Source organism: Seohaeicola saemankumensis, from assembly GCF_042678485.1.
Lineage (GTDB): Bacteria > Pseudomonadota > Alphaproteobacteria > Rhodobacterales > Rhodobacteraceae > Seohaeicola > Seohaeicola saemankumensis.
Window position 1 is genome coordinate 168,927 of the sequence record NZ_JBHTKR010000006.1, and the last position, 55,836, is coordinate 224,762.

At 63.9% G+C, this 55,836-nt stretch carries 52 protein-coding genes and 1 tRNA gene (2 of these 53 running past the window's edge); 37 read left to right on the top strand and 16 right to left on the bottom strand.

Annotated elements, in window-relative coordinates:
- The 15 genes from sufB to ACFQ3C_RS15640 all read left to right on the top strand — a co-directional run.
- Positions 1 to 1,372: the 3' portion of a Fe-S cluster assembly protein SufB gene (gene sufB / locus ACFQ3C_RS15570; protein ID WP_380793681.1), read on the top strand. The gene continues 149 nt to the left of window position 1, outside the view; only the last 1,372 of its 1,521 coding nucleotides appear in the window; the start codon falls outside the window, past its left edge; it ends in the stop codon at positions 1,370 to 1,372.
- Between the two features lie 38 nt (positions 1,373 to 1,410).
- The gene (locus tag ACFQ3C_RS15575) at positions 1,411 to 2,277 is read left to right on the top strand and encodes an FkbM family methyltransferase (protein WP_380793683.1); all 867 of its coding nucleotides are present in this window, start codon (positions 1,411 to 1,413) and stop codon (positions 2,275 to 2,277) included.
- Positions 2,274 to 2,615 (top strand): DMT family protein, encoded by a 342-nt coding sequence (locus ACFQ3C_RS15580; protein ID WP_068295168.1) that lies wholly within the window; start codon positions 2,274 to 2,276, stop codon positions 2,613 to 2,615. The genes ACFQ3C_RS15575 and ACFQ3C_RS15580 overlap by 4 nt, the downstream gene beginning before the upstream one ends.
- Before the next feature lie 4 nt (positions 2,616 to 2,619).
- Complete coding sequence (locus ACFQ3C_RS15585; protein ID WP_380793686.1) at positions 2,620 to 2,940, top strand: YbjQ family protein; 321 nt, start codon at positions 2,620 to 2,622, stop codon at positions 2,938 to 2,940.
- Positions 2,937 to 3,533 carry a hypothetical protein gene (locus ACFQ3C_RS15590; protein ID WP_380793688.1) on the top strand — a complete coding sequence of 199 codons (597 nt, stop codon included), beginning with the start codon at positions 2,937 to 2,939 and terminating at the stop codon, positions 3,531 to 3,533. The genes ACFQ3C_RS15585 and ACFQ3C_RS15590 overlap by 4 nt, the downstream gene beginning before the upstream one ends.
- A gap of 38 nt (positions 3,534 to 3,571) precedes the next feature.
- Entirely contained in the window at positions 3,572 to 4,333 is a 762-nt protein-coding gene (gene sufC, locus ACFQ3C_RS15595) for a Fe-S cluster assembly ATPase SufC (protein ID WP_380793690.1), read from the top strand.
- Positions 4,333 to 5,619, top strand: coding sequence for a Fe-S cluster assembly protein SufD (gene sufD / locus ACFQ3C_RS15600; protein WP_380793692.1), 1,287 nt, complete (start codon positions 4,333 to 4,335; stop codon positions 5,617 to 5,619). The genes sufC and sufD overlap by 1 nt, the downstream gene beginning before the upstream one ends.
- Positions 5,619 to 6,107: a YIP1 family protein gene (locus tag ACFQ3C_RS15605; RefSeq protein ID WP_380793694.1), complete on the top strand. Its 489-nt coding sequence runs from the start codon at positions 5,619 to 5,621 to the stop codon at positions 6,105 to 6,107. Before sufD ends, ACFQ3C_RS15605 begins: the two co-directional genes overlap by 1 nt.
- A complete protein-coding gene (locus ACFQ3C_RS15610) occupies positions 6,104 to 6,685 on the top strand; it encodes a Yip1 family protein (protein ID WP_380793696.1) in 582 nt (193 codons plus the stop codon). The genes ACFQ3C_RS15605 and ACFQ3C_RS15610 overlap by 4 nt, the downstream gene beginning before the upstream one ends.
- A 3-nt stretch (positions 6,686 to 6,688) precedes the next feature.
- The gene (locus ACFQ3C_RS15615) at positions 6,689 to 7,909 is read left to right on the top strand and encodes a cysteine desulfurase (protein ID WP_380793698.1); all 1,221 of its coding nucleotides are present in this window, start codon (positions 6,689 to 6,691) and stop codon (positions 7,907 to 7,909) included.
- A 69-nt stretch (positions 7,910 to 7,978) separates the two neighbouring features.
- Positions 7,979 to 8,055 (top strand) — tRNA-Arg (locus ACFQ3C_RS15620).
- A 282-nt stretch (positions 8,056 to 8,337) separates the two neighbouring features.
- Complete coding sequence (locus ACFQ3C_RS15625) at positions 8,338 to 9,474, top strand: TAXI family TRAP transporter solute-binding subunit (protein WP_380793700.1); 1,137 nt, start codon at positions 8,338 to 8,340, stop codon at positions 9,472 to 9,474.
- 157 nt (positions 9,475 to 9,631) lie between these two features.
- Positions 9,632 to 11,629 (top strand): TRAP transporter permease, encoded by a 1,998-nt coding sequence (locus tag ACFQ3C_RS15630; RefSeq protein WP_380793702.1) that lies wholly within the window; start codon positions 9,632 to 9,634, stop codon positions 11,627 to 11,629.
- A 44-nt stretch (positions 11,630 to 11,673) separates the two neighbouring features.
- Entirely contained in the window at positions 11,674 to 13,242 is a 1,569-nt protein-coding gene (locus ACFQ3C_RS15635; RefSeq protein WP_380793704.1) for a class I adenylate-forming enzyme family protein, read from the top strand.
- Between the two features lie 15 nt (positions 13,243 to 13,257).
- Positions 13,258 to 14,826, top strand: a complete 1,569-nt coding sequence (locus ACFQ3C_RS15640) for an acetolactate synthase large subunit (RefSeq protein ID WP_380793706.1) — start codon at positions 13,258 to 13,260, stop codon at positions 14,824 to 14,826.
- An 18-nt stretch (positions 14,827 to 14,844) separates the two neighbouring features.
- Here ACFQ3C_RS15640 and ACFQ3C_RS15645 read toward each other — a convergent pair whose 3' ends face one another.
- Both ACFQ3C_RS15645 and ACFQ3C_RS15650 read right to left on the bottom strand, forming a co-directional pair.
- Positions 14,845 to 16,389 carry a fused MFS/spermidine synthase gene (locus tag ACFQ3C_RS15645; RefSeq protein WP_380793708.1) on the bottom strand — a complete coding sequence of 515 codons (1,545 nt, stop codon included), beginning with the start codon at positions 16,387 to 16,389 and terminating at the stop codon, positions 14,845 to 14,847.
- Between the two features lie 159 nt (positions 16,390 to 16,548).
- The gene (locus ACFQ3C_RS15650; RefSeq protein ID WP_380793710.1) at positions 16,549 to 17,118 is read right to left on the bottom strand and encodes a YcbK family protein; all 570 of its coding nucleotides are present in this window, start codon (positions 17,116 to 17,118) and stop codon (positions 16,549 to 16,551) included.
- Positions 17,119 to 17,438: 320 nt separating this feature from the next.
- Here ACFQ3C_RS15650 and ACFQ3C_RS15655 point away from each other — a divergent pair, with 320 nt between their 5' ends.
- Genes ACFQ3C_RS15655 through ACFQ3C_RS15670 form a run of 4 tightly spaced genes read left to right on the top strand, consistent with a single transcriptional unit; the run spans position 17,439 to position 21,788 of the window.
- Positions 17,439 to 19,142 (top strand): L,D-transpeptidase family protein, encoded by a 1,704-nt coding sequence (locus tag ACFQ3C_RS15655; RefSeq protein WP_380793712.1) that lies wholly within the window; start codon positions 17,439 to 17,441, stop codon positions 19,140 to 19,142.
- Between the two features lie 28 nt (positions 19,143 to 19,170).
- Positions 19,171 to 20,262, top strand: coding sequence for a UDP-3-O-(3-hydroxymyristoyl)glucosamine N-acyltransferase (gene lpxD, locus ACFQ3C_RS15660; protein WP_380793714.1), 1,092 nt, complete (start codon positions 19,171 to 19,173; stop codon positions 20,260 to 20,262).
- Between the two features lie 57 nt (positions 20,263 to 20,319).
- Entirely contained in the window at positions 20,320 to 20,583 is a 264-nt protein-coding gene (locus tag ACFQ3C_RS15665; protein ID WP_380793716.1) for an acyl carrier protein, read from the top strand.
- On the top strand, positions 20,580 to 21,788 hold the full coding sequence (locus ACFQ3C_RS15670) for a beta-ketoacyl-[acyl-carrier-protein] synthase family protein (RefSeq protein WP_380793718.1): 1,209 nt from the start codon (positions 20,580 to 20,582) through the stop codon (positions 21,786 to 21,788). Before ACFQ3C_RS15665 ends, ACFQ3C_RS15670 begins: the two co-directional genes overlap by 4 nt.
- A gap of 79 nt (positions 21,789 to 21,867) precedes the next feature.
- On the opposite strand, the gene ACFQ3C_RS15675 is transcribed toward ACFQ3C_RS15670, so the two are convergent.
- A complete protein-coding gene (locus ACFQ3C_RS15675) occupies positions 21,868 to 22,476 on the bottom strand; it encodes an invasion associated locus B family protein (RefSeq protein WP_380793720.1) in 609 nt (202 codons plus the stop codon).
- A gap of 476 nt (positions 22,477 to 22,952) precedes the next feature.
- Here ACFQ3C_RS15675 and ACFQ3C_RS15680 point away from each other — a divergent pair, with 476 nt between their 5' ends.
- Complete coding sequence (locus ACFQ3C_RS15680) at positions 22,953 to 24,509, top strand: helicase HerA-like domain-containing protein (RefSeq protein ID WP_380793722.1); 1,557 nt, start codon at positions 22,953 to 22,955, stop codon at positions 24,507 to 24,509.
- A gap of 71 nt (positions 24,510 to 24,580) precedes the next feature.
- Here ACFQ3C_RS15680 and ACFQ3C_RS15685 read toward each other — a convergent pair whose 3' ends face one another.
- From ACFQ3C_RS15685 to ACFQ3C_RS15705, 5 genes are all read right to left on the bottom strand, one after another.
- Positions 24,581 to 25,882 carry a branched-chain amino acid ABC transporter permease gene (locus ACFQ3C_RS15685; RefSeq protein ID WP_380793724.1) on the bottom strand — a complete coding sequence of 434 codons (1,302 nt, stop codon included), beginning with the start codon at positions 25,880 to 25,882 and terminating at the stop codon, positions 24,581 to 24,583.
- Positions 25,879 to 26,889 carry a branched-chain amino acid ABC transporter permease gene (locus ACFQ3C_RS15690; protein ID WP_380793726.1) on the bottom strand — a complete coding sequence of 337 codons (1,011 nt, stop codon included), beginning with the start codon at positions 26,887 to 26,889 and terminating at the stop codon, positions 25,879 to 25,881. Before ACFQ3C_RS15690 ends, ACFQ3C_RS15685 begins: the two co-directional genes overlap by 4 nt.
- 3 nt (positions 26,890 to 26,892) lie before the next feature.
- A complete protein-coding gene (locus ACFQ3C_RS15695) occupies positions 26,893 to 27,723 on the bottom strand; it encodes an ABC transporter ATP-binding protein (RefSeq protein ID WP_380793730.1) in 831 nt (276 codons plus the stop codon).
- On the bottom strand, positions 27,720 to 28,502 hold the full coding sequence (locus ACFQ3C_RS15700; protein ID WP_380793732.1) for an ABC transporter ATP-binding protein: 783 nt from the start codon (positions 28,500 to 28,502) through the stop codon (positions 27,720 to 27,722). The genes ACFQ3C_RS15695 and ACFQ3C_RS15700 overlap by 4 nt, the downstream gene beginning before the upstream one ends.
- A gap of 94 nt (positions 28,503 to 28,596) precedes the next feature.
- Positions 28,597 to 29,781, bottom strand: a complete 1,185-nt coding sequence (locus tag ACFQ3C_RS15705; protein WP_380793734.1) for an ABC transporter substrate-binding protein — start codon at positions 29,779 to 29,781, stop codon at positions 28,597 to 28,599.
- 200 nt (positions 29,782 to 29,981) lie between these two features.
- Between ACFQ3C_RS15705 and ACFQ3C_RS15710 the strand changes: the two genes are divergently transcribed.
- Positions 29,982 to 31,106: a PQQ-dependent sugar dehydrogenase gene (locus ACFQ3C_RS15710; protein WP_380793736.1), complete on the top strand. Its 1,125-nt coding sequence runs from the start codon at positions 29,982 to 29,984 to the stop codon at positions 31,104 to 31,106.
- A 36-nt stretch (positions 31,107 to 31,142) separates the two neighbouring features.
- On the opposite strand, the gene ACFQ3C_RS15715 is transcribed toward ACFQ3C_RS15710, so the two are convergent.
- Positions 31,143 to 32,147 (bottom strand): GlxA family transcriptional regulator, encoded by a 1,005-nt coding sequence (locus ACFQ3C_RS15715; protein ID WP_380793738.1) that lies wholly within the window; start codon positions 32,145 to 32,147, stop codon positions 31,143 to 31,145.
- A gap of 205 nt (positions 32,148 to 32,352) precedes the next feature.
- On the opposite strand from ACFQ3C_RS15715, the gene ACFQ3C_RS15720 reads away from it, so the two are divergent.
- Entirely contained in the window at positions 32,353 to 33,723 is a 1,371-nt protein-coding gene (locus ACFQ3C_RS15720; protein ID WP_380793740.1) for a class II 3-deoxy-7-phosphoheptulonate synthase, read from the top strand.
- 126 nt (positions 33,724 to 33,849) lie between these two features.
- Here ACFQ3C_RS15720 and ACFQ3C_RS15725 read toward each other — a convergent pair whose 3' ends face one another.
- Entirely contained in the window at positions 33,850 to 34,566 is a 717-nt protein-coding gene (locus ACFQ3C_RS15725; RefSeq protein ID WP_380793742.1) for a PAS domain-containing protein, read from the bottom strand.
- Between the two features lie 347 nt (positions 34,567 to 34,913).
- Here ACFQ3C_RS15725 and ACFQ3C_RS15730 point away from each other — a divergent pair, with 347 nt between their 5' ends.
- The 5 genes from ACFQ3C_RS15730 to ACFQ3C_RS15750 all read left to right on the top strand — a co-directional run bounded on the left by ACFQ3C_RS15730 (position 34,914) and on the right by ACFQ3C_RS15750 (position 39,355).
- Complete coding sequence (locus tag ACFQ3C_RS15730; RefSeq protein ID WP_380793745.1) at positions 34,914 to 35,792, top strand: YicC/YloC family endoribonuclease; 879 nt, start codon at positions 34,914 to 34,916, stop codon at positions 35,790 to 35,792.
- 25 nt (positions 35,793 to 35,817) lie between these two features.
- Entirely contained in the window at positions 35,818 to 36,459 is a 642-nt protein-coding gene (gmk, locus tag ACFQ3C_RS15735; protein WP_380793747.1) for a guanylate kinase, read from the top strand.
- On the top strand, positions 36,456 to 36,983 hold the full coding sequence (locus ACFQ3C_RS15740) for a gamma carbonic anhydrase family protein (protein WP_380793749.1): 528 nt from the start codon (positions 36,456 to 36,458) through the stop codon (positions 36,981 to 36,983). Before gmk ends, ACFQ3C_RS15740 begins: the two co-directional genes overlap by 4 nt.
- 130 nt (positions 36,984 to 37,113) lie before the next feature.
- Complete coding sequence (locus ACFQ3C_RS15745) at positions 37,114 to 38,301, top strand: trans-sulfuration enzyme family protein (RefSeq protein WP_380793751.1); 1,188 nt, start codon at positions 37,114 to 37,116, stop codon at positions 38,299 to 38,301.
- A 13-nt stretch (positions 38,302 to 38,314) separates the two neighbouring features.
- Positions 38,315 to 39,355, top strand: a complete 1,041-nt coding sequence (locus ACFQ3C_RS15750; protein WP_380793753.1) for an ATP-binding protein — start codon at positions 38,315 to 38,317, stop codon at positions 39,353 to 39,355.
- A gap of 84 nt (positions 39,356 to 39,439) precedes the next feature.
- Here ACFQ3C_RS15750 and ACFQ3C_RS15755 read toward each other — a convergent pair whose 3' ends face one another.
- Positions 39,440 to 40,348 (bottom strand): LysR substrate-binding domain-containing protein, encoded by a 909-nt coding sequence (locus ACFQ3C_RS15755; protein ID WP_380793755.1) that lies wholly within the window; start codon positions 40,346 to 40,348, stop codon positions 39,440 to 39,442.
- Between the two features lie 161 nt (positions 40,349 to 40,509).
- Here ACFQ3C_RS15755 and ACFQ3C_RS15760 point away from each other — a divergent pair, with 161 nt between their 5' ends.
- From ACFQ3C_RS15760 to ACFQ3C_RS15775, 4 genes are all read left to right on the top strand, one after another.
- On the top strand, positions 40,510 to 41,733 hold the full coding sequence (locus ACFQ3C_RS15760) for an acyl-CoA dehydrogenase (RefSeq protein ID WP_380794119.1): 1,224 nt from the start codon (positions 40,510 to 40,512) through the stop codon (positions 41,731 to 41,733).
- A gap of 94 nt (positions 41,734 to 41,827) precedes the next feature.
- Positions 41,828 to 43,096: an NAD(P)/FAD-dependent oxidoreductase gene (locus tag ACFQ3C_RS15765; RefSeq protein WP_380793757.1), complete on the top strand. Its 1,269-nt coding sequence runs from the start codon at positions 41,828 to 41,830 to the stop codon at positions 43,094 to 43,096.
- A gap of 275 nt (positions 43,097 to 43,371) precedes the next feature.
- The gene (gene aroQ, locus ACFQ3C_RS15770; protein WP_380793759.1) at positions 43,372 to 43,830 is read left to right on the top strand and encodes a type II 3-dehydroquinate dehydratase; all 459 of its coding nucleotides are present in this window, start codon (positions 43,372 to 43,374) and stop codon (positions 43,828 to 43,830) included.
- Positions 43,827 to 44,582 (top strand): LuxR family transcriptional regulator, encoded by a 756-nt coding sequence (locus tag ACFQ3C_RS15775; RefSeq protein WP_380793761.1) that lies wholly within the window; start codon positions 43,827 to 43,829, stop codon positions 44,580 to 44,582. The genes aroQ and ACFQ3C_RS15775 overlap by 4 nt, the downstream gene beginning before the upstream one ends.
- A gap of 478 nt (positions 44,583 to 45,060) precedes the next feature.
- Here the strand turns inward: ACFQ3C_RS15775 and tsf are convergent, their stop codons facing one another.
- Both tsf and rpsB read right to left on the bottom strand, forming a co-directional pair.
- Positions 45,061 to 45,936 carry a translation elongation factor Ts gene (gene tsf, locus ACFQ3C_RS15780; RefSeq protein ID WP_380793763.1) on the bottom strand — a complete coding sequence of 292 codons (876 nt, stop codon included), beginning with the start codon at positions 45,934 to 45,936 and terminating at the stop codon, positions 45,061 to 45,063.
- Between the two features lie 77 nt (positions 45,937 to 46,013).
- Complete coding sequence (rpsB, locus tag ACFQ3C_RS15785; protein ID WP_380793765.1) at positions 46,014 to 46,784, bottom strand: 30S ribosomal protein S2; 771 nt, start codon at positions 46,782 to 46,784, stop codon at positions 46,014 to 46,016.
- Between the two features lie 298 nt (positions 46,785 to 47,082).
- Here rpsB and ACFQ3C_RS15790 point away from each other — a divergent pair, with 298 nt between their 5' ends.
- The 3 genes from ACFQ3C_RS15790 (at position 47,083) to ACFQ3C_RS15800 (ending at position 49,678) form a co-directional block, all read left to right on the top strand.
- Entirely contained in the window at positions 47,083 to 47,976 is an 894-nt protein-coding gene (locus tag ACFQ3C_RS15790; RefSeq protein WP_380793767.1) for a PfkB family carbohydrate kinase, read from the top strand.
- Entirely contained in the window at positions 47,973 to 48,902 is a 930-nt protein-coding gene (locus tag ACFQ3C_RS15795; protein ID WP_380793769.1) for a pseudouridine-5'-phosphate glycosidase, read from the top strand. Before ACFQ3C_RS15790 ends, ACFQ3C_RS15795 begins: the two co-directional genes overlap by 4 nt.
- A gap of 83 nt (positions 48,903 to 48,985) precedes the next feature.
- Complete coding sequence (locus ACFQ3C_RS15800) at positions 48,986 to 49,678, top strand: DUF502 domain-containing protein (RefSeq protein WP_380793771.1); 693 nt, start codon at positions 48,986 to 48,988, stop codon at positions 49,676 to 49,678.
- A 23-nt stretch (positions 49,679 to 49,701) separates the two neighbouring features.
- On the opposite strand, the gene ACFQ3C_RS15805 is transcribed toward ACFQ3C_RS15800, so the two are convergent.
- Both ACFQ3C_RS15805 and ACFQ3C_RS15810 read right to left on the bottom strand, forming a co-directional pair.
- Positions 49,702 to 50,739 carry a patatin-like phospholipase family protein gene (locus tag ACFQ3C_RS15805; protein ID WP_380793773.1) on the bottom strand — a complete coding sequence of 346 codons (1,038 nt, stop codon included), beginning with the start codon at positions 50,737 to 50,739 and terminating at the stop codon, positions 49,702 to 49,704.
- A gap of 100 nt (positions 50,740 to 50,839) precedes the next feature.
- Positions 50,840 to 51,613: a 3-hydroxybutyrate dehydrogenase gene (locus ACFQ3C_RS15810; RefSeq protein WP_380793776.1), complete on the bottom strand. Its 774-nt coding sequence runs from the start codon at positions 51,611 to 51,613 to the stop codon at positions 50,840 to 50,842.
- 348 nt (positions 51,614 to 51,961) lie between these two features.
- On the opposite strand from ACFQ3C_RS15810, the gene ACFQ3C_RS15815 reads away from it, so the two are divergent.
- Together ACFQ3C_RS15815 and ACFQ3C_RS15820 are read left to right on the top strand one after the other, a co-directional pair.
- Positions 51,962 to 53,797 (top strand): extracellular solute-binding protein, encoded by a 1,836-nt coding sequence (locus ACFQ3C_RS15815; protein ID WP_380793778.1) that lies wholly within the window; start codon positions 51,962 to 51,964, stop codon positions 53,795 to 53,797.
- Positions 53,794 to 53,919, top strand: coding sequence for an entericidin EcnA/B family protein (locus ACFQ3C_RS15820; protein WP_380793780.1), 126 nt, complete (start codon positions 53,794 to 53,796; stop codon positions 53,917 to 53,919). The genes ACFQ3C_RS15815 and ACFQ3C_RS15820 overlap by 4 nt, the downstream gene beginning before the upstream one ends.
- 56 nt (positions 53,920 to 53,975) lie before the next feature.
- On the opposite strand, the gene ACFQ3C_RS15825 is transcribed toward ACFQ3C_RS15820, so the two are convergent.
- Positions 53,976 to 54,581 carry a helix-turn-helix domain-containing protein gene (locus tag ACFQ3C_RS15825; protein WP_380793782.1) on the bottom strand — a complete coding sequence of 202 codons (606 nt, stop codon included), beginning with the start codon at positions 54,579 to 54,581 and terminating at the stop codon, positions 53,976 to 53,978.
- A gap of 65 nt (positions 54,582 to 54,646) precedes the next feature.
- Between ACFQ3C_RS15825 and ACFQ3C_RS15830 the strand changes: the two genes are divergently transcribed.
- Positions 54,647 to 55,836 carry the 5' portion of a class I adenylate-forming enzyme family protein gene (locus tag ACFQ3C_RS15830; RefSeq protein ID WP_380793784.1) on the top strand. 337 nt of this gene lie beyond the right edge of the window, so only the first 1,190 of its 1,527 coding nucleotides appear in the window; the start codon lies at positions 54,647 to 54,649; the stop codon falls past the right edge of the window.

The following is a 55,836-nucleotide window of genomic DNA, read 5'->3' on the forward strand; positions in this document are numbered from 1 at the left end:
CCTGATCAGCCAAAAGAACGAAGAACCCGAATGGATGACCGAATGGCGCCTGTCGGCGTTCCAGCGCTGGGAACAGATGGACGAGCCGACATGGGCGATGGTCAGCTATCCCGAGATCGATTTCCAGGACATCTACTACTACGCCCGACCGACCAGCATGATCGACAAGCCGAAGTCGCTGGACGAGGTCGATCCCAAGCTTCTGGCGACCTATGAGAAACTGGGCATCCCGCTGAAGGAACAGATGATCCTGGCCGGGGTGGAAGGCGCCGAGGACATGCCCGCCGAGGGCCGCAAGGTCGCGGTGGATGCCGTCTTTGACAGCGTCAGCCTTGGCACCACCTTCCAGAAGGATCTGGAAAAGGCGGGCGTGATCTTCTGTTCGATCTCGGAAGCGATCAGAAAGCACCCCGATCTGGTGAAGAAATACCTCGGATCGGTCGTGCCGCCTTCGGACAATTTCTATGCCACGCTCAATTCGGCCGTCTTCTCGGATGGATCCTTCGTCTATGTGCCGCCCGGCGTGCGCTGCCCGATGGAGCTGTCGACCTATTTCCGCATCAACGCCGAAAACACCGGGCAGTTCGAGCGGACGCTGATCATCGCGGACAAGGGCAGCTACGTGTCCTATCTGGAAGGCTGCACCGCGCCCAAGCGCGATACCGCGCAGCTGCATGCGGCCGTGGTCGAGATCATCATCGAGGAAGATGCCGAGGTGAAATATTCCACCGTCCAGAACTGGTATCCGGGCGATGAGGAAGGCCGCGGCGGCATCTACAACTTCGTGACCAAGCGCGCCGATTGCCGGGGCGACCGGTCCAAGGTGATGTGGACCCAGGTCGAAACCGGCTCTGCGGTGACGTGGAAGTACCCCTCCTGCATCCTGCGCGGCGACGACAGCCAGGGCGAGTTCTATTCCATCGCCATCGCCAACAACATGCAGCAGGCCGATACCGGCACCAAGATGGTGCACCTGGGCAAGAACACCAAGTCGCGCATCGTGTCCAAGGGGATCAGCGCGGGCCGCGCGCAGAATACCTATCGCGGGTTGGTGTCGATGCATCCCAAGGCGCAGAACGGGCGCAACTATACCCAGTGCGACAGCTTGCTGATCGGCGACAAATGCGGCGCGCATACGGTTCCGTATATCGAGGTGCGTAACAACAGCGCCCGGGTCGAGCATGAGGCGACGACATCCAAGGTGGATGACGATCAGCTGTTCTATTGCCGCTCGCGCGGGATGGACGAGGAAGAAGCGGTGGCGCTGGTCGTCAACGGCTTCTGCCGCGAAGTGTTGCAGGCCCTGCCCATGGAATTCGCCATGGAAGCGCAGCAACTGGTCGCCATCTCTCTGGAAGGCAGCGTCGGCTGAGGCCGGGGGCCCGCGGGCCCCGCGCATGGGACAAGTCAATGGCAGTGGCGGGAAAATCCCTGATCGCGATGCTGGGGGCGCGGCTTGATCTGGCCGCCCCGCTGGCCATTGTCGATGTCGGTGCGAATCCTTTGGGCAAGCCGGTCTACAAGCCGCTGGTGGCGGCCGGTCTGGCGCATGTCTGGGGCTTCGAGCCGAATGCCGAGGCTTTTGCCAAACTGGCGCCAAATCCGCAGGCAACCTATCTGCCCGTCGCGGTGGGTCGCGGCGGGGCGGCGACATTTCATGCCTATCCCGCGTCCGAGATGTCATCGCTCTATCCGCTCAGCGCGGCCTCGATCGGCTATCTGGGGCATTTCCGCCGCCACCTGGGGCAAGAGACGCAAAGCCGGATCGAGACCCGCGCGCTGGATGACATCGACCAGATCGACCGTCTTGATCTGCTGAAGATCGACGCGCAGGGCGCGGAATGCGATGTGATCGCGGGGGCCCGCGGCAAGCTGGCGGGCGCGGTCATGGTCATTGCCGAGATGCGTTTCTACCGGCTCTATGATGGCGAGCCGATGCTGCATGACATGGACCGCGCCTTGCGCGAACAGGGTTTCGTGCTGCACCGCTTTCTGCATCAGAAGGCCAGGATGCTGAACCACAGCCAGAAGGCGCGGGTCAATGCGCGGGCCATGTCGACCCAGCTGATCGACGGCGACGCGGTGTATATCCGCAGCTTTGAGGATCGCAGCACCTGGGGCGACGGACAGTTGCGCGCGCTGGCCCTGCTGGCCGCGACGATCGGCAGTCATGACCTGGCCTTGCTGGCGCTGGATACGATGGTGGCGCGGGGGCTGGCGCGCAAATCCCTGCCCGGGGCCTATGTCGATCTTCTGCCGCAGGAGCTGCGCGCATGACACTGGCCCATGTCACACCCATCCTGCTGCTGGCCATGTCGAATGTCTTCATGACCTTCGCCTGGTACGGCCATCTGAAATTCCCGACAGCCCCGCTGCTGGCGGTGATCCTGATCAGCTGGGGCATTGCCTTGTTCGAATATACGCTGGCGGTCCCGGCAAACCGGATCGGCCATCAGGTCTATACGGCCGCCCAGCTCAAGACCATCCAGGAGGTGATCACATTGGTCGTCTTCGTCGGCTTTTCCGTCTTCTGGCTGAAAGAGGCGATCAGCTGGACCACGGCCGCCGGATTTGGCTTCATCGCGCTGGGTGCGGCGCTGGTATTCAGAGGGTAGGATCATGATCGTCACAACCACCAACAGCATCGAGGGGCACCGCATCGCCACCTATCACGGCATCGTCGTGGGCGAGGCGATCATGGGCGCCAACGTTGTCCGCGATATCTTCGCCGGCATCACCGATATCATCGGGGGCCGGTCGGGGGCTTACGAATCCAAGTTGCAGGATGCCCGTGATGTGGCGCTGCGCGAGATGGAACAGAAAGCTGCCAGCATGGGGGCCAATGCCGTCGTGGGCGTGGATCTGGATTACGAGATCGTGGGCCAATCCATGCTGATGGTCAGCGCCTCGGGCACCGCCGTGACGGTGACGCCCGCATGAGCCTTGCCGCGCCCATCACCCGGCCCGAGCTGACCCTGCCCGCGGCAGAGGCCGACGTGCTGCGCGCGGCCTATGCAGGGGCCGGGACCATCCTGGAATACGGATCGGGCGGGTCCACGGTCATGGCTGCCGAGATGGGCAAGGATGTCACCGCCGTGGAAAGCGATCAGGCCTGGGCGCAGATGATGCGCGACTGGTTCACCGCTAACCCGCCCAAGGGCAAGGTCCGGATCCTGTGGTCCGACATCGGCCCCACCAAGGAATGGGGCCATCCGGTCGATGACAGCGCATGGAAACACTTTCCCGCCTATCCTCTGGCGGTCTGGGATACGCCCGGTCTGGATCACCCCGATGTGGTCCTGGTCGATGGCCGCTTTCGCATGGGCTGCGCCCTGGCCACGGCCTTTCGCATCACGCGGCCGATCCCGCTTTACTACGATGACTATGCCAACCGCCCGCGCCATCACCAGATCGAGGCGTTTCTGGGCACACCTGCCGAAGTCACGGGCCGCATGGCCCGCTTCGACCTGACACCGACACCCGTGCCGGCAGACCGTCTGCTGCGGGTGATCCAATTGATGACACGCCCCTGAGCAACGCCAGGGAAAAAGAAATACGGAAAGGAAGAAACATGCTGGAAATCAAGAACCTGCACGTCAAGCTCGAAGCCGAGGACAAGGCCATTCTGAAAGGTGTCGACCTGACGATCGAACCGGGCAAGGTCCATGCGATCATGGGGCCGAACGGTTCGGGCAAATCGACATTGTCCTACGTGCTGTCCGGGCGCGATGGCTATGAGGTGACCGAGGGCAGCGTGACCCTGGAAGGCGAAGACATCCTTGAGATGGAGCCGGAAGAGCGCGCCGCGGCGGGCCTCTTTCTTGCGTTCCAGTACCCCGTGGAAATTCCCGGTGTCGGCAACATGACCTTCCTGCGGACCGCCGTGAACGCGCAGCGCAAGGCGCGCGGCCAGGATGAAATGAGTGCTGCCGAATTCCTCAAGGTGATCCGCGAGAAGGCCAAGACCCTTCAGATCGACGCCGACATGCTCAAGCGTCCGGTCAACGTGGGCTTTTCGGGCGGTGAAAAGAAGCGCAACGAGATCCTGCAGATGGCCATGCTCGAGCCGAAGATGTGCATCCTGGACGAGACCGACTCGGGCCTTGATGTGGACGCGATGAAACTGGTCTCGGAGGGGGTGAATGCCCTGCGCGATGCCGGCCGGTCCTTCCTGGTGATCACCCATTACCAGCGGCTTCTGGATCACATCAAACCCGACGTGGTCCACATCATGGCCGAGGGTCGCATCATCAAGACCGGCGGGCCGGACCTGGCGCTGGAAGTCGAAAAGAACGGCTATGCCGATCTGCTGGCCGAAGCGGGGGCAGCGTGATGGCAAAGGCGCAACTGAAGCAGGACGCGACCGAGGCGCGGATCGCCGCGCTGACCCTGCCCAAGGGCGGCAAGTGGATCGCTGCGGCCCGCGCCGATGCGCTGGCGCGGCTGCGCGCTATGGGGCTGCCCGCGCGGCGCGACGAATACTGGCGCTACACGCGCCCCGATACGCTGACGCAGGCGGATGCGCCGGCGGCGGCGCTGTTTGACGCCAAGGAACCCCCGGTGTTCGACAGCGTTGACCGGCTGCGTATCGTTTTTGTCGATGGCGTCTTCGATGCCGCGGCCAGCGATGATCTGTCGATGGCGGGCGTCGAGATCGAGCGGCTTGAAACCGCATCGGGTGCGGATATCCACTGGGCCAAGGATCATTACGGCGTGCTTGAGGCGCGTGGTCAGAAACCCGTGGACCGCCCGCTGGCGGCGTTGAACAGCGCCTTTGCCACCGATGGCGTGCTGATCCGCGTCAGCGGAAAGGCCGCAAAGCCGATCAGCCTGATCTATACCCACAGGTCGGAAACCTCGGATGCGATCCTGCATCACGTGGTGAAGCTGGAAAAAGGCGCGGAACTGACGCTGCTGGAAAACGGTCCGGCGGCCGCACGCTTCAACAAGGTGATGGAGGTCGAGGTGGCCGATGGCGCGCGTTTCCATCACATCCGGGCGCAGGGCCGCGATCACGAACGCCGGGCCGCAACCCATGTCTTTGCCCGGCTTGGCACGGAAAGCCAGTTCAAGTCCTTTACCCTGACGGTGAATGGCGTTCTGACCCGCAACGAGGCGGTGATCGAGCTGACCGGCGACGATGCCGTGGCCCATATCGCGGGCGCGGCCATGGGCGACGGGGCTTTCCTGCATGACGACACGGTGTTCATCACGCATGACGCGGTGAATTGCGAAAGCCGGCAGGTCTTCAAGAAGGTGCTGCGCAACGGGGCCGTCGGCGTGTTCCAGGGCAAGATCCTGGTCAAGGAAGGCGCGCAGAAGACCGATGGCTATCAGATCAGCCAATCGCTGCTGCTGGATGGCGACAGCCAGTTCCTGGCCAAGCCCGAGCTTGAAATCTACGCCGATGACGTGGCCTGTTCGCATGGATCGACATCGGGTGCGATTGATGTCGATGCGCTTTACTATCTGCGCTCGCGCGGGGTGCCGAAGAAAGAGGCGACCGATCTGCTGGTTCTGTCTTTCCTCGCCGAAGCGGTGGACGAGATCGAGGATGACGACCTGCGCGACGAGATCGTCAGCCGCCTGACAGGCTGGCTGGCCCGCAGGGGCGGCTGATGGCAGTCACCAGCGAGATCGTTGCAACCTACAAGGCGCCGGGCCGTGTCATGGCCCGGCTCATGTCGGACGGTCCCCGTGAAGACCGCGCCTTGGCGATCCTGTTGGGGGCCTGTGTCGTCATGTTCATCGCGACCTGGCCCAATGCCTCGCGCGAGGCATTTCTGACCGGGCAGGAGCCGCAGATGCTGATGGCCGCGCGGCTGTTCGGCGTGGTGTTCGTTCTGCCCCTGCTTCTTTATGTCATCGCCTTGATCAGCCACGGGATGTTGCGTCTTTTCGGCGGGCAAAGTACGGGTTACCGCACGCGGATCGCGTTGTTCTGGGCCTTGCTGGCCGCAAGCCCGTTGGCGCTGCTGGTGGGACTTGCGGGCGGTTTCATCGGACCCGGCCTTGAAACACGACTGACCGGGGCGATCTGGTTCGCGGCCTTCGCCTGGTTCTGGATCGCCGGCTTGCGCCAGGCCGGATGGGGAGAGACGCGATGACCTTGAAAGACCTTGCCGCCCTGGCCATGGAGACGCTGCGCGACCCGCGCGGCACCGGCGAGCGGCTGATTGCGATGCAGCTTGGCCTGCCGGTTCTCTGGACGGCGCTGGCGCTGGCATCCGTGCTGAGTGCATTGCTGTTCAGCATCAACATGTCGATCTTTCCCGCGGCTTTTCCGATGCCGGGGCTATTCTTCAACCCGGTGCTTTATGCCGTCGTGCTGGCGGGCGGCACGGTCATTTCGATGCATCTGCTGACCTGGATGGGCACGATCATGGGCGGGCGCGGCACGCTGGCCGAAGTGACGGTGCTGCTGGTCTGGTTGCAATACATGCGTCTGGCCGCACAGGTCGGGCTGTTGCTGCTGACCCTGATCATGCCCCCGCTGGGCATGATGGCAACACTCGTTGTCGCCTTCTACAGCTTCTGGCTGCTGCTGAACTTTCTGGATGTGGCCCATCGGTTCGGATCGCTGGGCAAGGCGGCCGTCGTGCTGCTGATGACCGCGGTCGGCATCGTGGTCGGCCTGTCCTTCCTGTTGGCGCTGATCGGCGTCCCCGCAACAGAAATGAGTTGACCCATGTATGATGTCGAAAAGATCCGCGCCGAATTTCCGATCCTGTCACGTCAGGTGAACGGCAAGCCGCTGGTCTATCTGGACAACGGCGCCTCGGCGCAGAAGCCGCGCGTTGTGATCGACGCGATCACGCAGGCCTATTCTCATGAATATGCGAATGTTCACAGGGGTTTGCATTATCTTTCGAACCTGGCCACCGACAATTACGAAAGGGTGCGCGGGATCGTCGCGCGCTTTCTGGGGGCCGGGTCCGAGGATGAGATCATCTTCAACTCGGGCACGACCGAGGGCATCAACATGGTCGCCTATGGCTGGGCCATGCCGCGGATGGAGGCGGGTGCCGAGATCATCCTGTCCATCATGGAACATCACGCCAATATCGTGCCCTGGCATTTCCTGCGCGAACGCCAAGGCGTGGTGATCAAATGGGTCGACGTTGATGCCAATGGCGCGCTGGACCCGGCCAAGGTGCTGGATGCGATCACGCCGCGCACCAAGCTGATCGCGGTCACCCATGTGTCCAACGTGTTGGGCACGGTGGTGGACGTCAAGACGATCTGCGCGGGGGCACGGGCCAAAGGCGTGCCCGTTCTGGTCGATGGCAGCCAGGCGGCGGTGCATATGCCGGTCGACGTGCAGGATATCGGATGCGACTTCTATGCCGTGACCGGCCACAAGCTTTACGGCCCCTCGGGCAGTGGTGCGATCTATGTCCGCAAGGACCGCATGGCCGAGATGCGCCCCTTCATCGGCGGCGGCGACATGATCCGCGAAGTGACCCGCGATACCGTCACCTATAACGATCCCCCCATGAAGTTCGAGGCGGGAACCCCCGGTATCGTGCAGACCATCGGCCTTGGCGTGGCGCTGGAATACATGATGGGTCTGGGAATGGACAATATCGCCGCCCATGAACGCGACCTGCGCGACTATGCGCGCACGCGTCTGGACGGGCTGAACTGGATCAGCGTGCAAGGCAGGACGCCCGACAAGGCCGCGATCTTTTCCTTCACGATGGAAGGGGCCGCCCACGCGCATGACATCTCGACCATCCTTGACAAAAAAGGGGTGGCCGTGCGCGCAGGGCAGCATTGTGCCGGTCCCTTGATGGATCATATGGGCGTGAACGCGACCTGCCGCGCCTCGTTCGGGCTTTATAACACCAGGGCCGAGGTCGATGTGCTGATCGACGCGCTGGAACTGGCGCACGAGCTTTTCGCCTGATCCGGCACCCGCGCGCGCCCCAAATACCGGTTGCGGGCGCGCGTTCTTTGTCCTATTCCACCCGCAGATGCACCCGTAGCTCAGCTGGATAGAGCGCTGCCCTCCGAAGGCAGAGGCCAGAGGTTCGAATCCTCTCGGGTGCGCCATTTCCCCCGAATATTGCGCGGCTGACAGTTCGACATACCGCTTCCGGCGGTCGATCGACATGCCCGCTTTTTCACGTCATGCGCCGCCATGCACGGGGCAGGGCCGGCTTGCGCCGTAATTTCAAAGAGTCATGATGGTTTCGGCGGGTTGACAGGGGTAGTGACCCGTCCCTATCGTAACCGCACTGCGAAATCTAATTCCGCAATTTCCGAGGAGGCCGCGATAGCGTGTCAGGAAACAGCGGACCCGTGTGTTTCGTTTGACAAAAAAGGGAGGACTTCATGAAACCGATTCTCGCCGCAGTTGCGGCTGTCACCTTGTCGGCCGGTGTGGCCGGCGCTCAGGGCATCGACCTGCCCAAACAGCTGTCCTGGACCGCGTATGATACCGGCTCGGCCGGCTATAACCAGGCCGTCGCCATTGGTGCGGCGCTTCAGGATGCAGCGGGTATCAATCTGCGGGTGCTGCCTGGCAAGAACGACGTGTCGCGCACGGAACCGCTGCGCCAGGGACGTGTCGATTTCTCGGCAACCGGCGTGGGCGGCAGCTTCATGGCCCAGGAAGGTGCCTTCGACTTCGGCGCCGAGAACTGGGGCCCCCAACCGATCCGCGTGCTGATGGCCAACAATGGCGGCGCGATCAACCTGGCCGTGGGCGTTGCCGGTGACGAAGGGATCGAAACCTTTGCCGACCTGAAGGGCAAGCGCGTGGCCTATATCGTCGGCGCACCCGCGCTGAACGTGAACACCGAAGCCTACCTGGCCTATGGTGGCCTGACCTGGGATGACGTGATCCGCGTGGAATTCGGAGGTTTCGGCGCCAGCTGGACCGGCCTGATCGAAGACCAGGTGGACGCGGCCTTTGCCTCGACCAATTCGGGCAAGGCCTATGAGGCGGCGGCCGGCCCGCGCGGCCTGTTCTGGCCGCCGATTGACCCGGCCAACACCGAAGGTCTGGCCGCGATGCAGAAAATCGCGCCCTTCTTCGCACCGAACCTTGCAACCGTAGGCGCCAATATCGACGGCACCCCCGGCTACCAGGGCGCGGGCTATCCCTATCCGGTGCTGATCGCGACGGATACCACCGCCGAAGACATGGCCTACAACATGACCAAGGCGATGGTGGAACTGTTCCCGGCCTATGACGGCAAGGCGCCCGGCATCGGCGGCTGGTCGATCGACAAGCAGGACATGGAATGGGTCGTGCCCTACCATGACGGGGCGATCCGCTTCTTCAAGGAAAAGGGTCTGTGGACCGATGCAGCCCAGGCGCACAACGATCGCCTGATCGAGCGTCAGGCCGTTCTCAAGGCGGCCTGGGATGCGCTGAAGGCCGAAGCCCCCGCCGAGTGGGAAGCCGCATGGGCCGAGGCACGCCGCAAGGCACTGGCCGACAACGGCTTCGACGTCGTGTTCTGAGAGGGCCATAATTGCCCATGGCCCGGCCGGAGGTTCTTCGGCCGGGCCTTCCTGATGACTGACCCCATTTCATCGCGGCGCCCCGACCTGCGGGAGGCCAGGCGCGCATGGCGCGCGACATGGCGCGCCGTGATCCCGAAAAGACCAAGGACAAGCCATGAGCAGTGCCAAACCCTCCGACAATGCCACGAAACCTGCGTTTGAAGAGGTCGCGATCGACGGCTCGACCCCGGCTGAGCGGATCGGCGGGATGGCGCGCTGGGTCGTGATCGGCGGGACCCTGGCGGGTCTGGTCCTGGTGGTGCACCAGCTTTTCAACCTGAAATTCATGGGGATCGTGCTGATCGACGGGCGCTATCTCTATATTCTGGGCGGGCTTTTCCTTGCGCTCAGTTTCCTGATCTTTCAGATGCGCGGCGGCAAGGGGGGGCAACCCACCATCCTGGACTGGATCCTGTTCGCCCTGTCCCTGGGATGCACGGCCTACCTGGGCCAGACAGCACAGATGAACCTGTCGCAGGGCTGGGAATATGCCGCCCCGATCGAGGCGCAATATGTCGCCATCGTGTTCTTCTTTCTGATCCTTGAGGCGACGCGCCGCGCGGGCGGTCTGGTCCTGTTCCTGATCGTGACGCTTTTCGCCTTCTATCCGACTTTCGCGGGCCATATGCCCGATCCTTTCACCGGATTTCAGAGCACTTTCATGCAGACGGTGCCCTATCACATCTTTTCGGCCGAAAGCAGCTTCGGCATTCCGATGAAGGCGTTCGGCGGCGTGGTGATCGGCTTCATCCTGTTCGGCGCGGTGTTGCAGCGCACAGGCGGGGGGCAGTTCTTCAATGACCTCGCACTGGGGCTGGTCGGGGGCTATCGGGGTGGCGCGGCCAAGGTGTCGATCTTCGCCAGCGGGTTCATGGGGTCGATGTCGGGCTCGGTGATCTCGAACGTGCTGACCACGGGGGCGGTGTCGATCCCCGCGATGCGCAAGACCGGCTTTTCCGCCAAGACCGCCGCCGCAACCGAGGCCTGCGCCTCGACCGGGGGCGTGCTGATGCCGCCGATCATGGGGGCCACGGCCTTCGTGATGGCCTCGTTCCTGTCGCGCCCTTATGTCGATATCGCGCTGGCCGCTGCCATTCCCAGCATCCTGTTCTATTGGGGCCTCTTCACCCAGATCGACGCCTATTCGGCCCGGCGCGGCCTGCGTGGCCTGCCCAAGCCCGACCTGCCGGTGCTGCGCGACGTGATGAAAGAGGGCTGGCCCTATATCTTCGTCTTCGCGCTGTTGCTGTTCATGATGATCGTGATGCGGCGCGAAACCTCGGCCCCGTTCTATGCCACGGTGCTGCTGCTGGTGGTGAACCAGTTCCGCGCCAGCCACAGGCTGGATCTGCAGAAACTGACCAACATGATCGTCGGCGTCGGGATGGGCCTGGCCGAACTGACCGCGATCCTGCTGGGCGTCGGCCTGATCGTGGGCTCGTTCTCGGCCACGGGTCTTGCGGGCACTTTGGTGAATGAACTGGTCTTCATCGCGGGTGACAATACGCTTGTGCTGGTGCTGATGGGCGCGATCACGGCCTTCATCTTCGGCATGGGGATGACGGTAACGGCCTGCTACATCTTTCTGGCCGTGGTGCTGGCCCCCGCGCTTGAGGCGGGCGGGCTGAACCAGTTAGCGGTGCATCTGTTCATCCTTTACTGGGGCATGGTCAGCTTCATAACGCCGCCCGTGGCGCTGGGGGCCTTCGCGGCCTCGACCATGGCCGGATCCAACCCGATCGCCACCGGCTTCGAGGCGATGCGCCTGGGCGGTGTGATCTACATCATGCCCTTCTTCTTCGTGCTGAACCCCGCGCTTGTCGGGCAGGCCCCGGCATGGGAGGTGGCGGTCGCGCTGTCCTGCGCCATGGTGGGCGTGCTGATGATCTCGGCCTCGTTGCAGGGCTATGTCAGCCTGGTCGGGCCGATCCGGGGGGCGATGGCGCTGCCGCTCAGGGTGATGCTGTTCATCGGCGGCGTGCTGATCGCCAAGCCCAAGACGGATCTGCTGGCGCTCAGCTACGGGGCATCCTTCCTGCTGGGCCTGGCGATCTGTGCCCTGCCGCTGTGGGTCGCCTGGCGCGCACGGCTTGCAGAGCCGCGCGTCGCCTGACACGATCGCGGCGACAAGACCCTCCGCAGAACCGGAAGACCCAGATGATCACGATCAACCCGCCCTCATCCGGCACCCCGCCGACGCGCAGCATTGTTGAAGCGATCCGTGACAATGCCCGCGCCCATCCTGAAAAGCTGGCCCTGGTCTGCGACCAGACGCGCCTGACCTGGGGCGCGTTCGACACGCAGATCAACCGCGCGGCCAACCTGCTGCTGGGGCAGGGGATGCAGAAGGGTGACCGGATCGCGATCCTGTCGCCCAATTCGGCCGATTACGCCGTGCTGTTCATGGGTATCCTGCGCGCGGGCGGCTGCGTCACGCCGCTGTCCACCATGGCGTCGGGCGAGGCGTTGCAAAAGATGCTGGCCGATTGCAGCGCGCGCGCGATTTTCGTGGCGGATCAATACCTTGATCTGGTGGCGGATTTCCTGGGCAACATGGAGATCGAGCGCTACGCGATGGATTTCACCGCCCCCGGCTACATCTCCATGACAGAGGCGCTGCAAGCGGCCCCCACCACAGATCCGATGGTGCCGATCGCGCTGAAGGATGCCTTCAACCTGATCTATTCCTCGGGCACCACGGGCACGCCAAAGGGTATCGTGCATGATCACTGGATGCGCGCGGCGCAGATGGACCGGGTGACGCCCAATGGCTATGACGACAACGCGCGCACGCTGATTTCGACGCCGCTTTATTCCAATACAACCATCGTGTCTTTCATCCCGACGCTGTTCGGGGGATCGACCGTCTACCTGATGCCCAAGTTTGACGCGCGCGAATACCTTGGCATCGTGCAGGCGGAACGTATCACCCACACCATGCTGGTGCCCGTACAATACAAGCGCATCATGGATGTGCCCGATTTCGATGGTTTCGATCTGTCCTCGATGCGGGTGAAATTCTCGACCTCGGCGCCGCTGCGGGCCGATGTGAAGGCGGATGTGCTGGCGCGCTTTCCCGGCAAGCTGATCGAATATTACGGCCTGACCGAAGGCGGCGGCGTCACGGTTCTTGTCGCGGATGAGCATCCCGACAAGCTGCATACCGTGGGCAAGCTGGCCCCCGGCAATGACATTCGCCTGATTGACGCCGAAGGCCGCGAAGTGCCGCAAGGCCAGGTCGGAGAGATCTGCGGCCGTGGCCCCACGATGATGGCGGGCTATTTCGGCCGCGATGACCTGACACGCGACTACATCTGGCGGAACGAGGCCGGCGAGGTCTATTTTCGCTCCGGTGACATGGGCCATTTCGATGCGGATGGGTTCCTGATCCTGTCGGACCGCAAGAAGGACATGATCATCTCGGGCGGGCTCAACATCTATGCCAATGACCTTGAACTGGTTCTGCTGGCCGACCCGGACGTGACCGATGCCGCCGTGATCGGTGTGCCATCCGAGCAATGGGGCGAGACGCCCTACGGCCTTGTGGTGTTACGCAAGGGGGCAAGCCGCAGCCTTGATGACATCCGCGCCGATGCCAATGCGAAACTGGGAAAAAGCCAGCGCCTGTCGGGGCTTGAGGCGCGGGATGACTTGCCGCGCTCGACCATCGGCAAGATCCTGAAACGCGAATTGCGCGCGCCCTTCTGGGCAGAGGCGCAGACCTGATCCGAAAGGCAAGACATGACCGATATGACTGACCCCGCCATGAACGGCGCCGAAAGCCTTGTTCACACGCTGCTGGCCGCCGGTGTGGACACCTGTTTTTCCAACCCCGGCACCTCCGAGATGCATTTCGTGGCGGCCCTTGACCATATTCCCGGCATGCGTTCGGTCCTGACCCTTCAGGAAGGTGTCGCGACAGGTGCGGCTGACGGCTATTACCGCATGGCGGGCAAGACCGCCTGCACATTGCTGCACCTGGGGCCGGGGCTGGCGAACGGCCTGTCGAACCTGCACAATGCCAAGAAGGCAGGGTCGGGCGTGCTCAACATCATCGGCGAACATGCCGAAACCCACATCACGCTGGACGCGCCGCTGACCTCGGACATCCAGGGGATCGCGCGGCCCGTGTCGCATTGGGTCCATACGTCAACGGATGTTGCCAGCCTGGGCCGGGATGCCGCGCAAGCGGTGCAGGCGGCCAATACCGCGCCGGGACAGGTCGCGGCCCTGATCCTGCCCAGCGATACCGCCTGGACCGAAGGCGGCGTGGTTGCCGCACCGCTGCCCGCGACCCCGCGCGCGGATTTCGACCGCAGCCAGCTGGAGGCAGCGATTGCCGCGCTGTCCGGGCCAGATAGCCTGCTGCTGCTGGGTGGCGCCGCGCTGACCGAGGCCAACCTGGACCTTGCCGGACGGATCAGTGCCGCGACGGGATGTGCATTGCTGTCCGAATGGGCCAATGCCCGGATGGAACGCGGGGCAGGGCGCGTCAGCGTCGCCCGCGTGCCTTACCCGATAGATCAGGCCCTGAAGGTGCTGGCCCCCTACAAACGGATCGTGCTGCTGGGCGCGCGCGCACCGATCGGGTTCTTCGCCTATCCCGGCAAGCCCGCCGTACTGACTGCTGACGGGGCGCAGATCATCACGCTGGCGGAAACCGGAAGTGATCTGGCCGGCGCGCTGGCCGCCCTGTGCGATGCCACAGGGGCCAAAGACAAGGCGCCGGCCCATGTGGCGGTGGCAAGCTTGCCGGACAAGCCGACCGGCCCGCTGAACCCGGATACCATTGCCGCACTGCTGGGCCGCGCCATTCCACAGGATGCGGTGATCGTGGACGAATCCGTGACCACGGGGCGCGGGTTCTTCAAGGCCACGCAGGGCGCGCCGCGCCATGTCTGGCTGAACAATTGCGGCGGGTCCATCGGTTACGGTCTGCCCGTCGCCATCGGGGCCGCGATTGCGGCGCCAGACCGGAAGATCATGGCGCTGACCGGCGACGGCTCGGCCATGTATACGCTTCAGGCCCTCTGGACCATGGCGCGGGAAAACCTGGATATCACCATCGTGATCTTCGCCAACCGTAGCTATCGCATCCTGCGCGGCGAATTGACGAATGTCGGCGTCGGCAATCCCGGCCCGCGCGCCATCGACATGCTGTCACTGGACCGCCCCAATCTGGACTGGGTGCAGATGTCGCGCGGCATGGGCGTCGAAGCCGAAGCCGTCAGCGATTGCGACGGGCTTGAGGCGGCGCTTCAGACCGGTCTTGCCAGTTCCGGCCCCTACCTGATCGAGGCGATCTTCTGATCCGGGCAAACCCTGCGATCAGTAGCTTTCCGCGCCGATCAACCGATCAATGGGCGCGTAATCGTCGGTCAGCACGATCGGCTTACGCAGCGCCTTGAGTTGCGCGACGGCCTTTGGCGGAATGCGCCCGAAAGTGATCGGCGCGGGCGACAAGCCTTGCAGCAGGTCTTTATCCGTCGGGCCGAAGCCTGCGGCGATGATGTTGATCATCCGCTCGCCGGGTTCGGGGCGACGCGCCTCGGTCCAGATCTCGACATGGGGGAAAACCTGCTCCAGCGTATGGACGAGTGACATCAGCGCAATCATCCTGTCGGCATGGTCGATGACGTTCATCAGATACACGCCATCCTCGGTCAGGTGATCGCGCACCAGTTCAAAGAATTCCTGCGTCACCAGATGCGCGGGCACGGCGATATCGGTGAAGGCATCGCCGATGATCACGTCATAGCGGCTGCCGTCGGTCCGCAGGGCGGCGCGGGCATCCTGGTTCAGGATCCGGGTATCCGTGGCATCGAACCAGAAATCGCGGATCGCCACTTCCGTCACGGTCGGGTCGATCTCGGCCACGGTCACATCCGGTTGCGGATCCAGCGTTGACCATTTGCGCGGCACGGTGAAAGTGCCGCCACCGATGAAAAACGCAGAAAAGTCGCTGCCCCCCATCCGTTCGCGCGCCAGAAGGTCCAGCAAGGCCGCATGATCGTAAAAGATCACGTCAGGCAGGTCGCGGGCCGACACGCCATGCACCAGATGGTCCAGCACCATCATCCGCACGGGGCTTTCGGGATTGGCCGAGACATCCTCGACCCGGATGCAGAAGTAATCGCTTTCCTCGGTGCAGGGCGATGGCTGTGCAACCGTGGCCCCGGCAAGCAGCAAGCCGACCAGCATTGCCAGCCCGGCCATCAGCATCCCCGACGGATCGCCCGCGCGCCGCGCCAGCCACAGCAGAAGAAGTGCGGACAGAAGATAGCACAGCGTGACCAGCGCCAGAGTGCCCACCGATCCCAGCCATGCCACAAAGACGAAACCCGCCAGCAAGGTGCCCAGAATGGCCCCGATCGCCCCCGAGGCGAACATCGCCCCCAGCGCCCGGCCCGAATGGTCCGGCGCCGCGGCAACTGAAATCTGCGCCAGCACCGGCGCCGGTATCCCCGCGAAGAACGAGGGCAGGAAAAACGCGATCATGCACAGCGCGACAATCGCGCCGATGGGATTGGCGATATGCGGCAGAAGGATATCGGCCCCGCTGCGCAGCACGAAAACGGCCAGTGCCGTGGTCACACCCGCGCCAAGCATCGACCAGCCTGTCCACAACAGGGCGCGCGGGGTCTGCATTTCGGCAATACGTCCACCGGCCCAGTGACCGGCGGAAAACCCGGCCAGCACCACCGCGATGATCGAGGTCCAGGTATAGAGCGACATGCCCACATAGGGCGCCAGCATGCGTCCCGCCACGATCTCGACCACCAGTGACGCGGCCGACACGACGGCCTGCAATGTCACCAGAAGGGCAACGCTGGGCAAGGCCGGGGTTTTGCCCCCGGTCAGGATTGCCGTCATCTGTGGGTCCTCCTCGGATCGGCCTTTTGAATGCAGTTGCGACAAAAGCAGATTCCCTGCAAGCGGGAAAATGCCGCACAGGCATTCAAAAACCCGCAGATGATCATCTGCGGGCTGAAACTAGACCTGAAGAACGGGATGCGCCGGTTGCGCTGTCGCTTACCGGCCCCAGTTGCGGATCGGACCGCAATCCATATGCACGAAATTCGACCGCGAATAGCTGCCCACGCCACCCGCGCGGCACGCCGCGGCGGCACGCGCCATCTGTCCCACGGACCGGGAAGCCAGGCGCAGGTCGGCCGCCTGTCCCTGAAGATGCAACGAGTTGCGCGCAACACCCGAGGAGTTGGAGCGCAGCATCGCGTTTGTCTTGGGGCTGCGATAGCCGGACAGAAGAAGATAGGGTTCGTTCACATCCAGCAGGTTATGCGCGGCGGCCATGATGTCGATGGTGCGCAGATCCATGTTCTTGATGTCGTTGGTCCGCCAGTCACGCATGAAATGATTGATCTCGGCGACGGCGTCCTTGATGTATTCACCTTCGACCCAGTAGATCGTGTCCAGCCTTTCGCCCGTCCGCCCGGAATACATCTTGATCCGCCGGATGTCGCCGCTACGCCGCAGAAAGCCCGCCGCATTGGAATAGGTCGGTGCCGCTGTCAGAGCTGTTGCCGCGAATGCACCCAGAAGGGCGCGCCGCGAAATGCTCGAGGAGGTGTCGTCAGTCATTGTACGCGTCTGTCCCGTCGCTTGCCTGTTGACCCGTGATGTTACACGGGTATCTGCCATCCATCCCCAGATGATGCGTAATCTATGGCAGATAAGGAATCGTGAACCAACCCGTGAATTTGCAGTTTTTGACCGCACAAGCCCTTTTCGGCAAAATATCGCCAATCGCGCCGGTCGCTTGCCGATTCTGCGCGAAGCGATGCAAGCCTGCACCACCCGTATGCCGCGAAACACCACATGACAAAATGTGAGTGGACAAACGCCACGCCTGTTTTCACATGTCAATACAAGGTTTTGATCTTTACTGAGTGAGGAACGCAATGTCTGGCGTCGTCATCGCCCCGAAAGCCCGGTTGTCCCATCATGTCCGCAGCGGATGGCTTGCGGCCGTCATTCTGCCGTTTTGCATCGCGGCAGGTGTCAACCTGGGCCATGCCCCCGCCGCGCAGGCGCAATCGCTGACCGCCGAACAGGTGCAGTCCCTCGCGCAGACGCGTGAAGACACGCGGATCGGGCTGTTCCGCCAGGCCATCGCGGAAGCCGCCGCAACGGATGGCGATATCGCCGCCTTCTACCGCGCGAATGGCTACACCCCGATCTGGACCGGCGCGTCCGAGGCCGATACCGCCCGGCGCCGCGCCCTGATGCTGGCCATCGCCGAGGCGCCCGCGCATGGTTTGCCCAGCCCCCGCTACAAGGGCGAGGCGCTGATGGAGGCGATGCAAAAGGCGCGCACCCCCCGCGAGCTGGGTCTGCTGGAGGTGGAGCTGTCGCGCAGCCTGCTGCGGATCGCACGCGATCTGCATTCCGGCATCATCGTGCCATCAGAGGTGGATCGCGGCATCGTCCGCAAGGTCACCTATCAGGATCGCTTTTCGGTGCTGAATGCCTTCTCGACAAGCAATCCCTCGGAATTCTTCCGGGCGCTTGCCCCGGCCACGGCGGAATACAACCGGCTGATGAAGGAAAAGATGCGGCTGGAGCAGTTGATGGGGCTTGGCGGCTGGGGGCCAACGGTTCCTGCCAAGACGCTCAGGCCCGGCGATAGCGGGCCGGAGGTCATCGCACTGCGTAACCGGCTGGTCGCGATGGGCTATCTCGATCGCAGCGCCAGCCTGACCTATGATGGCGCGATCCAGGCCGCGGTGCAGACCTTTCAGGTCGATCACGGCCTGACCGCGGATGGTGTGGCCGGCGACAGCACCCTGTCCCAGCTGAATGTCCCCGTCGAAGACCGGCTGAAAGCCGTGATCGTCGCGATGGAACGCGAACGCTGGCTGGGTGCGGAACGCGGCAAGCGGCATATCCTGGTCAACCTGACCGATTTCCAGTCCAAGATCATCGACGATGACAAGGTGACATTCCAGACCCGTTCGGTGATCGGTGCGGTCGATCCGGCCAAGCGTACCCCGGAATTCTCGGATATGATGACCTATCTCGAGATCAATCCAGACTGGACCGTGCCCACCGGCATCATCCAGCGCGATTACCTGCCGGCGCTGCAACGCAACCCCAACGCATTGTCGCATCTGCAGGTGACGGACGCGCGCGGGCGGGTCATTCCGCGTGGCAACATCGATTTCTCGCGCTACACGGCGCGCACCTTTCCCTACAACCTGCGCCAGCCGCCCAGCCGGTCGAACGCACTGGGAACGGTCAAGTTCATGTTCCCCAACCCTTACGCGATCTATCTGCACGACACCCCGGACAAAACCCTGTTTTCCCGCGAAAGCCGGGCCTATTCCAACGGCTGCGTGCGCCTGAACGATCCGCATGATTTCGCCTATGCGCTGCTGGCGCGGCAGGAGGTCGATCCGAAGACCTTCTTCAACACGATCCTGGATTCGGGCAAGCAGACGCGCGTCAACCTGATCGACCCGGTGCCGGTGCACCTGATCTACCGCACCGCCTTCACCAATGCGAAGGGGCGCACCAACTTCCGCGCCGATGTTTACGGGCGTGACGCAAAGATATGGGACGCACTGGAACGGGCAGGGGTGGAACTGCGCGCGGTTCAGGGGTAAATCTGCCCCGTCAGAAACGGGGGGCAGCATGACCTACACGGTAAAGGAAATCGCGGCGGCCCTTGGGGCCGAAGCGTTCGGCGCGGTGGATCTGCACATTGCCGCCGTGGCCGAGCCGGGCATGGCCGGCCCCGATGATCTGGCGCTGGCCATGTCGCCGAAATATGCCGAGGACCTGCCAAAGGGCCAGGCAAGGGCCGCGATGCTCTGGGCCGGGGCCGACTGGCGGGCGATGGGGCTGCAGGCCGCCATCGTGGCGCCGCGCCCCCGCTATGCGCTGTCCGGCCTCAGCGCGATGATGGACAGGGGCGAAGACTTCGGCTCAGGCATCCACCCATCGGCGGTGATCGACCCCTCTGCCGTACTTGGCGACGGCGTGACTGTCGGCGCGCTGGCGGTCATCGGACCGCGCGCCACCATCGGCGCGGGCGCGGTGATCGGCCCGCAAAGCTATATCGGGGCCGATGTGACGCTTGGCGCGCATGGCTTTCTGCGCGAAGGCGTGCGCCTTGGCGCGCGCGTCACGATCGGCGACCGGTTCTTTGCCCATCCCGGCGCCATCGTCGGCGCTGACGGCTTTTCCTTCGTGACGCCCGAACCCTCCGGCGTCGAAAAGGCACGCGCCACCCTGGGTGACCAGGGCACGGTGGCCGCGCAATCCTGGGCACGCATCCATTCGTTGGGCAGTGTCACCATCGGCGACGATGTGGAACTGGGCGCCAACAGCTGCATCGACCGTGGCACGGTCCGCGACACCCGCATCGGTGACCGGGTCAAGTTCGACAACCTGGTGCATATCGGCCATAATGTCGTGATCGGCAACGATTGCCTGATCTGCGGGCAGGTCGGCATCGCGGGATCGACCCAGGTGGGCAACAATGTCGTGCTGGCCGGCCAGACCGGGGTCGGCGACAACCTGTTCATCGGTGACAACGTGATCACCGGAGGCGCGACCAAGGTGATGTCCAACGTGCCGGCGGGCCGGGTCATGCTGGGCTATCCGGCCGTGAAAATGGACAGCCATATCGAAAGCTACAAGGCGCTGCGCCGGCTGCCGCGCCTGTTCCGTGACGTCGCAGCGATCCAGAAAGCTGTTTTCAAGTCTGACAAGAGTGACTAAATCGGCAGCGCAAGACCAGACCGGCCCAGGGCCGGCCCAAAGTTGAAGGGCGTTCACATGAGCATTCAGGACAAGGTCATCGCCATCATCGCCGAACAGGCCGTGCTGGAGCCTTCGGATGTGACGGTTGACAGCACCCTCCAGGACCTGGGCATCGACAGCCTGGGCCTGGTTGAAAGCATCTTCGCGATCGAGGAAGCCTTCGACATCACGATCCCCTTCAACGCAAACGAGCCCGAGAAATCGGATTTCGACATCTCCTCGGTCGCGGCCATCATCGCCGGCATCGAAAAACTGGTGGCAGAGCGGGACAGCGCGTGAAGCGGGTCGTCATCACCGGCGCCGGCACGATCAACGCGCTGGGACATGATGTGCCGCAAACCCTGGCCGCCATGCGCGAGGGGCGCTGCGGTATCGGCCAGCTTGAGTTTCGCGATGTCGAACGCTTGTCGATCCAGATCGGCGGCCAGATCAAGGGGTTCGAGGCCGAGGGCCATTTCAACCGCCAGCAGATGACCCTTTACGACCGGTTCACCCAGTTCACCCTGATGGCCGCGCGCGAGGCATTGGGACAGGCCGGGCTGGAATTCACCGGCGATCTGGCCAATCGGGCCGGGGTGGTGCTGGGCACGGCCGGCGGTGGCGTCAGCACATGGGACGACAATTACCGCGCCGTCTATGAGGAAGGGAAAAACCGCGTTCACCCCTTCGTGGTGCCCAAGCTGATGATGAATGCGGCGGCCTCTCATGTGTCGATGGAATACAATCTGCGGGGGCCCAGCTTCACGGTGTCCACCGCCTGCGCCTCATCCAATCACGCCATGGCGCAGGCCTTCCAGATGGTGCGCGCCGGGATGAGCCCGGTGATGATCACGGGCGGATCGGAATCGATGCTGTGTTTTGGCGGGATCAAGGCCTGGGAAGGGCTGCGCGTCATGTCCAAGGATGCATGCCGTCCGTTTTCGGCCAATCGCAACGGCATGGTGCAGGGCGAGGGGGCGGGGATCTTCGTCTTCGAGGAATTCGAACATGCCCGCGCGCGCGGGGCCGACATCATGGCCGAAGTCGTGGGCTTTGCCATGTCATCGGACGCCGCCGATATCGTCATGCCGTCCAAGCAGGGGGCGGCGCGCGCCATATCCGGCGCACTGCGGGATGCCGGAATCCCGGCTGACAAGGTCGGCTATATCAACGCCCATGGCACGGGCACGGCCGCCAATGACAAAACCGAATGCGCCGCGGTGGCCGATGTGTTCGGACCCCATGCGGACCGTCTGATGATTTCGTCCACCAAGTCGATGCACGGGCATCTGATCGGCGCCACCGGGGCGGTGGAACTGCTGGCCTGCATCATGGCCCTGCGCGATGGCGTGATTGCCCCCACGATCGGATACGAGGAATTCGACCCCGAATGCGCGCTGGATGTCGTCCCGAACGAAGCGCGCGAGGCATCGGTCGAGGTTGCCCTGTCGAATGCCTTTGCCTTTGGTGGCCTGAACGCAGTGCTGGCGCTGCGCCGGATCTGAACATTCCCTCATGGAAATGGCCGCCCTTTTGCGGGGCGGCCATGTCGGACTTGCAACGCAAGGCAGGAAAAGGCGCCGCTCACTCGGTCGGCACGGTCACCTTGTCGAAACCTGCCGTGAAACCCGTCAGCGACAGCTTCACCTCGACCCGTTCATCCGGGGCGACAAAGGGCACCAGCGTCACGGTGGCCGATGCGCCGCGCTTGTACGAGGCGACATCCTCGGCCGTCAGACCGATCCGCGCGTAGCACCCCTGACGATCACAAACCGAAAACGGGTAGCGTCTGGGCTGCTCGCCCGCGACGGTGATGGTCAGCTGTGCGGTCAGCAACGTCTCCAGAGGCACGGCAACCAGCGCACCCGCCACCGCCTGCCCACCGGCTGGCAGCTTGAAGATCCGCATGTTGGACACCTGGTTGCCTTCGTCGTCCATCATGGTCTGGAACAGCTGGCAGGGCTCTTCGCCTTCTTCCAGCTTCAGGCATTCCAGCGACCAGTCGCCGGATACTTCACGAATATAGGGCTGGCCGACCTTGGGGCCGTCCTGCACGGTTTCGCCCATGGCCAGGCCCTGATCAGCCGGGGCGGCCGGTGTCTCAGCCGGTGTCTCAGCCGTGGTCTGGGCGAAGGCCGGGCTGACCAGCGCCAGCGCCGCGATAAGAGAAATTCCTGTCAAAACTCTGGGCATGTGATCCCGTCCTGTTCCTGAAAACCAAGTTGACGGGGCTGTAACATGCCCGGTCGCCATTGTCAGTGCGGATCTGAACCAAAATCCGGGCAAAGGGCCGACGGGGCGGAAACCTGCCAATCTTCATCCACATGAAGATCGCCGCACAACCCCCGGGTGCAGCATAGAAAAAGGGACCCAAAGGTCCCCTTTTCCGACTTTTTTGCTCCCTGTCGGACTGGCCGACTTAGTCATTGCCGTCACGCTAATTTGAATCCCATCGTCGGTCAACAGGCAAGCGATCACAATTCTGACTTGATCCGAAAAAAGGCCGCATCCGAAGATGCGGCCAGTCTGACAGGGAGGAAAAGCCCCAAACCGCAAGGAAAGCAGTGCGGGGCAGGTTTCACTATGGCAGAAGAAAGTTAAGAATGTATCTTCGTATCGAATTGCGCGCAGGCGCATGCAGGTAAGGCAACAGTGACAAGGGGCAGGGCATGGATGATGCTATTTTTCTGGGTGGCGGTGGCGATGGATATGCCGAAAAGCAATGGCTGCTGCTGCGCTATGCCAATCGGCACGGGCTGATCGCCGGGGCCACCGGCACCGGCAAGACAGTGACCCTGCAGATTCTGGCGGAAGGATTTTCCGCCGCAGGCGTGCCGGTCTTCATGTCGGACGTGAAGGGGGACCTGTCCGGTCTGTCGATGCCCGGCGACTCGGCAGGAAAGCTGCACCAGCCGTTCAGCGAACGCGCGGTCAAGATCGGTTTCGACGATTTCGGCTATGGCGCCTTTCCCGTCACCTTCTGGGACATGTTCGGCCAGCAGGGTCACCCCGTACGCACCACCGTGGCCGAGATGGGCCCCTTGCTGCTGAGCCGGCTTCTGGAACTGACCGAAGCGCAGGAAGGTATCCTGAACATCGCGTTCCGGCTGGCCGATGAACAGGGCATGGCCCTGTTGGATCTGAAGGATCTTCAGGCCTTTCTGGTCTGGCTGGGCGAAAACCGGAACGAGGTGTCGCTGCGCTACGGCAATATCGCGGTCGCCTCAGTGGGTGCGATCCAGCGCCGGCTTATGGTGCTGGAAAACCAGGGGGGCACGCATTTCTTCGGCGAGCCCGCGCTGGAACTGGCCGACCTGATGCGCTGCGACGCGGATGGGCGCGGCATGGTCAATATCCTGGCCGCCGACCGGCTGATGCAAAGCCCGCGCCTTTACGCGACCTTCCTGCTGTGGCTGCTGTCGGAACTGTTCGAAACCCTGCCCGAGGTGGGTGATCCGGACAAACCCAGGCTGGTCTTCTTCTTCGACGAGGCGCATCTGCTGTTCAACGATGCGCCCAAAGCGCTGGTCGAAAAGGTCGAACAGGTGGCGCGCCTGATCCGGTCCAAGGGCGTGGGCGTCTATTTCATCACCCAAAGCCCCGGCGACGTGCCTGACACGATCCTTGGCCAGTTGGGCAACCGGGTGCAACATGCGCTGCGCGCCTTCACCGGCAAGGACCAGCAGGAACTGCGCCGCGCCGCAATGACCTATCGGACCAATCCGCGTTTCGACACGGAACAGGCGATCCGCGAGGTCGGTGTGGGCGAGGCCGTCACATCGGTGCTTGAGAAAAAGGGCATTCCCGGCATGGTCGAACGGACCCTGATCCGTCCGCCATCCTCGCAGATCGGGCCTGTGACGGCGGCGCAGCGTGCGGCGCTGATCCGCACATCGGACCTGTTCGGCAAGTATGAAACGCCACTGGATCGCGATTCCGCCTATGAGGCGCTCAAGCGTATTGCCGAAGAGGCCGCGCGCGAGGCCGAAGCGGCCGCCGCCGCCGAAGCCCGCGCCGCCGAGGAAGAGCGCGAATTCAAGGCCGCGCGCCGCTATCAGGCCGATGAGCCCGCAAGCCGCGGTCGCGCCACCACATCCCGCAGCCGCAGCCGCGAGCCCGAAGGCTTTGGCGAGGCTTTGGGCAATGCGGTGATCAAGGAACTGAAGGGCACGACAGGGCGGCGCATCGTGCGCGGCATCCTGGGCAGCCTGTTCCGCGGGCGCTGATCCCTGCCACAGAACGCAAAAGGCCCGTGCGGATCGCTCCGCGCGGGCCTTTTGACTGCGGGTGACCCCGGTTACTTTTCGGGGATCAGACCCCGCGGGCTGAACCGCAGCACCAGCAGTAGGATCAGCCCCATGGTGAACAGCCGCATATGCGCGGCACTTTCCATCAGATGCGTCTTGAGCGCGCCATCCGCCATGCCCGATGTCAGCGTGCTCATCAGCCACAGGCCGATCGGTTCCACCTGCACCCACAGGAACCAGATCAGGAACCCGCCAAGCACCGAGCCGAAGTTGTTGCCCGAACCGCCGACGATCACCATCACCCAGACCAGGAAGGTGAAGCGCAGCGGCTGATAGGTGCCGGGCGTCAACTGCCCGTCCAGCGTGGTCATCATCGCCCCGGCGATGCCGCAGATGGCCGACCCCAGGATGAAAACCTGAAGATGGCGGCGGGTGACATCCTTGCCCATCGCTTCGGCCGCAACCTCGTTGTCGCGGATCGCGCGCATCATCCGGCCCCATGGCGACTTCAGCGCCTTTTGCGCCATCCACAGCAGGATGAACAGCACCACGGCGAACAGGGCCGCATATTCCAGCTTGACGTAGATGGTCGAGGCGGTCACCGCATCAAGACCGAAACCCGCGGCCCGTTCGACGAATTCCGGATCGCGCTGAAGATCCACTTCAAGCGGAACGGGGCGGGGCAGGCCGATCACGTTCTTGACCCCGCGCGCCAGCCAGTCCTCGTTCTTCATCACGGCGATGATGATCTCGGCGATACCCAGCGTCGCGATCGCCAGATAGTCCGAGCGCAGACCCAGGGCGGTCTTGCCGATCACCCAGGCGACACCCGCCGCCAGCAGACCGCCCACCGGCCAGGCCAGCAGGATCGGCAGGCCAAGACCGCCGATATTGCCGGTCGATGCGGGGTTGATCGCCTCGACAGCCGCCACGCCCGGATCGAAGACAGCCCGGAACAGAAAGAAACCGCCGATCAGGATCGCCAGCACCGCAAGGCTGCGTACCCGGCCCTTGGGCAGGCGCGCCCAGGCCAGCACGGCCGCCACGATCGTTGCAGCCCCCATCAGCAGCCCCAGCACGATGCCCAGGCCGCCCGCCGCCCATGCGCCTTCCGTGGGCGGCATGGCGATCAGCACCGTCGCAAGCCCGCCAAGGGCCACGAACCCCATGATGCCGACGTTGAAAAGCCCCGCAAACCCCCATTGCAGGTTGACCCCCAGCGCCATGATCGCGCTGATCAGCCCCATGTTCAGGATCAGCAGTGCCGTGTTCCAGCTTTGCATCAAGCCGGTAATCACGATCAGCAGGGCGACCAGGGCAAACAGGCCCGTGTTCTTGACCATGGCGTTCATACCGATTTCCCCTTGAACAGGCCCGTCGGGCGGAACAGCAGCACGACCAGCAGGATGATGAAGCTGACCGCGAATTTGTAGTCGGTGGACAGAAGCTGCACCAATCCGTCAGGCCCCATGCCGTCGGGCAGCACATAGACAATGACCTTTTTCCAGGCATAGGTGATCGTCACCTCGGAAAAGGCGATGACGAACCCGCCCGCGATCGCGCCGACCGGGCTGCCCAGGCCACCGACGATGGCGCTGGCGAAGATCGGCAGCAGCAGCTGGAAATAGGTGAAGGCCTTGAAGCTCTTGTCCAGACCGTAAAGCGTGCCTGCCACAGTGGCCAGCGCAGCCACGATCACCCAGGTCACCACCACCACGCGTTCGGGGTTGATCCCCGACAGCAGGGCCAGATCCTCGTTGTCGGAATAGGCGCGCATGGATTTGCCGGTCCGGGTCTTGTTCAGAAACCAGAACAGCAGCGCCACGACGACAATGGCGGTGATCACGGTGATGCCCGTAGATGTACGGATCGCAAGCCCTTCCTCAAGCCCCGTCAACTCGCGGAAGGTCCGCGCCGAGATGATGAAACGCTCGCCATCCGAAAAGTTGTGATCGTCCGGCCCGATGATGAAGCGCACGACGCCGTTCATGATGAACATGACACCCATCGACACGATCACCAGGATCACGGGCTTGGCTTTCTGCGCGCGGTAGAAGCGATAGACCGCGCGGTCCGTCAGCAGCACGAAGGCCGCACATCCCGCGATGCCGAAGGGCAGAGCCAGAAGCGCCGTGGGCAAGACCCCCAGGCTGATACCCCAGGCCTGGAACAGCCATGTCACCAGGATGGTGACCATGGTGCCAAAGGCCATCGTGTCACCATGGGCGAAGTTGGAAAACCGCAGGATGCCGTAGATCAGCGTCACGCCAAGCGCGCCAAGCGCCAGCTGACTGCCATAGGCAATGGCCGGGATGATGACGAAATTCGCCAGCGTGATGAATGCGTTGAGAAGATCCATGCCTCAGCCCCCCAGGAACGATCTGCGGACCTCGGGATCGGCCATCAGGGCCTTGCCGGTGTCGGTGAAGGCATTGCGCCCCTGCACAAGGACATAACCCTTGTCTGCGATCTCAAGGGCCTGGCGCGCGTTCTGTTCCACCATCAGGATCGGAATGCCGGTGCGCGCCACTTCGATGATGCGGTCGAACAATTCGTCCATGACGATGGGGCTGACGCCCGCCGTCGGTTCGTCCAGCATCAGCACCTTTGGCCGCGTCATCAACGCGCGGCCCACGGCGACCTGCTGGCGCTGACCGCCTGACAACTCGCCCGCCGGCTGGCGGCGCTTTTCCTTCAGAATGGGAAACAGGTCATAGACCTGGGCCATCGTGTCGCGGAAATCATCGGTGCGGATGAAGGCCCCCATCTCGAGGTTTTCCTCAACCGTCATCGAGGTGAAGATGTTATGCGTCTGCGGCACGAAGCCCATGCCCTTGACCACCCGGTCCTGCGGGGTCAGCGCGGTGATATCCTCGCCGTCCAGCAGGACCCGGCCCGAGCGCACGTCCAGCATCCCGAACACGGCCTTCATCGCGGTCGATTTGCCCGCGCCATTGGGGCCCACGATCACGGCGATCTCGCCGCGATCCACGGCGATGGTGCAGTCATGCAGGATGTCCGGCCCCTTGCCATAACCGCCGGTCATGCTGTCACCGATCAGAAAGGGCGTATCGGGTGCCGCGCTGACGGGCCCGCTTTTGCGGCGCAGCTCGGCGGTGCCCTGTCCGGCGGGATTGGTGATCGAGCGGTCCTTGTTGCCGCGATCATCCTGATAGGGGTTGCTGTTGCTCATGCGCCCACCTTGTCCTTGTTCTTCAGGCCGGTGCCCAGATAGGCCTCGATCACCTGCTCATTGGCCTTGATCTCGGCCAGGGTGCCCTGCGCCAGCACCTTGCCCTCGGCCATGCAGATCACCGGATCACACAGACGTCCGATGAAATCCATGTCATGTTCGATGACCACGAACGTATAGCCGCGCTCCTTGTTCAGCTGGATGATCGCATCGCCGATCGTGTTCAGCAGGGTGCGGTTCACGCCCGCGCCGACCTCGTCCAGGAACACGATCTTGGCATCCACCATCATGGTGCGCCCCAGTTCCAGAAGCTTTTTCTGCCCGCCGGAAATCTGGCTGGCCTTCTGTTCGGCCAGATGGCTGATGGTCAGGAATTCCAGAACCTCATCGGCCTTGGCGCGCAGGGCGCGCTCTTCGTCGGCGATGCGCTTGCGGCCGAACCATGTGTTCCACAGCGTCTCGCCCGACTGGTTGCCCGGCACCATCATCAGGTTCTCGCGGCAGGTCATGGAGCCGAATTCATGCGCGATCTGGAAGGTACGCAACAGTCCCTTGTGAAACAGGTCATGCGGGGCCAGCCCGGTGATGTCCTCGCCCAGCATGGTCACCTTGCCCGATGTCGGCTTCAGCACGCCCGCGATCACGTTGAACAGCGTGGTCTTTCCCGCGCCATTGGGACCAATCAGCCCGGTGATGGCACCCTGTGCAATCTCGAGCGAGGCACCATCGACGGCACGGAAACCGCCAAACGCCTTCACGACGTTGTCGACCTTGATCATACCTTTTCCCCCGGCACTGTTGTTTTTGCGTGCCTATATCTTATGCAAACGGCGCGGGGATTTCCCCCGCGCCGCAGGTTCTCATCGCGTCAGATCAACGGAAGTTGACAGTCTCGATCTTGCCGTCCTTGATCTCGATCTCGCGGTAGTTGCCCGCGGATTCACCGGGTCCGATCAGCTCGACAGCGGTCGCGCCGACATAGTCGATGTCGCCACCGGCCTTGATGATCTCGATCGCCTTGGCCAGCTCGCCGGGGAAGATCTGCTCGCCGGGGGCGTTCGCCATGTCCATGACGTGATCCTTGAAGTCGGCCGAAGCGGTCGAACCGGCCTTCTGCATGGCCAGCATGATCAGGGCGGCGGCGTCATAGCTTTCGGGTGCGAAAGCCGAGGTGCCGTCGAAACCGGCCGCAGTGGCCAGGCCCTGGAACATCTCGGCGCCGGCGCTGTCGGTGCCGGGATACTGGCCGAAGGATCCTGTCAGACCCGAGCCGATATCGTCGACCAGCTGCTGACCCACCATGCCGTCGGGCAGCACGAAGGTGTCGAAGGCGCCGGAATCAAGGCTGGCCTGGATGATGCCCTTGCCGCCCTGGTCGGTATAGCCTGCAACAACCAGAACATCGCCACCGGCCGATGCCAGCGCCGCGACTTCGGCAGAATAGTCAGCCTTGCCGTCTTCGTGGCTGGCATTGATGGTCACGGTGCCGCCCGCCGCGGTGAAGGCCGCAGCGAAAGCGTCGGCCAGACCCTTGCCGTAGTCGTTGTTGGTGTAGGTCAGCGCAACCGACTTGATGCCGCGATCCATGATCACTTCGGTCATCACGACGCCCTGACGCGCATCCGACGGTGCGGTGCGGAAGAACAGGCCGTCATCTTCGGCGGTCGACAGGCCCGGCGAGGTCGCCGAGGGAGAGATCATCACGACACCATTGGGGCGCGCGACGTTCTGCAGGATCGCGCCGGTCACACCCGAGCAATCCGCACCCATGATCGCGTTCACGTTCTCCGAGGTGATCAGACGCTCTGCGGCGGCCGTGGCCGCACCGGCATCGATACAGGTCGAGTCGCCGCGTACGGCTGTGACCGTGGCGCCGTCCAGCAGCGTGCCGGCCGCATTGACCTCGGCGATGGCCAGCTCTGCGCCGGCAGCCATGTTCGGCGTGATCGATTCAAGCGGCCCGGTGAAACCCAGGATGATGCCGATCTTGATCTCTTGTGCCGATGCGGCACCTGCCAGAAGGGCGGATGCGGCCGTGGCCAAAAGCAGTTTTTTCATTTTTTTCTCCCATGTTGGAACCAAACTCCAGCGCGCAGATTATTTGCTCTTTGATCAAAAGAAAAGCGCAATACGGCAGCCCTGTTCACGCGAATGCGACTTTTCGTGCCGCTGCGGGGCGCTATCCTGCCCGGTGTGTGGCGTGGGTACGGTCGCGCGGGCAACAGGCCCGGGCACCGCAGAAAACCGGGAGATGCAGCATGAGAGCCAGGCCAGAATTCGTGGCATGTGTCATCGCGATCGCCGCGGCATTCGCCGCCCCCGGCGCGGTACGGGCGCTGGAAAGCCAAGGGCGAGCGCTGAACGTCGCGGTCATGGCGGACGGGTTTGAAACCCCCTGGTCGATCGGCTTTCTGCCGGATGGCAGCACCCTTGTGACGGAACGCGAGGGGCGGCTGTGGCACCTGCCGCCCCAGGGCCGGCGCCAGCAGATCAGCGGGCTGCCCGCGATCCGCGCGAACGGGCAGGGCGGTCTGCTGGATGTGCTGGTGCCCCGTGATTTCGCCGAAAGTAGCGAGATCCTGTTCAGTTTTGCCAAGCCCCAGGGGCGCGCCGAGGGTACGGCGCTGGCGATCGGCCGCTTGTCGCGCGACCGCACGCAGTTGCAGAACCTGCGTATCCTGTTCGAAATGGCGCCCGGTTCGTCAGGCCCGCGTCATTTCGGCGGCCGCCTTGTGGAAGGGCGCGACGGCACGATTTTCCTGACCATCGGGGATCGCGGCGATGACGACGCCGCACAGGACCTGTCGCGCCATAACGGCAAGATCATCCGCATCAATCGTGACGGATCGATTCCCGCCGACAATCCTTTCGTGAACCAGCCCGGCGCACAGCCCGAAATCTGGTCATGGGGGCATCGCAACCCGCAGGGCGCGATGCTGGATGCACAGGGGCAACTGTGGGTCAACGAACATGGCGCGCGCGGCGGGGACGAGGTGAACCGCGTGCAGCGCGGTGCGAACTACGGCTGGCCCGTCATTTCCTACGGGCGGCATTATTCCGGTCTGAAAATAGGCGAGGGCAAGGCCAAACCCGGCATGGAACAACCCGTGATGTACTGGGACCCGTCCATCGCCCCCTCGGGCATGGCGGCGCTGAACGGCAGCCTGTGGCCCGACCGGAACGGCGCGCTTCAGGATGGCGACGTTCTGGTGGGCTCGCTCAAGTTCGATTACATCGCGCGGCTGTCCGGCAATCCCCTGCGCGAGATCGACCAGATAAAAGGCCCCGAAACCGAACGTGTCCGCGACATCCGGCAGGCACCGGACGGGTCGGTCTGGTTCATCAACGAGACGCGCGGCACGCTCTATCGCATCGCGCCCTGATGCGGTGGTCAGACGGCGGTGATCAGACGGCGGTGATCAGATCGAAAGCCGCGTGGCATGGCTGCCGCGCTCGCGATAGGGCGTGGTGTCGTAATGCGCGCGGTAACATTTCGAGAAATGCGAGGGCGAGGCAAAGCCGCAGGCCAGCGCCACGTTGATGACGCTCATGTCGGTCTGCATCAGCAGGTTGCGCGCCTTCTGCAAGCGCAGTTCCATGTAATAGCGCTTGGGGCTGCGGGCCAGGTAACGGCGGAACAACCGTTCCAGCTGTCGCGTGGACATGCCCACATCGCGCGCCAGGATCGACGGGCTGATCGGTTCTTCGATATGGCTTTCCATCATCTGGATCACGCGGCTGAGCTTGGGGTGGCGCACCCCGATTCGCGTGGGCACCGACAGGCGCTGCGTGTCCTGATCGGTTCGAATCGAGGAATAGATGAACTGATCCGCAACAAGATTGGCGACATCCTCGCCATGATCATTCGCGATCAGCTTCAGCATCAGGTCGATCGACGAGGTGCCGCCCGCCGTGCTGAAACGATTTCCGTCGATCACGAAAACCGACTTGGTCAGTTCGACCTCCTCGAACTCCTCGGCGAAACTGTCCTGGTTCTCCCAATGGATCGTGGCGCGCTTGCCGTCCAGCAACCCCGCCTTGGCCAGCGCATAGCTGGCCGTGCACAGCCCGCCCAGAAGCATGCCCTTGCGCGCCTCGCGGCGCAGCCAGGAAATCACCTTCTTGGTTGTGGATTTCTGCACATCGACGCCGCCGCAGACCACAACGACATCATCGCGCGTCAGCTCGATCAGGTCGCCGTCCAGCTGGAATTCGGTTCCGGCCGAACACCGCATCCGCGTGCCGCCTTCGCCGACCAGCATCCAGGTATAGGCGGTGCGTTCCAGCATCCGGTTGGCGATACGCAGGCTTTCCAACGCCGAGGCGAAACTGAGAAGCGTGAAATTGTCCAGCAATACAAAGACGAAACGTCGCGGAGCCGTCGCGACAGCAGGGTCTTTGGCCACTTGGCGGGGCGAAGGCATCAAGAACGCTCCATGATCGTTGCCGTTCAATTGATCAGGTTTACGGAGCATCATCAAGGGTCACCGCAGCATTCAGCCGCGCATTTGCGCCGGAATACGACCCTTTCACGTCGCCAAACATCTGACGCGCAGAAATCGGTTGTGGCATGCACCCGGCAGCTTTTGTATAGAAGCGACACATAAAGACTTTCGCGGAGAGACAGACATGACCGAGTGGCAGAAAACCGATTGGCGCAACCGCCCCCGGGTTCAGATGCCCGACTATACCGACGCGGCGGCCCTTGCCGCCGTCGAGGCGCAGCTGTCCAAGTATCCGCCGCTGGTGTTTGCGGGTGAGGCGCGCAAGCTGAAAGCCGCATTGGGCGAAGCCGCGCGCGGCGAGGCGTTCCTGCTGCAGGGCGGCGATTGCGCCGAAAGCTTCGATCAATTCAGCGCCAATGCGATCCGCGACACCTTCAAGGTGATGTTGCAGATGGCGATGGTGCTGACCTATGGCGCCAAGGTTCCGGTCGTGAAGGTCGGTCGCATGGCGGGCCAGTTCGCCAAGCCGCGCTCGGCCCCGACCGAGGTGATCGACGGTGTCGAACTGCCGTCCTATCGCGGCGACATCATCAACGATCTGGCCGCCACGCCAGAGGCGCGACAGCCCGATCCGCAGCGCATGTTGCAGGCCTATCTGCAGGCCGCCGCCACGCTGAACCTGCTGCGTGCGTTCTCGACCGGCGGCTATGCGGATGTGCACCAGGTCCATAGCTGGACATTGGGTTTCACCGAAGGCGAGAAGGCCGCGAAATACCGCGACATGGCGAACCGTATCAGCGATACGCTGGATTTCATCAAGGCGGCCGGCATCGACAGCAAGATGGCGCATACGCTGCAGACGGTCGATTTCTACACCAGCCACGAGGCCTTGCTGCTGGAATACGAAGAGGCGCTGACCCGGCTTGATACCACCTCGGGCAAGTGGCTGGCGGGCTCGGGTCACATGATCTGGATCGGCGACCGCACCCGGCAGCCCGATGGCGCGCATGTGGAATACTGCCGTGGTGTGCTGAACCCGATCGGGTTGAAATGCGGCCCCTCCATGACCTCGGAAGACCTGAAGGTTCTGATGGCCAAGCTGAACCCGAAGAACGAAGCGGGCCGCCTGACCCTGATCGCACGTTTCGGGGCGGGCAAGGTCGGCGAACATCTGCCCCGCCTGATCAAGACGGTCCGCGACGAGGGGGCCAACGTGCTGTGGGTCTGCGATCCGATGCATGGCAACACGATCAAATCGTCCAGCGGCTACAAGACGCGGCCCTTCGATGCCGTGCTGCGCGAAGTGCGTGAATTCTTCGCGGTGCACAAGGCCGAAGGCACCATCCCGGGCGGTGTCCATTTCGAGATGACAGGCCAGGATGTGACCGAATGCACCGGCGGCCTGCGCGCGGTCAGCGACGAGGATCTGTCGGACCGCTACCACACCGCCTGCGATCCGCGCCTGAACGCCAGCCAGTCGCTTGAACTGGCCTTCCTCGTGGCCGAGGAACTGTCCAGCCTGCGCGCGGAACGCCAGGCCCAGGCAGCTGTCTGATCCGCGCACAGGGACCAGACCGCAATGAGACCATGAAACGGCAGGCCATCGGCCTGCCGTTTTGATGTGCCGCATCCGCAGGCTGAAAGGCGCGCGGCGTGACGTCAACTGTCCGCCAGCTCTGTGTCAGCTGTCCGTCTTGATCAACCGCAGATGATCGAACCGGCGTTGCGGGTTCGCATCGAAGCGGGCAGGCGGCTCGGCCAGGCCGGGCTGTGACGCCAGGGTCGTCTTGTCCGACGGCTTGACCACGCGGCCCCGCCATTCGGGCGCGGCATCCCGCGGGAAGATCTGCGTCAGCCGCCGGGCGGTGATCGCAAATCGACGTGGCGCGCGCCCGATACTTCCCTGGCTGTCCAGACATCCAAGGATCTGGGTGATCTGGCCAAAGCCGTCCGTCATCGGCAACAGCAGCAATCGTGCCTCAAGCACCGGCCTTCCGATCCCCGTCTCGGCCAGCAAAGACAAGGTGGCGACGGTCGGCGTGGTGCAAACCTGTTCCAGCGTAGCCGCAAGGTCGGTCCGTGCCTCGGGCAGGAAAAACGCGCTGAGCGGCATGCCACGAACCTCCATGCCCTGCAGATCGCCCAGATGTCCGCCCGCGATCCTGAGCCGCCCGACACCCGGCGCCACCTGTTCCAGGATGAACGCATATTCCAGCGCCCGCTCGATCCCGCGCGGATCGACTTCGGACCGGTCGGGCACCAGCCGTGCGCCGCGCAAGGCGTGCCAATAGGCTTCGACCTGGGCGATATGGGGAAACCGCGTTTCGGTGCGGTGGCTGTTCATCGCGATCACGTTGCTCTTGTTGCCTGGTCCTGGTGCGGTGGCGTCGTTACGCATGTAGGTATATCCTGTCCGGCACATGCCGGCCTCGGTTGACCCGGAGTGCACCACTGCGGACTGAATGCCCGGCACGCGTCATGCCTGACACCGTGGTGCACCTGGGAAGGTTACTGTTGTCTTAACATGCCACGAATTTCCATAAATCGGATGCGTTTTCGCAACATGTGGTTAACCCCGCGAAGCCCGCAACGGGGACCGCTTCTTGCGGCGCGCGCCGCGGGCCCAAGCGCTGCACCGCGGCCGGCGCAGGCCCTCACGTGCTTGCTGTTCGGGGCTGGAACGGCTAGGGGATCGACCGGATTACCGCAGACGCACACCGGGGAGATACCAGCGTGATAGAGTCGATGACCGGATTTGCCACCGCCAAGGGCGCGGCACTCGGGGCCACCTGGACCTGGGATCTGCGCAGCGTCAACGGCAAGGGGCTGGACCTGCGCCTGCGGGTGCCGGACTGGATCGACGGGCTGGAAGCACGGCTGCGCGCCCGCGTGACCGCCGCCATCGGGCGTGGCAATGTCACGCTGAACCTGCGGCTGGCACGCGACGAGGGCCAGGCCGAACTGGCGGTCAATCCCGCAGGGCTGAACGCGGTGATCGCGGCCATGGCCCTGGTCGAGGCCGAAGCGATGGAGGCCGGCCTGTCGCTGGCCCCCGCCACCGCCGCCGACATCCTGAACCTGCGCGGCGTGCTGGAGGTTCGCAGCCTTGATGCCCAGACCGCACCGCTGCTTGAGGCGCTGATCGCCGATTTCGACCATGTGCTGGCCGATTTCCTGACCATGCGCCGCACGGAAGGGCGCGCCTTGCAGACCGTGATCACGGCGCAATTGGCGCAGATCACCACGCTTGTCGATCAGATCGCCGCCGCGACCGAGGCGCGTGCCGACGAAATGGCCCAAACCCTGCGCGCCAACCTTGCCCGCGTGCTGGACAACGGCGCGGGCGCCGATCCGCAGCGCATCGCACAGGAACTGGCGCTGATCGCCGTCAAGGCCGATGTCACCGAAGAGGTCGACCGCCTGCGGGCCCATGTCACGGCGGCGCAGGATCTGCTGCAAGCGCCTGAACCTGTCGGCCGCAAGCTGGATTTCCTGATGCAGGAATTCAACCGCGAGGCCAATACGCTGTGTTCGAAATCGCAGCACAAGGCATTGACGCGGATCGGCCTGGACCTGAAAACCGTGATCGACCAGATGCGCGAGCAGGTCCAGAACATCCAGTAAGGCTGCGGCAGGGGAAGGCACGACGATGGAACAAAGACGCGGGCTTCTGATCATCCTGTCCTCGCCTTCGGGCGCGGGCAAGTCCACGCTGGCGCGGCGCCTGCGCGACTGGGACCCGTCGATCCGCTTTTCGGTATCGGCGACAACGCGCCCCCCGCGCCCCGGCGAGGAACACGGCCGCGAATATTTTTTCCACAGCCGCGCCGAATTCGAACAGATGGTCGCGCGTGACGAGATGCTGGAACATGCCGAGGTCTTCGGGAATTTCTACGGCAGTCCCAAGGGACCCGTCGCCGCCGCGATCGAGGCAGGACAGGACGTGCTGTTCGATATCGACTGGCAGGGTGGGCAGCAGGTCCGCAACTCGAGCCTGGGCAAACATGTGCTGTCGATCTTCATCCTGCCGCCCTCGATCCCCGAACTGGAACGCCGCCTGCGCTCGCGCGGGCAGGACAGCGACGAGGTGATCGACACCCGCATGACCAAGTCGCGCGACGAGATCAGCCATTGGCCGGAATATGATTTCGTGCTGGTCAATGACGATCTGGACGCCACGTTCGAACGTCTCAAGACCATCGTCAGCGCCGAACGGCTGCGCCTGTCGCAGCAACCCGGGCTTGTCGATACCGTTCGCCGTCTCAACAAGGAATTCGAGGACCGCACATGACGCTTTACACCCTTGACGGAAAAACCCCGCAACTGCCCGCTGATGGCGATTGCTGGATCGCCCCCGATGCCAATGTGATCGGTAACGTCGTGCTGGAAAGCGGCGCCTCGGTCTGGTTCGGCGCGACGCTGCGGGGTGACAACGAGGTGATCCACATCGGCGCGGGCAGCAATGTGCAGGAAAACACGGTGATGCATACCGACATGGGGTATCCGCTGGTCATCGGGCAGAATTGCACGATCGGGCACAAGGCGATGCTGCATGGCTGCACCATCGGCGACAACAGCCTGATCGGCATGGGTGCAACTGTGCTGAACGGCGCGAAGATCGGCAGGAACTGCCTGATCGGGGCAGGGGCCCTGATCACCGAGGGCAAGGAGATCCCGGACGGATCGCTGGTGATGGGCGCGCCGGGTAAGGTGGTGCGCCAGCTGGACGCGGCCGCGATCGAGGGGCTGCGCCGCTCGGCGACGGGCTACCAGGCCAATATGCGCCGCTTCGCCAAGGGTCTGGCGCCGCTCTGATGGCCGCTGCCGGATGCCTCCGGCGGGGATATTTCAGGCAAGAAGAAACCGCAATGGCGACCGCCACGGCAGCGCTTGCCGCTGGCTGTCGCCTGTGCCACTTCTGTGCCACCAACAAGAGAGACACCCCATGAAGAATTCCAAAGGATCCCTGATCCGCCCCGTTCCCCTGCCTGACAGCATCAGCCGCCCGGTGGTCACCCCGCTGAGCCCATCGGTCGTCTATGCGTCCGACACGCCCGACGATCTTGACGCGCAATACGAGGGCCGCACCTCGGGCTATACCTATGCGCGCGAGGGCCATCCCAATGCCGATGTGCTGGCGCGACGGATTGATCTGCTGGAAGGCGGGACAGGCGGTATCGTCACATCCTCGGGCATGTCGGCCGTCACGGCGGTGATGATGGGCCTGCTGAAGGCGGGCGATCACGTGCTGGGGGGCGATCAGCTTTATGGCCGCTCGCTGCGGCTGATGAAGCAGGATCTGCCGCGCCTGGGGATCGCGACCAGCCTGGCCGATCCCACCGATGTGGCCGCGATGGAGGCCGCGCTGCGCCCCGAGACGCGGATGATCCTGGTCGAAGTCGTGTCGAACCCGACGCTGCGCGTGGCCGATATCGAGGGCCTTGCCAGTCTGTGCAAGGCCCGCGGCATCCTGCTGGCGGTGGACAACACCTTTACCACGCCGCGCGCCTATCGCCCCTTCGATGCCGGCGCCGATATCGTGATCCATTCGGTGACCAAACTGCTGGCGGGCCATTCGGATGTGACGCTGGGCTATGCCTGCGCCGCCGATCCGGTGCTGCAGAAGGCGATCTATGACTTTGCCGTGACGACGGGCCTGACCGCCAGCCCCTTTGACTGCTGGCTGGCGGAGCGGGGGCTGGCGACGTTCAACCTGCGCTTCGACCGGGCCGAGGCCAATGCGGTGGCGCTGGCCGATCACCTGGCGACGCTGCCGGGCGTCAAGCGCGTGCTTTACCCGATGCGCGCCGATCACCCCGATCAGGCCCGCGCCAAGGCGCTTCTGGGCGCGCGCGGCTGCAACATGGTCAGCTTCGAGCTGGAGGGCGGGCGCAAGGCCGCCAACGCCTTTACCCGCGCCGCCGATGGCCTGGCCTTTGCACCGACCCTGGGCGATGTGGGCACGACCCTGTCGCACCCGGCAAGTTCATCGCATCGCGCCCTTGCCCCCGCCGAACGCGAGGCCCTTGGCATGAGCGAAGGCTTTTTCCGCGTCTCGGTCGGGTTGGAGGAAGAAGCCCCCCTGCTGGAGGTGTTCACCCGCGCGGTCGCCGCTGCCCGCGGCGCCGCCTGAACGGGGCGCGCCGATGCCCGAGGCCACGATCAGGTCCATCCTGGACGCCGTGCCCTTGCCCGCTATCTTCGTCGGCAAGGATGACCGGATCGCGGGGCTGAACCGGCAAGCCGAGGCGCTGCTGGGCCCGGTCGAGGCGCGCCCCTTCATTACCGCCATCCGCCAGCCCGCCGTGCTGGACGCAGTCGAGACCTGCCGCAGCCAGCGCAAACCCGGCACCGCGCGCTATCTGGCCAAGCAGGGCGACCAGGATGTGATCTACACCGCGCATTGCGCCATGGTCGAGGCGGGTCCGGCGAGCGGGGTGCTGATCAGCTTCGAGGATGTCACTGACCGCCAGCAGATCGGCCAGATGCGGCGCGATTTCGTGGCCAATGTCAGCCACGAGCTGCGCACCCCCCTGACCGCGCTGATGGGGTTCATCGAAACCCTGCAAGGGCCGGCCCGCGATGATCCGGCGGCGCGCGACCGGTTCCTGGCCATCATGGAGACAGAGGCGCAGCGGATGAACAGGCTGGTGCGCGATCTGCTGTCCCTGAGCCAGGTCGAGGAGATGGAGCGCGTGCGCCCGGACACACGGCTTGATCTTGTCGAACTGCTGGCCTCGGTCCTGCACAGCCTGACACCGCTGGCCGAAAAGGCCGGGGGCAAGCTGCAATCGCGTTTCGACGCAGGGCCGCTTTTCGTGGAAGGCGATGCCGATCAGCTGCGCCAGGTTTTCGGCAACCTTGTGGAGAACGCGATCAAATACGGCGGACGCCCGCCCGAGGTATTGCTGCGGCTCAGCGTGATCGAACGCGATCCGGTGATGCGCGGGCCCGCGCTTTGCGCCGAGGTGATCGACAACGGCCCCGGGATCGACCCTGTGCATATCCCGCGCCTGACCGAACGCTTTTACCGGGTGGACAGCCACCGGTCACGCGAAATGGGGGGCACCGGGTTGGGCCTGGCCATCGTCAAGCATATCGTGAACCGGCACCGCGGGCGGCTGAAGATCGAAAGCATCCCCGGACAGGGCAGCCGGTTCACCGTCATTCTGCCCCGCGTGCTTTGATGCGGCGGAGGGGGGCGTTGCCCCCCATAATCCTGCGGATCATTCCCCCCAGGATATTTGGGGCAAGAAGACACCGCAAGGCGATCAGCGCGGCAGGCTGTCTTCCTCGCCGGTCTGGGTGGCCAGCCAGTCGCGAAACAGACCCAGCGCGCTGTCTTGCGACTTGCTGCGCGGCCAGACCAGATAATAATTCCCCCGCGTAGGCGTCGGCCCGCCATAGGCCGGCACGAGGCGTCCGGCGGCAAGGTCCGGCTCTGCCAGGTAGTCCGGCAACAGAGCGACCCCCAGCCCATGCAGCGCGGCCTGGGTGATCGTGGCGAACTGATCATAGACCGTGCCCTGCGGCGGCTCTGCGGTCACGCCATGGGCGGTGAACCAGTCCCCCCAGGCACTGGGGCGCGTTTCGATATGCAAGAGCGGCAGGGCGCGCAGATCGGCCGCCTGGCGCAGGGGGCGCCGCATGGCCAGTTCGGGGGTGCAGACGGCGACCACGCTTTCGGACCTGAGCAGCATGTGATCGGTGCCAGGCCAGTCCGCATTGCCGTAATGGATCGCCGCATCGAAGGCCTGGGTTGCGAAATTGAACGGCGCAAGCCGGGTTGCCATGTTGATCGTCACCTCGGGATGAAGCCGCGCGAAATCCGCAAGCCGCGGCACCAGCCAGCGCATGCCGAAGGTGGGCAATATCGCCAGATCCAGCGATCCGCCGCGCGGTTGCACACGCAGGCGCAGCGACGCCTGGGCGATCTGCTGCAGCGCTTCGCGCACTTCGGCCACATAGGCGCGGGCAGGGGGCGTCAACGCCATCCGGCGGCCTTCGCGCAGTATCAGCGGCACACCCATCTGCGCCTCGAGGGTCTGCAACTGCCGGCTGACCGCGCTTTGCGTCAGCGACAACTCCTCGGCCACGGCGGTGGCGCTGCCAAGCCGGTCGAGCGCCTCGAGCGCGCGAAGCGAGGCAATGGAGGGAAGAAAGCGGCGCGGTGCGATCATCTATGCGATTTACTCATGCTTTGATGCGAAACTATCGTTTCAACCCCATCTGATTATGCTGTAACCTGCATTTGGACAAGACTGGCGCGCGCCAAAAACTCATGACTGGCATGATCAACCCGCCGCGCGTCGCATATCTTCAGGAGGATCCCATGAACGAGATGAGCAGCCCCGCACCGAAATTGCGCGCCAAGGATGCACCCGACCTGGGGCAGTTCGACTGGGCCGACCCGTTCCGCCTGGATGAGCAACTGACCGAGGAAGAGCGGATGATGCGCGACAGCGCCCGTGCCTATGCACAGGAAAAACTGCAGCCGCGCGTCCTCAAGGCCTTTGCCGAAGAACATACCGATCCCGAGATTTTCCGCGAGATGGGCGAAATGGGCCTTCTGGGCGTCACCACGCCCGAGGAATACGGCGGTCTGGGGGCGGGCTATGTGTCCTACGGTCTGATCGCGCGTGAGGTAGAGCGGGTCGATTCTGGCTACCGGTCGATGATGTCGGTCCAGTCCAGCCTGGTGATGTATCCGATCTATGCCTATGGCTCGGAAGAGCAGCGCCGGAAATACCTGCCCAAGCTGTCCAGCGGCGAATGGATCGGCTGCTTCGGCCTGACCGAACCCGATGCCGGGTCTGACCCCGCCGGCATGAAGACCCGTGCGGTGAAGACCGCCGATGGATACGTCCTGACCGGGTCGAAGATGTGGATCTCGAACGCGCCGATCGCGGATGTCTTCGTAGTCTGGGCCAAATCCGAGGCCCATGGCGGCAAGATCCGCGGCTTTGTGCTGGAAAAGGGCATGAAGGGTCTGAGCGCGCCCAAGATCGGCAACAAGATGTCCTTGCGCGCCTCGATCACCGGCGAAATCGTGATGGATAATGTGGCCGTGGGCGAGGACGCGCTGCTGCCGCATGTGGAAGGTCTGAAAGGGCCGTTCGGCTGTCTGAACCGCGCGCGCTATGGAATCAGCTGGGGTGTATTGGGGGCCGCCGAATTCTGCTGGCACGCTGCACGCCAATACGGTCTGGACCGGCACCAGTTCAAGCGTCCGCTGGCGCAGACGCAGCTGTTCCAGAAGAAGCTGGCCGATATGCAGACCGAGATCGCACTGGGGCTGCAAGGCAGCCTTCAGGTCGGCCGCTTGATGGATGCGGCCAAGGCCGCGCCCGAGATGATCAGCATTGTCAAGCGCAACAACTGCGGCAAAGCCCTTGATATTGCACGCATGTCCCGCGACATGCACGGCGGCAACGGCATCAGCCTGGAGTTCGGCGTGATCCGGCACATGGTCAACCTCGAGACGGTCAATACCTATGAAGGGGCCCATGACGTGCATGCGCTGATCCTGGGTCGTGCACAGACGGGCTTGCAGGCGTTCTTCTGATCGGATCAGATAGGCACAGGACATAAACGGCGCGCTTTGCCAAAGGGCAGGCGCGCCGTTAACTGTTGTACGGTGCAGAGCAAGCGGAGGACCCATGGACGCGGACCGGAATCTGTGGCGCGACAGCGCGCAGGAAACCTTTGACGCCGCTGCGTTCACAGGGGATGCATCCGTGGATCTGTGCATTCTGGGCGGGGGGTTCACCGGCTGTTCCGCCGCATTGCAGGCCGCGCAGGAGGGGGCGTCGGTCCTGCTGCTGGAGGCCGAGACCATCGGCCATGGCGGGTCGGGGCGCAATGTCGGGCTGGTCAATGCCGGGCTTTGGCTGCCACCGCGGGATGTCTGCGCGGCACTGGGGCAGGCGCAGGGGGACAGGCTGAACGCCGCCCTTGCGGCTGCGCCCGCGCAGGTGTTCACGCTGATCGACACCCATGCCATCGCTTGCGAACCAATCCGCGAAGGCACCCTGCATTGCGCGCATTCCACCAATGGTTTCAAAGACTTGCAGGCCAGATTTGAACAACAGTCGGCGCTGGGTGCGCCGGTCACGCTGCTGGATGCCGACGCCGCGCGTCGCCGCACCGGCAGCAACATGGTGCATGGCGCATTGCATGACGCGCGCGCAGGCACGATCCAGCCATTGGCCTATGCACGCGGGCTTGCGCGCGCGGCAGCGCAGCATGGCGCGCGGATCCACGCGCACAGCCCGGTGATATCCTTGGCGCACAACGGTTCAGACTGGATCGTGAACACGTCGCAAGGCATTGTAAAGTCGAAACTAATCCTGATTGCAACCAATGCCTACCACAAACCCGTCAAGGGCGCACAGGTTCCATCCACGACACCTGTGCATTATTTCCAACTGGCCACGGCGCCCCTGGGTCATAACCAGGCGGCGCAGGTTCTGCCGGGCGGCGAGGGGTGCTGGGACACCGGAACCGTGATGACATCCTTCCGCAAGGATCAGGCCGGGCGGTTGATCCTGGGCGCCATGGGCAAGCCTGATGCCCTGGGGCTGCACGCGGCCTGGGCGCGCCGGATGCTGGCGCGGCTGTTTCCGCAGGTGGGCGATGCGCCGTTCGAACATTTCTGGTCTGGCCGGATCTCGATGACGTCCGACCATATTCCCAAGGTGATGCGGATGGGCGGGCCGGGATATGCGATCTTCGGTTATTCGGGGCGCGGTATCGGTCCGGGCACGGTGATCGGCGCGGCGGCTGCAAAGGCGCTGCTGTCTGGTGATGAGACCCATCTGCCGCTTGATCCCGTGGATGGGTATGACGAGGCATTCACCGCCATCAAGGGCCAGTTCTACGAGATGGCAGCACGGATCGCCCATGCCGGCGGGGGGCGCCTGGGCTGAAAAGGGATGTCATGCGCCATGCATACCACCCGATCCATAAGTCGTATAATCAGTATTATGTTAAGTAAGCGCCGGCGAGACATTCATTCCCGCGATCCGGTCCGCCACTGTAAAAATAAAAGTTTTCCTCACTTTTACAGCACCTTGCATGACGCAGCTCACGACTATCAGATGCTGTTTGCCGATCCTGGGACACAGGGCGCGCTTGAGCCTCTCGACATCCCTGCCGCGGCGCGGCTATCAATGACGGCGCAACATTCTTATCCCGAGGCCTCATGACTTCCTTGCTGATCCTGAACGGTCCGAACCTGAACCTTCTGGGGACACGCCAGCCCGAGGTTTACGGCCGCACCACCCTGGCGGATGTCCGCGCGATTTGCGAGGCTGAGGCGCGCGATCACGGCATGACGATTGCCTTTGAACAGTCGAACCACGAAGGCGCGCTGATCGACCTGATCCATGCCGCGCGCGGCACACATGCCGGAATCGTGCTGAACGCAGGCGCTTATACGCATACATCCGTGGCGCTGATGGATGCGATCTCGTCCGCGTCGGTGCCACTGGTCGAGGTACATCTGTCCAACATCCACGCCAGAGAGGCGTTTCGCCACAGGTCATTCATCGCGCCTGTCGCGCTGGGTCAGATCTGCGGCTTTGGCGCGACGGGCTATGCGCTGGCGATACGCGCCCTGGCGGCCCATCTGGCGCATGAACCTGGTGATACCGACGGATGACGCTGAACCTCTATCTTGAGGCGCTCACGAATGCCGGGAGCCTGGAAGAGCTCTGGGATATGCATTGCCGCAAGATGGAAGACTACGGGTTTGACCGGTTGCTTTATGCCTTCACGCGATACCGCATGGGCGCGTCGCTGGGCGATCCCGACGATTTCGTGATCCTGACCAACCATCCCACCAGCTATGTGGAAACCTTCATCGCGGATGGCCATTACATGCATGGCCCGATGGTGCGTTGGGCCCTGGACAATGAAGGCGCCTGCAACTGGCGGGTCGTCTCGGATATGGTGAACAGCGGAAATCTGACCCCCGCCGAAGCGCGCGTGGTCCAGTTCAACCAGTCTCACCAGGTGCTGGCCGGCTATACGATCGGTTTCAAATCGGTCTCGGCGCGGTCAAAGGGCGGCATTGCGCTGACTGCGCGGCCGGATCTGACACAGGATCAGGTCGATGATATCTGGACGCGGCACGGGCAGGATGTGCTGGTGATGAACAACGTTGCCCATCTGAAGATCCTCACCCTGCCCTATACAAGGCCCGGACGCCGCCTGACACGCCGCCAGCGTGAGGCGCTTGGCTGGGTCGGCGATGGCAAGACCACGCAGGATATTGCCGTTCTGATGGGTCTGACACCCGCAACAGTTGAGAAACATCTGCGTCTGGCGCGCGAAGCCCTGAATGTCGAGACAACGGCACAGGCGGTTCTGAAGGCAGCGCTTCAGAACCAGATGTTCGTGATGGATGCCTGAAACAAGCTTTGCACGCTGCGGAAATGGCTTTTTTACAAGAGCTTACAACGTGACGCCCCACTGACGCCACGGGCCTTGAACAGCCCGTGACCTGCCCGTTCAGGTCAACCTCATTTCAAAAGGTAGGGAAAACCTTACTTCCTTAACGTAAGGTTACTTTGCATGTTAAGATTGTTCCGTGAGTGGTGGCTTTTGCCAGGGAACATCGGGACGCAACCCTGCCATTTCAGGGCGCTGCGTCTTGTCCGGTTTTCCGGAAAGTCGGCCTGCTGGTGTATTGTTCCGCTGGCAGGTCGACATTTTGCCAAGCTGCTTGGCGCCCTGCCCCAGCCCACCTGCCCCAGTCGAACGGCCCCGGTCCAACAGCCCCGGTGCCCGTCAACCGGGCCTTCAAAAAGAAAAGACGGCGCCAACCCTGGGGTGGCACCGTCAGTTCTGCAATCAGAGCGGATTTTCACCCGCCCCGTGATGGGTCTGATCAGGCGCGGCCGACCTTGGCCACTTCCGCGGCAAAGTCTTCCTTTTCGACCACGATGCCTTCGCCAACTTCCAGGCGCAGGAAACCGGTGATCTCAACGCCGGCTTCCTTGGCGGCAGCCTCGACGGTCAGGTCGGGGTTCACGACGAAGGCCTGACCCAGCAGGGTCACCTCGGCCATGAATTTCTGCATCCGGCCAACGATCATCTTCTCGATCACCGCTTCGGGCTTGCCCGATTCGCGCGCGATCTCCATCTGGACGTTCTTTTCCTTTTCGACCACGGCAGGATCCAGGTCTGCCTGGCTCAGCGAAGCGGGGTTGGCCGCGGCGATATGCATCGCGACCTGACGTCCGAAGGCGTCGTTGCCGCCCTTCATCGCGACCAGAACGCCGATCTTGCCCATGCCGTCGGCTGCCGCGTTGTGTACATAGGACACGACAGTCTCACCTTCGAGCACGGCCATGCGGCGCAGCGACATGTTCTCGCCGATGGTGGCGATCTTCTCGGTCAGGATCTCTTCGACGGTCTTGCCGTTGATCTTGGCCGCTTTCAGCTCCTCGACCGAGTTCGCGCCCATCGCGGCTTGCGCGAAGCTTGCGACCATGGCCTGGAAATCGGCGTTCTTGCCAACGAAATCGGTTTCCGAGTTCACTTCGATGGCAACGCCGCGCCCGCCCTGGACCTGAACGGCCACCAGGCCTTCGGCCGCGGTGCGGTCGGATTTCTTGGCGGCTTTGGCCAGACCCTTGGTGCGCAGCCAGTCGATTGCCGCCTCCATGTCACCATTGGTTTCGGTCAACGCTTTCTTCGCGTCCATCATGCCCGCGCCCGTACGGTCGCGCAGGTCTTTTACCAGTGCAGCTGTGATCGCCATCGCTCGGCTCTCCTCGGATGAATTGAATGAATCTGCGGGCGGTCATGCCGCCCGCTTGTATCAGTGTCGTGACAGGCTCACGCCTCGCCGGTGGTCTCGGCCAGAAGTTCCTCGACAGGCGTTTCCTCCAGCGCGCCAAGATCGACGCCGGCGGCGCCCATCTGTGCGGTCATGCCGTCCAGGGCGGCGCGGCTGACCAGGTCGCAATAAAGTGCGATGGCGCGGGCTGCGTCGTCATTGCCGGGGATGATGTAATCCACACCATCGGGCGAGCAGTTGGTATCGACCACGGCCACGACCGGGATGCCCAGCTTGTTGGCTTCGGCGATCGCCAGCTGTTCTTTTTTCACGTCGATGACGAACAGAAGATCCGGCACGCCGCCCATTTCACGGATACCGCCAAGGCTGGCCTGCAGCTTGGCCTGCTCACGCTCCATGCCCAGACGCTCTTTCTTGGTCAGGCCCTCGGCGCCACCAGCCATCTGCTCGTCGATCGACTTCAGACGGTTGATCGACTGCGACACGGTCTGCCAGTTGGTCAGCGTGCCGCCCAGCCAGCGGTGGTTCATGTAGAACTGGGCGCATTTCTCGGCGGCTTCAGCCACGGGCGCGGCTGCCTGACGCTTGGTGCCGACAAACAGGATGCGGCCGTTCTTTGCGACGGTGTCGCGGATGACCTTCAGCGCCTGGTCCAGCATCGGGACGGTCTGGGTCAGATCCATGATGTGAATGCCGTTACGCGCGCCGTAGATATACGGACCCATGCGGGGGTTCCAACGCTGCGTCTGGTGGCCAAAGTGTACGCCTGCTTCAAGCAATTGGCGCAAAGTGAACTCGGGAAGAGCCATTATCCTATCCTTCTTTCCGGTTTTCGCCTCGGCGGGGGTGTGAGAGCGGATGCTCCAACCGGCGGACATATGGGGATTTCTCCCCCATAGGCCCACCCCGCCTGCGGGGTTGAGTGGCGCGCGTATAGACGGGTTGCGCCCCATGTGCAAGGGGCAAGGGCAAGGCAGATTGTCCAAGGGCGGGGGGCCAGCCCCCCGTCGCCTGCGGCGATCCCCCCGGGATATTTCGGGCAAGAAGAAAACGGCCCGACTTGAACCGATGCCCGGTTCGGGGCAGACAGGCATCAAGGGAGGCGCCATGGCCGGGGATCATGACATTCTGTGCATCGGATCGGTCCTGTGGGACGTGATCGGTCGCGCGCCAAGCCATATGCGGCAGGGGGCGGATGTGCCCGGCCGCATCACGCGGCTGCCGGGCGGCGTCGCCATGAACATCGCCATGGCACTGGCGCGCTTCGGCCTGCGGCCCGCACTGCTGAGCGCCGTGGGGCGCGATCCCGAGGGCGACGATCTGATCCGCAACTGCATGGCCCTGGGCGTGGGCACGGCGCATCTTTACCGCTCCGAGGATCTGCCCACCGATCGCTACATGGCCATCGAGGGCGCGAATGGCCTGATTGCCGCCATCGCCGATGCCCACAGCCTTGAGGCGGCCGGGGCGCGGATCCTGCGACCGCTGACCGATGGGCCGCTGGGCGACAGCACACATCCCTATGCCGGCTGCATCGCGCTGGACGGCAATCTGACCCTGGCGCTGCTGAACGAGATCGCGACCCATCCCGCCTTTGCCCGGGCCGATTTGCGCGTGGCGCCGGCCAGCCCCGGCAAGGCCGAACGGTTGCTGCCTTTCCTGACCCATGGGCGCGCGGTGCTTTACGTGAACCTTGAGGAGGCGTCGATCCTGTGCCAGCAAAGCTTCGACAGCGCCGCGCAGGCCGCGCAGGGCCTGGTTGCACGGGGCGCGATGCGCGCGCTGGTGACCGACGGGGGCCGCCCGGCCGCCGATGCCGGGCCGCAAGGCGTGATCACCCTGCCCTGTCGCCAGGTGCTTGTGACCCGCGTGACCGGGGCCGGTGACACCTTCATGGCGGCCCATATCGCCGCCGAACTGGCAGGTCAGCCCCCCGCAGCCGCGCTGGCCCACGCCCTTGATGCTGCGGCGACCTATGTGTCCGGAGAAATCCCTTCATGATGCTGTATACCCATTCCCCCGAAGTTGCCGCCGCCCTGGATGCCGGCCGCGCGGTCGTGGCGCTTGAAAGCACGATCATCACCCATGGCATGCCCTGGCCTCGCAATCTGGACACCGCGCGTCAGGTCGAACAGGCCGTGCGCGATGCAGGCGCCGTGCCTGCCACCATCGCCGTGCTGGAAGGCCAGCTGCATATCGGCCTGACCGATGCAGCGCTTGAGCAGCTGGCCCGGTCCAAGGCCGTGGCCAAGCTCAGCCGCGCCGATATGGCCGTCTGCATGGCCGAAGGCCGCACCGGCGCCACCACGGTTGCCGCCACCATGATCGCCGCAGCACTGGCCGGGATCGAGGTCTTTGCCACGGGAGGGATCGGCGGGGTGCACAAGGGCGCCGAGACAAGCTTTGACATCTCGGCGGATTTGCAGGAACTGGCCGCCACCCGCGTCAGCGTGATCGCGGCCGGCGCCAAGGCCATCCTTGACCTTCCCAAGACGCTGGAAGTGCTGGAAACCCTTGGTGTGCCGGTCATCGCCTATGGGCAGGATGCGCTGCCCGCCTTCTGGTCCCGCGATTCCGGTCTGAAGGCGCCGCTCAGGATGGACAGCCCCGACCAGATCGCCAGGGCGCACCGGATGCGCGCGCGTCTTGATCTGCCCGGCGGGCAACTGATCGCGAACCCGATTCCGCTGGACGCCGAGATCCCCCTGGGGGATCTGGCGCCGATCATCGCCCAGGCCACCGCCGATGCAGACGCATTGGGGATCAGCGGCAAGGCCGTCACGCCCTTTCTGTTGCAGCGCATCTTCGACCTGACCGGCGGCGCCTCGCTTGAGGCGAATATCGCGCTGGTGCTGAACAATGCCCGGCTGGGCGCGGCCGTCGCTGTGGCGCTGACTGCCCTGAAAACCGCCCCCACCCACCCGTGAGACAGGCGCAAACGCGCTTGCCCATTGTGGCAGGACCGGCAAGCGCCTAGATAGACAAGGCATATCGCAGCCGGATCCATTCCATGAACACGCCTTTCGATCCCGAACAGCCCCCAGCCCCGCGCCGGACCGGACCACTCTCGGGGCTGCGCTCCAGTTTCCTGACGGGGATTGTCGTGATCGCCCCGGTCGGCCTGACGATCTGGTTCATCTGGTCCCTGATGGGGTTCGTCGACAGCGTGGTGCTGCCGCTGGTGCCGGACCGGTTCAACCCCGGTCAATATATCGGTATCAACCTGCGCGGATTGGGCGTGATCATCTTTTTGATCTTCACCATCGTCGTGGGCTGGATCGCCAAGGGGCTGATCGGCCGGTCGCTGATCCGCTTTGGCGAGTCGCTCGTGCACCGGATGCCGGTGGTGCGGTCGATCTATTCAGGCGTGAAGCAGATCGCCGAGACCGTCTTTGCCCAATCCGAACGCAGCTTCGAAAAGGCCTGCCTTGTCGAATACCCGCGCAAGGGGATCTGGGCCATCGGCTTCATCTCGACCGAAGCCAAGGGCGAGATCGCCGAGCGCCCGGCCACTGCCGGCGCCCTGATGAGCGTGTTTCTTCCCACCACGCCGAACCCGACATCGGGCTTTCTGCTTTATGTGCCGCGCGAGGATGTGATCATCCTGGACATGACCGTTGAGGATGCCGCCAAGCTGGTGATCTCGGCCGGGCTTGTCTATCCCAATCCCAAGGATCCCAGCCGCCCCGCCAAGGCCGCCTGAAACGCAGCGCGGCCCGCGCCCGGTCAGCCCAGCATATGCGCCAGATCCACGGTGCCGCGCTGGTTGATGTCATCCTTGTGTGCCGCAAGAAACCCATCCGCCGCCGCGCGCCCCGCCGCCTTGAGCCGGGCCAGCAGCAGCGGATTGGGCAGGATCTTGGTGGCAACGGAAAGATCGTTCATCAGCGGATCATCCGCCACCATATGCACCAGCACATCTTTCATGCTGCCCGGTGACAGCGCCCGCTGATCCAGCAGCCGCTTGACGAAGGCGATGGCGCGCAATTCGCGCAGAAGCGAGGCGTTGAAGCTGATCTCGTTGATGCGGTTCTGGATCTGCTGGGGGCTGCGTGGCAGCGCGTCGCGCAGGATCGGGTTGATGTTCACGATCAGGATATCCGAGGGCAAATCCGGCGCGAACAGGGGGAAAAGCGCGGGATTCCCGCTATAGCCGCCGTCCCAATAGGCCTCGATCTGCCCGGTCTCGGGATCCTCGATCTCGACCGCCTGGAACAGGGTCGGCAGGCAGGCCGAGGCCAGGATCGCCCCGGTGCTGATCTGGTCCCCGGTGAAGACCCGGATCTTGCCGCTGCGTACATTCGTCGCCCCCACGAACAGACGCGGCCCCTCCAGCGCGCAGACGGTATCGTAATCGAAAGCCTCGACGATAGCGGACAGCGGATTGCTGTAGAACGGTCCCAGCGCATAGGGCGAGGTCAGCCGCGAGACCGTATCGGCCATCCCGTAGGCGACCGAACTTTCCAGCGCCGCACTGACCGCGGCCGTGGCCGGCGACATTTCAGTCAGCCAGCGGCTGATTGGGGTTTCCTGCAATGCGCCCATCCGTGACCAGAGCCAGTCGAGGTTTTCGCGCGCACCGTCCCGCCCGCCCTTGAGCCAGCCCGCCTTGAACGCCGCCCCGTTCAGCGCACCGGCCGAGGTGCCGGAAATGGCGGCAATCTCGATCTCGTCCTCGTCAAGAAAACGATCCAGAACGCCCCAGGTGAAAGCCCCATGCGCGCCCCCGCCCTGCAGGGCCATGTTGATGCGTTTGACAGTCATGCAGCACCTTTCGCGTCACGAGGAACAGATCCCGGGAAGGGGGCCAGCCCCCATCGCCTGCGGCGATTCCCCCGGGATATTTCCGGCAAGAAGAAACCGGTCAGAGCGCGGTCCAGCCGCCATCCACGCTGATCGTCGTTCCCGTGATCTGGGCCGCCGCATCCGAGCACAGGAACACGGTGGTGCCGCCCAACTGTTCGACGGTCGCGAATTCGCGCGAGGGCTGCCGTTCGAGCATGACCTTCTTGATCACCTCCTCACGGCCCATGTCGTATTTCTTCATCGTGTCGGGGATCTGCGCCTCGACCAGCGGCGTCAGCACGTAGCCGGGGCAGATCGCGTTACAGGTAATCCCCTGCCCCGCGGTTTCCAGCGCGGTGGTCTTGGACAGGCCGACAACGCCGTGCTTTGCCGCGATATAGGCCGATTTGTAGGGGCTGGCGGTCAGACCATGGGCCGAGGCGATATTGACGATCCGGCCCCAACCTGCCTTGCGCATCAGCGGCAGCGCCGCCGCGGTGGTGTGAAAGGCCGATGTCAGGTTGATCGCGATGATCGCATCCCATTTCTCGGTCGGGAATTCATCGATCGGGCAGACATGCTGGATGCCTGCGTTGTTCACCAGGATATCGCAGGCGCCCGCCGTCTGGATCAGGGCGCGGCACTGGTCGCCCTTGGACATGTCGGCCTGGATATAGCGGGCGGTAACGCCGAATTCGGTGGCGATCTGGCGCGCCAGGGCATGATCCTCGTCCCGGTCGGTGAAGGAGTTCAGGACGACATCCGCCCCTGCCCTTGCCAGTTCGCGCGCAATGCCCAATCCGATACCGGAGTTCGATCCGGTGATGATGGCGGTTTTTCCCTTCAGCGACATGCGCCTCTCCTTCTGGTCATGGTGTCGTGATCGAACGACTTTGCAGATGCAGCATAGCATGACGCCGCCGCGAATGACGAGGGAGCGCAGAGGGGACGCGAGGCGAAGACTGGGAAAACCTGCAAGGCGCCGGGGCGCGAAGGCAAAGGCCGTGGCCAAAAAAAAACGCCGGCACGAGGCCGGCGTCAAGTTATTGAGGCAGGTTTCATACAGGCAAGAAACCTATCGAGCAGTAAGGACTTTATAAGCAATCCTTTGCAGGCTTCCAAGCTAAAAGTTTGAAAAGACGGGAAACGAGCGCTACGCTGCATGGCAACAATAGATGGCCAGAGCAGGATCGTCATCATCATGAGATGTGTTTCATTCCGCCGCGCAGTCCGGGGCGCTGCCGTCTGCTGCCTTTTATTGCAGGGCTTCATTCAGCCATTGCAGGCCGAGTCCACAGCCCTCCATGGCATAGCTATGTACGGCGCGCCTGCCCTTCCACCCGATTTTGTGTCCCTGCCCTATGCTGACCCGACAGCCCCCAAGGGCGGACGCCTGGTCGAGGGGGCCACGGGCGGATTTGATTCGCTCAATCCCTTCATCCTGAAGGGCACGGCGCCCTGGCAATTGCGCTTCCTGGCCTATGAGACCCTCATGGCGCGAAATTGGGACGAGCCGTTCTCTCTTTACGGTCTGCTGGCCGAATCGGTCCGGGTCGCCGAGGACCGATCCTGGGTCGAATTCACCCTGCGGCCCGAGGCGCGATTCTCGGATGGCAGCCCGGTTACGGTCGAGGATGTCATCTGGTCCTTCGAGACGCTGGGCACGGTCGGACATCCGCGCTACCTGGGTTTTGCCAATCAGACCGACAGCATCACCCAGACCGGACCGCGCAGCCTGCGGATCGCATTCACCACCGCCGACCGGGAACTGGCCCTGATCGCGGGGCTGCGCCCGATCCTGAAGAAGGCGCAATGGGAGGGGCGCGATTTCACCGCCTCCACCATCAACGACATCCCGATCGGATCGGCGCCCTATGTGGTGGACGACTACGAACAGGGACGCTTTGTCACCCTGCGGCGCAATCCCGATTACTGGGGCCGCGATCTGCCCATCCGGCGCGGCACCAACAACCTGGACGAGATCCGCATCGAATATTACGGCGACACCTCGGTCATGTTCGAGGCCTTCAAGGCGGGTGCGGTCACGGTCTGGCGCGAAACCAATGCCGAGGATTGGGAAACCCGCTTCGTTTTCGACGCGGTGCGCCGTGGCGATGTCATCCTGTCGGAGATCGCCCATGAGCGGCCCACCGGCATGACCGGTTTCGTGCTGAATGCCGCCCGCCCGCACCTGTCCGATTGGCGGGTCCGCGAGGCGCTTCTGCTGGCCTTCAACTTTCCCTATATCAACGGCACGGTGACCGGCGGGCGGCAACCGCGCATCACCTCGTACTTCTCGAATTCGGAACTGGGCCTGCGGCCTGGCCCCGCTACGGGCCCTGTGCGCGACCTGCTGGCGCCCTTCGCGGCCAGCCTGCCGCCCGGTGCGCTGGAAGGGATCAGCCTGCCGCAGGGTGACGCCTCGGAACGCAATCGCACCGACCTGCGCCGCGCCGCAGCCCTGCTGGACGAGGCCGGATGGCGGGTGCAGGACGGACGCCTTGTGGACACCAGGGGCGCGCCCTTCGTGCTGGACGTGCTGCTGCGACAGGGTGACCGCGCCAACCTGGCCGTGATCGAGATCTACGCCGGCGCCTTGCAGCGGCTGGGCATCACGGCCCGGATCCGCCCTGTCGACAACGCCCAATATGCCGAGGCCGAGGCCGCGCAAGACTTTGACATGATGCCGTTTCGCCGCGACCTGTCACTGAGCCCCGGCAACGAACAGCGCCTTTACTGGGGGTCCGCAGGGGCAGGCACACCCGGCACCCGCAACGTGATGGGGATGCGCGATCCGGCTGCGGATGCGATGATCGACCAGATGCTGACCACCGACAGCCGCGAGGCCTTCATTGCCGCGACCCGCGCGCTGGACCGTGTGCTGATGGCCGGGCGCTACGTGATTCCGGTCTGGACAACGAATGTTGACCGGATTGCCCATGCGAGACAGTTGAAATTTCCCGAAAACACGCCGATTTATGGCGACCGGATCGGGTGGATGCCCGATGTCTGGTGGTATGAGGAGCGAGCGGAATGAAGAAACTTGCAGTGATTGCCCTGGGTCTGGGCTGCCTGGCGATGCTGGCTGGATGCGCCACGGTCGACGGGATCGGACAGGACATCTCGGGCGGGGCGCGCACGGTGCGGGGCTGGCTCTGATTCCGGATCGGCTTTGGGCAGACCGGGCCCGCTACTGGTCACACAAGTGACGTGACCTACAGGATCGTCGCATCCTCGGGGCTGACCGAGACCACGTTATGCCCCATCGTGCCGTCGTAATAGGCGCTGTCGCCGCGCCGCATTTCGACGGGCTCGTAGAATTCGGTATAGAGCCGGATCACGCCGGTCAGCACATAGAGAAACTCCTCGCCGTCATGGCGCACCCAGCCGTCGAACTCTTCCATCCGGCGGGCGCGGACACGCGCGCGATAGGGCAGCATCTGCTTGCGAGTCAGCCCTTCGGCCAGCAACTCATGCTCATAGGTCGTGGTGGCATGTCGGGCGCCTTCGCCCACGCGGGTGACAACCCGCCGCCCCGTCACCTGCCCCGGCGCGGGCGGCGTGAAAAGCTGCGGCACCGAGATGTCCAGACCCGTCGCCAGCTTCTTGAGGGCCTCGTAGGTCGGCGACATCTGACCGTTCTCGATCTTTGACAGGGTGGATCGCGCCAGCCCTGCCTGCCGGGCCGCCTGTTCCAGCGTCAGGCCCAGATCCTTGCGCAGACCGCGCACGCGCTGGCCCAGATCCAGCGGTGCGGCCACGGCCGCGCCACCATCGGCGCGGGCGATGCGGATCAGGGACCGGGGATCATGCTCGCTCATGCGCGGCGGTATAGGGCGGCGGTGTTTGGCTTGCAACTGCCGCGGCGCGGGCCTAGCACTTGCACATGCTTGCGATATTCGATCATGGCGATCCCGCCCCCTGCCCCCGTCCCTTCAACATGGCCGCGCATGTGTTGCGCCATGCCGATGATCTGCCGGAAAAAGTAGCGTTGTCGGTCATCTCGGCGGATGGTGCGGATGACTGGACCTATGCCCGCCTTGCGGCAGCGGTGCGCGGCACGGGCGCGGGGCTTCTTGCGGCAGGCTTCACGCCCGGCGACATCCTGCTGATGCGGCTGGGCAATACGGTGGATTTCCCGCTGGCCTACCTGGGCGCGATCGCCGTGGGGCTGGTGCCGGTGCCCACCTCATCGCAGCTGACGGCGGTGGAAGTGGCCAAGATGGTGGCGCAGCTGTCACCGGCGGGCATCCTGCGCGATCCGCGCGTCGCCTGTCCCGATGATACGGGCCTGCCCGTCATCGACACCGCCGCCCTGGCCGCGATGCGCGACCTGCCCCCGGCCGATGACGCCATGGGCGACCCGGATCGTCTGGCCTATATCATCTATACCTCCGGCACATCCGGCGTGCCCCGCGCGGTGATGCATGCCCATCGCGCGATCTGGGCCAGGCGGATGATGCATCAGGGCTGGTATGGGCTGACCGCCGCAGACCGGTTGCTGCATGCCGGGGCCTTCAACTGGACCTATACGCTGGGGACCGGGCTGATGGACCCGTGGTCCGTGGGGGCCACCGCGCTGATCCCGGCGGAAGGGGTCGCGATCGAGGCACTGCCGCAGCTTTTGGCCGATCACCGTGCAACGATCTTTGCCGCGGCGCCGGGCGTTTATCGCAAGATCCTGGGCCATCACGCGCGGATGAGCCTGCCAGCCCTGCGTCACGGTCTTGCCGCCGGGGAAAAACTGTCGGACCGGGTGCGCCGGCACTGGGCTGACGCGACCGGCACCCCGATCTTCGAGGCTTACGGCATGTCGGAATGTTCCACCTTCATTTCGGGCAGCCCCGATCATCCGGCAACACCCGGCGCGCTGGGCCGGCCGCAGGACGGACGACGCGTGGCGATCCTTGGCGCGGATGGCCCGGTGGGCCTGGGCGAGGAAGGCACGATTGCCGTGGCCCGCAGCGATCCCGGCCTGATGCTGGGCTATCTGGGCGCACCCGAGGACACCGCCGCGAAGATGCAGGGCGACTGGTTCCTGACCGGCGATCAGGGGATGATGGATGCAGAGGGGCA

Excerpts from the sequence above, each read along its gene's own strand:
- ACFQ3C_RS15575 (WP_380793683.1), top strand. The coding sequence starts at position 1,411 with ATGGCAGTGGCGGGAAAATCCCTGATCGCGATGCTGGGGGCGCGGCTT.
- ACFQ3C_RS15580 (WP_068295168.1), top strand. The coding sequence starts at position 2,274 with ATGACACTGGCCCATGTCACACCCATCCTGCTGCTGGCCATGTCGAAT.
- ACFQ3C_RS15585 (WP_380793686.1), top strand. The coding sequence starts at position 2,620 with ATGATCGTCACAACCACCAACAGCATCGAGGGGCACCGCATCGCCACC.
- ACFQ3C_RS15590 (WP_380793688.1), top strand. The coding sequence starts at position 2,937 with ATGAGCCTTGCCGCGCCCATCACCCGGCCCGAGCTGACCCTGCCCGCG.
- sufC (WP_380793690.1), top strand. The coding sequence starts at position 3,572 with ATGCTGGAAATCAAGAACCTGCACGTCAAGCTCGAAGCCGAGGACAAG.
- sufD (WP_380793692.1), top strand. The coding sequence starts at position 4,333 with ATGGCAAAGGCGCAACTGAAGCAGGACGCGACCGAGGCGCGGATCGCC.
- ACFQ3C_RS15605 (WP_380793694.1), top strand. The coding sequence starts at position 5,619 with ATGGCAGTCACCAGCGAGATCGTTGCAACCTACAAGGCGCCGGGCCGT.
- ACFQ3C_RS15610 (WP_380793696.1), top strand. The coding sequence starts at position 6,104 with ATGACCTTGAAAGACCTTGCCGCCCTGGCCATGGAGACGCTGCGCGAC.
- ACFQ3C_RS15615 (WP_380793698.1), top strand. The coding sequence starts at position 6,689 with ATGTATGATGTCGAAAAGATCCGCGCCGAATTTCCGATCCTGTCACGT.
- ACFQ3C_RS15625 (WP_380793700.1), top strand. The coding sequence starts at position 8,338 with ATGAAACCGATTCTCGCCGCAGTTGCGGCTGTCACCTTGTCGGCCGGT.
- ACFQ3C_RS15630 (WP_380793702.1), top strand. The coding sequence starts at position 9,632 with ATGAGCAGTGCCAAACCCTCCGACAATGCCACGAAACCTGCGTTTGAA.
- ACFQ3C_RS15635 (WP_380793704.1), top strand. The coding sequence starts at position 11,674 with ATGATCACGATCAACCCGCCCTCATCCGGCACCCCGCCGACGCGCAGC.
- ACFQ3C_RS15640 (WP_380793706.1), top strand. The coding sequence starts at position 13,258 with ATGACCGATATGACTGACCCCGCCATGAACGGCGCCGAAAGCCTTGTT.
- ACFQ3C_RS15645 (WP_380793708.1), bottom strand. The coding sequence starts at position 16,389 with ATGACGGCAATCCTGACCGGGGGCAAAACCCCGGCCTTGCCCAGCGTT.
- ACFQ3C_RS15650 (WP_380793710.1), bottom strand. The coding sequence starts at position 17,118 with ATGACTGACGACACCTCCTCGAGCATTTCGCGGCGCGCCCTTCTGGGT.
- ACFQ3C_RS15655 (WP_380793712.1), top strand. The coding sequence starts at position 17,439 with ATGTCTGGCGTCGTCATCGCCCCGAAAGCCCGGTTGTCCCATCATGTC.
- lpxD (WP_380793714.1), top strand. The coding sequence starts at position 19,171 with ATGACCTACACGGTAAAGGAAATCGCGGCGGCCCTTGGGGCCGAAGCG.
- ACFQ3C_RS15665 (WP_380793716.1), top strand. The coding sequence starts at position 20,320 with ATGAGCATTCAGGACAAGGTCATCGCCATCATCGCCGAACAGGCCGTG.
- ACFQ3C_RS15675 (WP_380793720.1), bottom strand. The coding sequence starts at position 22,476 with ATGCCCAGAGTTTTGACAGGAATTTCTCTTATCGCGGCGCTGGCGCTG.
- ACFQ3C_RS15680 (WP_380793722.1), top strand. The coding sequence starts at position 22,953 with ATGGATGATGCTATTTTTCTGGGTGGCGGTGGCGATGGATATGCCGAA.
- ACFQ3C_RS15685 (WP_380793724.1), bottom strand. The coding sequence starts at position 25,882 with ATGAACGCCATGGTCAAGAACACGGGCCTGTTTGCCCTGGTCGCCCTG.
- ACFQ3C_RS15690 (WP_380793726.1), bottom strand. The coding sequence starts at position 26,889 with ATGGATCTTCTCAACGCATTCATCACGCTGGCGAATTTCGTCATCATC.
- ACFQ3C_RS15695 (WP_380793730.1), bottom strand. The coding sequence starts at position 27,723 with ATGAGCAACAGCAACCCCTATCAGGATGATCGCGGCAACAAGGACCGC.
- ACFQ3C_RS15700 (WP_380793732.1), bottom strand. The coding sequence starts at position 28,502 with ATGATCAAGGTCGACAACGTCGTGAAGGCGTTTGGCGGTTTCCGTGCC.
- ACFQ3C_RS15705 (WP_380793734.1), bottom strand. The coding sequence starts at position 29,781 with ATGAAAAAACTGCTTTTGGCCACGGCCGCATCCGCCCTTCTGGCAGGT.
- ACFQ3C_RS15710 (WP_380793736.1), top strand. The coding sequence starts at position 29,982 with ATGAGAGCCAGGCCAGAATTCGTGGCATGTGTCATCGCGATCGCCGCG.
- ACFQ3C_RS15715 (WP_380793738.1), bottom strand. The coding sequence starts at position 32,147 with ATGCCTTCGCCCCGCCAAGTGGCCAAAGACCCTGCTGTCGCGACGGCT.
- ACFQ3C_RS15720 (WP_380793740.1), top strand. The coding sequence starts at position 32,353 with ATGACCGAGTGGCAGAAAACCGATTGGCGCAACCGCCCCCGGGTTCAG.
- ACFQ3C_RS15725 (WP_380793742.1), bottom strand. The coding sequence starts at position 34,566 with ATGCGTAACGACGCCACCGCACCAGGACCAGGCAACAAGAGCAACGTG.
- ACFQ3C_RS15730 (WP_380793745.1), top strand. The coding sequence starts at position 34,914 with ATGACCGGATTTGCCACCGCCAAGGGCGCGGCACTCGGGGCCACCTGG.
- gmk (WP_380793747.1), top strand. The coding sequence starts at position 35,818 with ATGGAACAAAGACGCGGGCTTCTGATCATCCTGTCCTCGCCTTCGGGC.
- ACFQ3C_RS15740 (WP_380793749.1), top strand. The coding sequence starts at position 36,456 with ATGACGCTTTACACCCTTGACGGAAAAACCCCGCAACTGCCCGCTGAT.
- ACFQ3C_RS15745 (WP_380793751.1), top strand. The coding sequence starts at position 37,114 with ATGAAGAATTCCAAAGGATCCCTGATCCGCCCCGTTCCCCTGCCTGAC.
- ACFQ3C_RS15750 (WP_380793753.1), top strand. The coding sequence starts at position 38,315 with ATGCCCGAGGCCACGATCAGGTCCATCCTGGACGCCGTGCCCTTGCCC.
- ACFQ3C_RS15755 (WP_380793755.1), bottom strand. The coding sequence starts at position 40,348 with ATGATCGCACCGCGCCGCTTTCTTCCCTCCATTGCCTCGCTTCGCGCG.
- ACFQ3C_RS15760 (WP_380794119.1), top strand. The coding sequence starts at position 40,510 with ATGAGCAGCCCCGCACCGAAATTGCGCGCCAAGGATGCACCCGACCTG.
- ACFQ3C_RS15765 (WP_380793757.1), top strand. The coding sequence starts at position 41,828 with ATGGACGCGGACCGGAATCTGTGGCGCGACAGCGCGCAGGAAACCTTT.
- aroQ (WP_380793759.1), top strand. The coding sequence starts at position 43,372 with ATGACTTCCTTGCTGATCCTGAACGGTCCGAACCTGAACCTTCTGGGG.
- ACFQ3C_RS15775 (WP_380793761.1), top strand. The coding sequence starts at position 43,827 with ATGACGCTGAACCTCTATCTTGAGGCGCTCACGAATGCCGGGAGCCTG.
- tsf (WP_380793763.1), bottom strand. The coding sequence starts at position 45,936 with ATGGCGATCACAGCTGCACTGGTAAAAGACCTGCGCGACCGTACGGGC.
- rpsB (WP_380793765.1), bottom strand. The coding sequence starts at position 46,784 with ATGGCTCTTCCCGAGTTCACTTTGCGCCAATTGCTTGAAGCAGGCGTA.
- ACFQ3C_RS15790 (WP_380793767.1), top strand. The coding sequence starts at position 47,083 with ATGGCCGGGGATCATGACATTCTGTGCATCGGATCGGTCCTGTGGGAC.
- ACFQ3C_RS15795 (WP_380793769.1), top strand. The coding sequence starts at position 47,973 with ATGATGCTGTATACCCATTCCCCCGAAGTTGCCGCCGCCCTGGATGCC.
- ACFQ3C_RS15800 (WP_380793771.1), top strand. The coding sequence starts at position 48,986 with ATGAACACGCCTTTCGATCCCGAACAGCCCCCAGCCCCGCGCCGGACC.
- ACFQ3C_RS15805 (WP_380793773.1), bottom strand. The coding sequence starts at position 50,739 with ATGACTGTCAAACGCATCAACATGGCCCTGCAGGGCGGGGGCGCGCAT.
- ACFQ3C_RS15810 (WP_380793776.1), bottom strand. The coding sequence starts at position 51,613 with ATGTCGCTGAAGGGAAAAACCGCCATCATCACCGGATCGAACTCCGGT.
- ACFQ3C_RS15815 (WP_380793778.1), top strand. The coding sequence starts at position 51,962 with ATGAGATGTGTTTCATTCCGCCGCGCAGTCCGGGGCGCTGCCGTCTGC.
- ACFQ3C_RS15820 (WP_380793780.1), top strand. The coding sequence starts at position 53,794 with ATGAAGAAACTTGCAGTGATTGCCCTGGGTCTGGGCTGCCTGGCGATG.
- ACFQ3C_RS15825 (WP_380793782.1), bottom strand. The coding sequence starts at position 54,581 with ATGAGCGAGCATGATCCCCGGTCCCTGATCCGCATCGCCCGCGCCGAT.